Genomic DNA, 57,671 nt, shown 5'->3' on the forward strand with positions numbered 1-57,671 from the left:
GCCCAGGAGCGGGCACGTAGGAAACAAAAAAATGATGAGATCATTGTCAATCGCAATTACAAATATGACCGGCTCTGGATCTACAATCTGGCGCAACGCCAGGCAAAACTACTGACCACGACGGACATCAACATCGATGCTTTTGACTGGTCGCCGGACGGAACACGGCTGGTGGCCCGTGTTTCTCCCACGCCAAGGATTGATGATTATTGGCGCGTCTCGAAAATTGAGGTCCTCAATGCATCAAACGGGACCATAGAAAAAACGCTCGAAGAACATGCCGGATACATGGAACCGCGATGGTCACCCGACGGGCAGCGCGTCGCATACTCAAGAATGCGCGAAAAAAGGATTACCGATGAGCATGTAATCGAAGACCTGAACAGTGGAAAAAAGTTTGTTGTCGAAGATGCATTTCCCGGTACGGTGGAACAGATGGAATGGCACCCGGATGGAAAATCGCTGCTGGCGCAGACGACGCTGCAGGCCCATACTGCGGTCATTTCTGTAGAGGCTGCGTCCGGAAAATCCCAGATCCTCAAAGAGGTGACACCATCCGCTGGCGAGATCACCGTCAGCGACGATGGCAGAACATTTGCCTTCCTCGGTCAGACCCCGGTGCAGCCTGAAGAGGTATGGATCGATGCCGCTGGACATGTTTCGGTGCTTACCGATACAAACCCGCAGGTCAGAAACTGGAAGCTGGGCACAGAACAGGAGATCACCTGGAAGAGTTCGATCGATGGACGCACCATTCATGGAGTCCTAGACCTGCCTCCGGGTTACGAGGCAGGCAGACGGTATAAAACCATTGTTCATGTGCACGGCGGTCCGGAAGAAGCCTGGACCATCGGATGGCATGGGAACTGGTACAACTACGCGGCCATGCTTGCGTCGCATGGGTATGTCGTCCTGCTTCCAGACCCCCGCGGGTCCGATGGTGCCGGCCCCACATATACTGAGGCCAACTTTCAGGACTGGGGCGGTGGCGATTTTCAGGACATTATGGACGGAGTCGATACTCTCATTGCAAAGGGCATTGCTGACCCTGGTCACATGGCCATCGGCGGCTGGAGTTTTGGGGGATTCATGACCGCCTGGACGGTAACGCACACCAACCGGTTTCAAGCTGCAATGGTAGGCGCCGGTGTAACGGACCTTTTCAGCATGGCAACAACCACGGACATTGCGCCCAGCTTTTCTACCGGCTACTTTGGCGAATTGCAGGCCAATCGCAAGCTCTATGATGAGCACTCGCCGGTGCGTTATCTGGACCAGTGCCACACCCCGGTCCTGGTGCTCCATGGGGAAGCAGACCAGCGCGTGCCCATCTCGCAGGGAGAGGAATTCTACAATGGCCTGCGTTTTCTTGGCCGCGACGCAGAAATGGTGCGCTATCCGCGTGAGCCGCACATCTTTCATGAACGCGAGCACCAGATTGACTCGCTGTCGCGCATCCTGGAATGGTATGGCTCTCACTTGTGAGTGCCATACCATGGGTGCCGTCCAGAGATTATTGCGTCGTTTGAAATGTCTGATGCAGGGTAGCAGTAGAGTCCTCGCCTGCCCATAGATCAAACTCAGCAGGTTCTACGACCCACTCTCTCTTCTGCGGACTCCAGAACTCAAGCTCATTCTTCCCCAACGGAAATGTGAGCGTCTTGGTTTCTCCCGGCTGAAGAGTAACGCGCTGAAATCCCACCAGCTGGCGCACTGGACGAGATGCCGAGCCATAACGTTGATGGATGTAGATCTGCGCCACTGCATCACCGGCAACGGCGCCAGTGTTGGTCACATCTACGCTGACCTCATTCGTGTCTCCCACTCCCATCGTGGTTTTCCTCAGATGCAGGTTGGCAAACCGAAATGTTGTGTAGCTTAAGCCAAAGCCGAAGGGATAGAGCGGTTTTGAGTTGATGTCCCAATAGCGGGAGGTAAAATCAGGACGGTCTTCCGGCTCATGCGTCAGATTGTGATTGTAATAGAGCGGCTCAGAGCCTGCAGTGCGCGGCCAGCTAATCGGCAATTTGCCCCCCGGATTCACATCTCCAAACAGCACATCCGCCACGGCATTCCCGCCCTCTGTTCCCGGATACCAGGCCTCTAGGATCGCACCCACGTGTTCCGAGGCCCAGCGGATGTCCAGCGGCCGGCCATTTTCTAGCACCAGGACCACAGGCTTCCCTGTCGCCGCCACAGCTTCCAGCATCTGCTGCTGAATCCCGGGCAGGTCCAGGGTGGCCCGGGAGGCCGCCTCGCCGCTCATGTTCGCGGTCTCGCCCATGACGGCAATGACAATATCCGCATTGGAAGCTGCCATCCTGGCTTTCGCAATCCATTGCTCGATTTCCTGAGGTGTGGGAGGCGGAGTGGGTTTGTGTCCTGCCAACCGGTCGAGCAGGCCGGGATAGATTCGCGCAGGCTCTGGGCCAGAAACAAGCGTAACCTGGGCATCTTTGGCGAGCTTGTTGCGGATGCCCGCATATACCGTGACCGGGTGACTCTTGCTGCCGTTCCCGAAAAGTCCTTCCACGGTCCAGCCACCTTCAATATCATGCGTCGAATCGGCCAGAGGGCCGATGACCGCCACTCTTTTTAGCTGCCTGGAAAGAGGCAGGATATGGTCTTCATTCCGCAGCAGGACCATGGACCTTGCAGCCAGTCTGCGCTCCAGCTCCAGACCCTCCGGACGGCTCAGTACCGCATCAACACGCGATTCATCCACGTAGGGATGATCAAACAACCCCAGATCATACTTCGCCTCCAGAATGGGAAGTACCATCGAATCCAGATACTGCTCGCTCACCTTTCCTTCCCGTACCAGAGCGGCAAGATTGCGCGTATAGGTCTGGCTTGCCATGTCCATGTTCACACCTGCCGTGATACCTTTGTAGGCCGCGTCTTCAGCGTCCCTGGCATAGCCATGCGTCTGAAGGCTGGCCACAGCAAATGCATCAGAGACCACAAATCCCTCAAAGCCCCAATCCTTTCGCAGAACATCGGTAAGCAGCCAATGGTTGCCGCTGGCCGGAACATCGTTCAGGTCCATATATGCGCTCATAAAGCTGCCCGCACCGGCCTCTTCCGCAGCATGAAAGGGACGCAGATACACATTCTGCATCAACTCTTCGGGAATATAGGATGAGTCGTAGTCCCGTCCGCCATCGGCCGCTCCATAACCTGCAAAATGCTTCACACAGGCCAACACACTCTGCGGACTGAGCCGTTCTCCTTGGAATCCAAGGACCTGGGCACGGGCCATTGCAGAACCAAGATAAGGGTCTTCTCCTGCGCCTTCCACAATGCGGCCCCAACGGGCATCGCGAGCGATGTCTACCATCGGGGTAAAGGTCCATTCGATCCCTGCCGCGCGTGCATCCTGGGCTGCATAATGTTGTGCCTGCTCTTCGACTTCAGGGTCCCAAGAGGAGGCCATGGCCAGCGGTACCGGAAAGACTGTGCGGTAACCATGGATAACATCGAACCCAAACAGGATCGGAATATGCAGCCGCGATTTTTCTACGGCCAGGTGCTGAAGCCGGTTGATCTCCTTTACGTCGGTCAACCAAAGTATTGAACCCACCCTCCCCTGTACGATCAGGTCGTCCGGTTTGTCATTGGCGAGCCCCGGGATCACAATCCCTGCCGATTGATTGAGCTGACCCACTTTCTCGTCCAGGGTCATCTGCTTCAGCAGATCTTCGGCCTTTTGCCTGGCCTCGGCGCTGAAAGGACCTGCCTGTGCATCTGCCCCCAGCGGAAAGGCCGCGCTTCCGGTAAACGTTGCCATCAGTCCCAGGAAAATCATCCATCGCTTGCTTTTTTTCACCACTGGTCTCTGCTCCTCACTCAAAAAATGTTTCTTCAAAATTCAGGTCTGGCCGCAACAACCGGTCCGCAAACCTTTTTACTCCTGCCTATTGAATCGTGACAATCACCCGCTGATATCGCGTCAGCGGTGGCGTGCCATCGTCAGTTGCTTCTATAAGGACATGAATGGTCTGGCCAGGCTGCGCGTCCTCTGGCACGCGAAAAGTTGTTACTAAGGACGCGGGATGGGAAAGAACAATGTCTCCCGGATAAGTGCCGGCATCGTTGGATTGCCACCATTGCACGCGCACGACATTATGGTCCGGGTCAGAGACCTGGGCCGCGAGCCTGACTGTGCTTCCAGGGTGCGCTTCGATTGCCTGTGGCCCTTCTATCTTCATAACCGGAGGATGATTGGCTGCGCGGAAGATTCTGGTTTGCCGATGCAGGTTTCGCTGGCCGTCCCTTACGCCGTCACTTCTACTTTTTGCAGCCCGGGGGCCAGCATACGCAGGACCAGCAGGCCAATCAGGTAGGCACTGGCCGCAATCCCAAACAAGGAAGCGTAGCTGTGTGTAATCTGCAGGATCCATCCAGCGCTCAGTGAAAACAGCACCCCACCCACCGATCCGGCCATCCCGCCGATGCCAACCACAGCGCCAACTGCGGTTTTGGGGAACATGTCCGAGGCAGTCGTGAACAGATTCGCTGACCAGCCCTGATGTGCAGCCGCAGCAAGGCTCAGCAGGCCCACGGCCACCCACTCAGAATGTGTAGCGCTGGCAAAGAAGATCGGCGTTACGGCGATGGCACACAAAAGCATGGCCGTCAGGCGGGCCCGGACCATGTCCATGCCGGTCCGGTTGATCCAGGCAGGCAGCCATCCTCCACCGATGCTTCCAACAGCAGATGCGTTATAGACCAGAATCAGCGGCAAGCCGAGATGCGACAGTCCGAGGTGAAAGCGGGAGTCAAAAAATTTGGGCAGCCAGTACAGGTAGAACCACCAGATGGGATCGGTCAAAAATTTGGCCAGGGAAAAGGCCCACGTCTGGCGGTAAACTACCAGCTTCTTCCAGGGGATATTCACAGCAGGCTGGGGCGGGTCCCGGTGAATGAGATCCAATTCCTTACGGCTGACCTTGGGATGCTCCCCTGGTTTGCGATAGTGGGTCAGCCACCAGAGGATCCAGGTCGCGCTGAAGATGCCGGTAATCAGAAACGAAACCCTCCAGCCAAACCGGATCGTCACCCAGGGCACGATGGCCGGGGCAAGGATGGCCCCGACATTCGCACCAGAATTAAAGATGCCCGTGGCCAGCGAGCGCTCACTTTGCGGAAACCATTCTGCCGTGGTTTTGATGGCTGCTGGAAAATTACCGGATTCCCCCAGTCCCAGAAAAAACCTTGCCACCCCGAAGCCAAAAGCGGAACGCACCAGGGAATGGCACATGGCTGAAATGCTCCATATGCCCATGACAGCGGCATAACCAATGCGTGTACCGAACCTGTCCACCATTCGGCCGGCAAAGACCAGCCCTACAGCATATGCAAATTGAAATGCGCTGACGATATAGCCGTACTGGGCCTCGGTCCAGCCAATGTTGTGCTGCAAAACCGGAGCAAGGATCCCCAGCACCTGCCGGTCCATATAGTTAATGGAGGTGGCGCAGAAAAGCAGCGCACAGACTGTCCATCGGACATGGCTGACAGGCGGACGCGAAGCCTCGGGCGGCACACTGGAGACGGCCTCAGCCGCTGGGGATTTGTCAGAAAAAGTCATGAAGTTGGAATCTTTCCCGTTATATCTGTGCGCCGCGACAATGGGCAAGGTGTCCCGCTGGCTTTGTCTCTACAAGCGGTATGCCTTGCGCACCAGATTTACCGTTAAGTCCTGTGCCAGGTCAAAGGCTTCGTCCTCATCCAGGCGGTGCTCGGCGACCAGCCGCGCCAGAAAAGCACAATCCATCCGGCGGGCCACATCATGCCGTGAGGGGATGGAAAGAAAGGCCCGTGTGTCATCGTTGAATCCAACGGTGTTATAAAAGCCTGCCGTTTCTGTCGCCAACTCGCGGAAGCGCAGCATCCCTTCCGGGCTGTCAAAGAACCACCAGGGCGGTCCCAGTTTCAGGCAGGGATAATGACCGGCCAGAGGCGCCAGCTCGCGCCCGTATGTAGATTCATCCAGCGTAAACAGGATGATCGTCAAAGAAGGCTCGTTCCCGAACAGGTCCAGCAAAGGCTTCAGAGCATGAACGTAGTCCGTGGCCATGGGAATGTCCGCCCCCGCATCCCGTCCGAACTCCTGGTAAATCCGCTGGTTGTGGTTGCGGAAGGCCCCAGGGTGGATCTGCATCACCAGACCATCGTCCACGCTCATGCGGGCCATCTCCGTCAGCATCTGCGCACGAAAGGTTTCCTGCTGCTCCGTGCTAGATTGGCCGGAGAGCACCACATCAAAGAGGGCCTCGGCCTCGGCCGCGCTCAGGTTGGCTGTGTTGGCCGTCGGATGCCCGTGGTCCGTCGCCGTGCAGCCCAATTGTTTGAAGCGTTCGCGGGACTTGCGCAACGCATTCAGATATCCACTCCACTTTGATGTGTCCTCACCGGTCAGCTCACCCAGCTTCGCAATATTTTCGCGGAAGCCGGAAAAGGCCGGGTCGACCACCGGATCGGGCCGAAACGTTGGTATGATGCGCCCCTGCCAGTGGGATTCGCGGATGGCCCGATGGTGCTCAAGCGTGTCCAGAGGCGAATCGGTTGTCGCCAGCACCTCGATCCGGAAACGCTCGTAAAGCGCGCGAGGCAAAAACTCAGGCGTCTGCAGCTTTTCTGCAATCACATCGTAGTAGTGATCGGCATTTTCTGCACAAAGTCGCTCTTGCAGTCCGAACAGCATTTCAAATTCATAGTCAAGCCAAAGGCGCGTCGGGGTCCCGCGAAAGAGATGATAATGTGCAGCAAAGATGCGCCAGATTTTGCGCGGATCCGGGGGATTGGCCTGCCGGATCCCCAGTTCATGCATGGAAATCCCCTGGCTATAGAGCATCCGATAAACGTAATGGTCTGGCAGAATGAAAAGCCGTGCCGGGTCAGGAAACGGCTCGTTCTTAGCAAACCATGCGGCATCCGTATGTCCGTGCGGGCTCAGAATGGGCAGGTCGCGGATAGCAGCATACAGGCGGCGCGCAATCTTTCGCGTCTCAGGGTCGGCGGGAAAAAGTCGGTCTTCGTGCAGAATCGGCATAGCCTGGGCCTCGTTGGAGCAGTGGTCTAACCACTCCAAGGTAGTCCATCAGCGCATCAATTTTCAAATCTGAGGACAAAGTACTGCGCCAGGACCACCCAGACAATGCTAATCTCTCTGGCAAGACGCAATATGGCAATGAGTGAACCCAATCAGAACCACGAGACCCATCTGACCATGCAGGTGGTCAACCATATCCGCAAGCTTATTGAGCACGGCACCCTGCGGCCGGGCGACAAAATTCCGCCCGAACGCGAATTTGCGCAGAAGCTCAAAATCAGCCGCGCCAGCCTGCGCGCCGGTATCGGTCATCTGGCCGCAATGGGGGTGCTGAATGTCCGGCACGGCGTAGGCACCTTTGTTGCAGATGGACCTCCGGCCCTGGGAGGCGTGTCCCTGGAGCTGCTGAGCGCCCTGCATGGCTTCACGAATGCACAGATGTTTGAGGCGCGCCGGGTCCTTGAAAGCCATCTGGCCGCGCTGGCTGCCGAACGTGGGCGCGAAGAACACTTTACCCGCCTGGCCGAGGAAGTCACGGAAATGTATGCGACCTTCCATGAGCCCCAGGAATACCTGATCCACGACATGCGCTTTCACCGCACCATTGCCGAAGCATCGGGCAACCCCATCCTGGCCGTTCTCATGGAAACCATTACGGCTGCTCTTTATGATGAGCGCCGCAAGACCGTCGAGCGTTCGCGTGACCTGAAGCAGTCCGCAGAGATGCACCGTGAGCTATATCGTGCCATCCGTTCCCGAAATGCGAAGGAGGCACGCGAAATCATGGAACGCCACCTGAGAATGGCTGAATCTGCGCAGGTCAATGAACAGGCCCTGGCCCGCGAAGAAAGGCGTCCGGCCACGAAAAAGAAGAGCGCACGGGCAGGCTCATGACAATCAAATCTTTCAAGAAGCTTCTGCCATCCAATCTTTCATGAAATATGATGTGCTCGTCATTGGTGCTGGCATCTCTGGCCTCGCCGCCGCGCAAAGCATTGCCGCGCAGGGCCGAAAGGTTGCTGTTCTGGAAGCACGTTCCCGGCCCGGCGGACGCATTTTTTCCGCTTTTCCACCCCATTCGGACTTACCCGTCGAACTGGGAGCAGAATTCATCCACGGCCGATCTGCCGAGCTATGGCAGCTCCTGACCTTAGCCGGTCTCCGCCCCTTTGAGCTGGGCGGCAGCGTTCTTTGCTTTGACCAAGAGGGCCTGCACGAGTGTGAGGAGGAAGCGGGCGGCTTCGAAATCATGCGGACGCTGCCCCAGGAGGGCCCTGACCAGAGCTTTACTGCATGGGCCCGGCAGCAAAATCTTCCAGCCGCTACAGTTCAGTCGGCCCTTGCTTATGTTGAAGGTTTTAATGCGGCCGACGCCGAGAGGATTGGCATTCGCGCCCTGGCCCGGCAGCAGGCGGCCGAAGACGCCATCGAGGGCTGGCGCGCATTCCGGGTCCGGCAGGGATACAGCGCACTGCCTGCATTTCTTGAAAACCAACTGCGCTGCGCTGGCGGCGAACTTTTCTTTTCTACGCCGGTACGTTCCGTCCGCTGGCAGCGCGGCCGTGTCCATGTATTTGCAATGCTGGAAGAACAGGAACAGGTCTTTGAAGCGCGCCAGTGCATCCTCACACTGCCGCTCGGCGTATTGCAGTCAGAAAGCGTCTCTTTTGATCCCGCTCCATTGCCGGCCTTGCAAGCGGCTTCCCAGATGGTCATGGGCAGCGCCACACGCATCACATTTCTCTTTCGGGAGCGCTTCTGGGAGTCCGATTGTCCGGACGCGCACTTTCTGTTTTCGCAATCGGATCTTCTTCGCGTCTGGTGGACCCCCTCGCCGGACCCGGCGCCCATGCTGACTGGCTGGATCGGAGGTCCACGGGCACTTGATGCCTCGCTCTTCTCGCCTCAGAAGCTTGTCGGGCGCGGTCTAACAACGCTTGCACGAATCTTTTCGCGCCCGGAACATCAGCTCCGCGAACTGCTGATAAGCTGGCACACGCACAACTGGCAGCAGGACCCCTACAGTCTGGGGGCGTATAGTTATGCGCCGGTAGGCGCAGCGGACGCGTCGGAAAAGATGAGCATCCCGATAGAAGAAACACTGTATTTTGCCGGTGAGCACACCGATACGACAGGAAACTGGGGCACCGTGCACGGGGCGCTTGTCTCCGGACTGCGTGCTGCGCGCCAGGTTACGGCCTGTGGACCCTAGCGCCGTACCGCCCAGGCCAGCCCGTCCGGCTCATGCCCGGCTGCAATGCGTCCGATAACGCGGAGTGTCTTTGTATCAATCACCGCTACAGAATCATCAGGCGAGCAGGAAACAAAGATACGCGCTCCATCTGGCTGCACAAGAATGCCTTCGGAAGCATGCCCTACCGGGACCTGCCTGATCTTCCTCCGGGAGGCCGCATCAAACACGGTGAGATAGGGGTTGCGCAGGCTGGAAAGCAAAACCAGCCGTCCGTCCGGGGTGAACTTGACGCGATTGATGCCGGGAATCCCTGCCGGAATGGTCTCTACGACTTTCTTCGCTGCGAGGTCCACAATGGACACCGTCCCATCCAGCCCGTTGCCGATCCACGCTTCCTTTCCATCCGGCGACACCGCAAAGCCTTCGGGCCCCTTGCCCACGGATACCACGGTTTGGTTCCAGTCTACCGGCGGACCGTGGGGCTGCACATAATTCGGACGGTCGGTCTGCGCTCCGGGTACAGGCCCCTGCGGCTGCACCGTGACTTTGTCTAGAATGCTGACCGTACCCGAGTTTACGTTGGTCGTCATGATGCGCGAGGCACCGGGAAAGACATCAATCATGTGCGTGCGGTTCTGTCCCAGACCCAGGACCCAATCTACCTGATGGCTCTCTGGATCGTATCGGGCGATTGCCTTTGCCACCTCGGCCGTAAACCACAGCTTGCCCTCGGCAAATGCCAGTCCATGCGGCCCGCGGAGTGGTCCCACATCCACCGTACGCTGGACTTTCTGCGCAACCAGGTCCACTACCGTGATCGTGTGATACGCCCCATACCCATAATTGGAAACAAAGGCAAACCTGCCGTCCGCAGAGGCAACCACCTCATGCGGATCATCGCCGGCCGGGACCTTGGCAACAGCCTTCAGACTTACCGGGTCCACAATGGTCAGAGTGCGGTCTACTTTGGACAAGACCAACAGTGACTCCTGCGGCGTGGCCTGCGCAAACAACGCCGGCCCCCCTGTCAGGACAAAACCCAGTATGGCGCAAAACAGAGTCTTCATAGCTGTAGGACATTTATAACAAGCCTGCGGGCCGGAGGGAAAAGGCCCCAAAGCAAAGCACAGACAGGCCGGACAAGCTGGGCAAATGTTTACGTTTACATATCGTCACTCAGCGAATATCTTGCTGTGTGTAAGGAGAATCCAGGAAAACCATGTTCAAAAGCAGGACCCTTTCTCTCGTTTGCGGAGCAGGTTTGCTCGTCGCCTCTCTGGTTGTACAGGCACAATCTTCTCAACTCGCCGCGACTCCACCCATGGGCTGGAATAGCTGGAACCATTTCGCTGAGAGGGTCACTGATGCGGACGTACGCGCTGCGGCCGACGCCTTGGTATCCAGCGGAATGCGCGATGCGGGCTACATTTACGTAAACATTGATGACACCTGGGAGGGCACGCGTGATGCCAGCGGCGTGATCCATCCCAACAGCAAGTTCCCGGACATGAAGGCCCTGGCGGACTACGTGCATTCCAAGGGCCTGAAACTGGGAATTTATTCCTCACCCGGGCCCAAAACCTGCGCCGGCTATGAAGGCAGCTACGGCCATGAAGAGCAGGACGCAAAAACCTACGCCGCCTGGGGCATTGATTATCTGAAATACGATTTGTGCAGCTTCATCGGAATCATGAAAGAAAAGACCGGTGACGAGCACAGCCAGCAGGCCTTTGCCATGCAGAAGGCCGCCTACGAAAAGATGCATCAAGCACTGCTGGCCACCGGCCGCCCCATCGTCTTCAGCATGTGCCAGTATGGCTGGAATGATGTTTGGAAGTGGGGCCCGGAAGTGGGTGGCAACCTGTGGCGCACAACAGGCGACATCACTGACCGCTATAGCCGCATGGCTGAGATTGGCTTCTCGCAGGCTGGGCTTTCCCGCTACGCAGGCCCCGGACACTGGAATGATCCTGATATGCTCGAAGTCGGCAACGGCGGCATGAAAACAGAAGAGTACCGCACGCATATGTCGCTTTGGGCCATTCTGGCCGCGCCCCTGCTGGCTGGAAACGACCTGAGCAAAATGTCAAAGGAAACGCTGGATCTGCTCACCAACCGTGAAGTCATTGCCGTGGACCAGGACAGGCTAGGCAAACAGGGTGACCGTGTCTGGGCAGAAGGACCAGAGGAGATCTGGGCCAAGCCGCTTTCAGGCGGAGCAAAAGCGGTGGGCCTGTTCAATCGCGCAGATTCGCCACGGACCATAACGCTGCAACTGAAAGACCTCGGATTTGCCTCCAGTGCAAAGCTGCGCGACCTGTGGAAGCACGAAGATGTGGAGGCCAAAAACGGAAGCTATTCTGTCCAGGTGCCCGCGCATGGTGTGGTCCTGCTGAAGGTCCGTCCATAATCAGAAGATGAGCGAGACCCGGCAGCTCTCGGCGAGGACGCTCTCACGCGTCTCTCGCCGCCTGATGCCCTTTCTTTTTGCCCTGTATGTCTTTGCCTATCTGGACCGCGTGAATGTCGGCTATGCGGCGCTTTTTATCCGGCAGGACCTTGGCTTCAGTGACACCGTCTACGGCACGGGTGCGGGCCTTTTCTTTTTCAGCTACGCGCTGTTTGAAATACCCAGCAACCTGGTCCTGCTACGGATCGGCCCACGCCGCTGGATTGGCTTTCTGATGGTGGTCTGGGGCACGATCTCCGCCTGCATGCCTCTGGTACGCACACCCGCCGGGTTCTACACTCTGCGGTTTCTTCTTGGCGCAGCTGAGGCAGGATTTTTTCCCGGAGTCATTCTGTATCTCACCCGCTGGTTTCCACAGCAGCAGCGGGCCCGGGCCGTTGCGCTCTTTATGGCGGCCACGGCCATGGCCGGCGTCATCGGTGCGCCCTTGTCGAACCTGCTTTTGCGGCTGGATGGCACCGCAGGAGTGGCGGGATGGAAGTGGCTCTTCGCAGGAGAAGGGCTGCCCTCGGTCCTGCTGGGCGCACTTGTCTTTTTCGTGCTGACGGATTCACCTGCACAGGCTTCCTGGCTCCAAATTGAGGAGCGGCTTTGGCTCACTGAGACCCTTGCCGCAGAGCAGGCCGCCATTTCTGCTCCAGACTCGGTCCATCTGCGGGCCGTGTGGCGAAACACGGTATTGTGGCGACTGGCCTTTATCTATTTTGCTATTTCCGCGGCCCTCTACAGCCTGGGCCTATGGCTTCCGGTTGTGCTCAAACAGCTCTCTCATGCTTCTAATTCTCGCGTCATCTTACTGACTGCGGTCCCCTATCTGCTGGCTGCCATGGCCATGCTGCTGATTGCCCGGTCCTCAGACCGCAGCCAGGAGCGCCGGGGGCATCTGATGGCTTCCCTGCTGGTCGCAGCGGCGGGATTCGGGCTGAGCGTTGTGCTGCGCGATCCCCGTTTGGCCATCTGCTCCCTGTTTCTTGCCATTACCGGCATCTGGGGGTGCTTTGGTCCCTTCTGGGCATTGCCGACCGCCATGCTGCGCGGAACGGCGGCCGCAGGCGGCATTGCCATCATCAATTCCACGGGTGCGCTCGGCGGATTCTTTGGGCCTTATCTGATGGGTCGTGTCAGCGATGCCACCCATAGCTTTCATGCCGCCCTGGCCATCGCGGCCCTCCTGCTGCTGGCCGCCGCCATGGTTTGTGCGCGGCTCCGCAGCCGTTGACCAACTTGCTCCTATGGCCCATTCCCAGTAGTGTGTTGTGCAGCAGCTATGCTCTTCCGCAACGCAGCGCCGGCATCCGCCCTGGTTCTGGTACTTCTGGTCCCTCTTGCCTCACCCTCACAGCAAAAGCCTGAGCAAACCCCCTATACCTTCCAGACCAATACCAGGGTCGTTCTGACGGACGTTACCGTTACGGACGCAAAAGACAATCCGGTGAAAGGGCTGCCGGAATCCGTCTTTCATATTTTTGACAATCACCAGCCTCAGACCATTCTTTCTTTTGAGGAACATTCCGATACCCCTCCCCTATCGGCCCTGCCCTCTGGCCGCCCTGGAGTCTACACGAATGACTACCTGCTCCATCTGCCCCCTGCAGTCAATGTCCTGTTGATTGATATCGCCAATCTGGAGATACCAGAGCAGATGTATCTCAACGATCAGTTGACAAAATTTCTGCACGAAGAAAAGGACCTGCCTCCATTGGCCCTTTACCTGCGCGCCGGATCTGGATGCTTTCTTGTGCAGAACTTTACCACCGACCGCAAGCTTCTCCTGGAAGCCCTGCACAAGGCCATTCCCCGTTTTCCTCCGCCGGGCCGGGAGTATTTGAGTGAATTTGATACCCTCCACCAGATCGCACTGTCTCTACTTCAGGTCCCAGGCAGAAAAAACATTCTCTGGTTTTCAGGAGGGTCCACTCTCTATCTGTTTCCCGATTTTCTGGCAAACACCCTTACGGCACAGGACGCGGAGGCCTGGCGCGCACTCTACGATGAGCTCGACGAAGAAAGGATCGCTGTCTTTCCCATTGATGCGCGCGGCCTCATGGTTGGGGGCGGGTTTCCGGGAAGCAACCCAGTCATCAGCCAGCATCTGGCCATGGAGCAGACCGCCAAAGCCACCGGCGGAGAGGCCTATTTCAACAGTAACGGACTAAAAGAGATCGCAGCGCATTTGCTGGAAACAGACAGCAACTATTACACCCTGACCTATTCACCGCACGAACTGCACTTCGACAACCGGTGGCACAATGTGCGCGTAAGTGTGAGCACTGGGGCCTACCATCTGGGCTACCGCAGCGGCTATTTTGCCGATGGCAGCCTTCCCGCCACGCCGGAGACCACCTCCTCAACCCGTACACGTCTTCTGGCCAACGGAGAAAAGCTCGAAGTCCCGCAGTTTGATAACCAACCCATTCTTTTTCAGGCCGCCGTTCTGCCGGCATCCGACCCCGCCATTGCCAGTTGGACCAAGGCCTCTGTGACCTTGCCTGCGTTGCCGGAAAAAAAGCACACCGTGCCCTTCATGGTCCGGTACACTGTGCCCGCCAATGCCTTTACGGCAAGAAGGGAGAACGGCAAATACAGCATCGTCTTCGGCGTGGTCGTACTGGCGATGAATGGCAATGGCACGTTGACCGAGCGCAGCGCACAGCAGATTACTCTTACCATCAACCATGACCCGAAGGGGCTTCCTCCCAGTATCTCGATCACACTCGACAAGCCCGTCAACCTTTCCAGAGAGGACCAGTTTTTGACCCTCGGCATCTGGGACATGACCAGCAGCCGGTTTGGCACGCTCCAGGTGCCCCTGGAAAAATCCCGCTACAAAAGTACGGGAAACAACTAAACCCCATTCTTCACTTCGCCGTATTTTCGTCCCGCTCTTGCAGCACAACAGGACGCGCTCGCCAACTCTGTCACCCGGGGGTTAAGATGAGATTCGCTTCCACAAATTGCTCCTGAGGACGAAGACCATGAGGATTCTGAAATTTCTTTTTCCCTTTTATGTAAGCGCTTCCATCTTTGCGGTTCCCTCTCGCGCTCAGATTACCGTTGACCGTCCCATTCCCCCGCGGGCCTCCATTCGCATTGACGCTGCAAAATCCGACGGGACGGAAATTCCGCGCACCATCTTTGGCAGCTTTCTGGAGCCGATTGGCAATTCCACCTACAACGGGCTGTGGGCCGAGGTCCTTCAAAATCCCAGCCTGGAAGCAGGCCTGTGGAGCGCAGAAAATGTCATGCGAATGGTGCATGAAGAACCGGCTCTGGGCCGCGCCTCACAACTGGGCCTGCCCCTGCCGTGGGAGCCACTCGATTATGGGCAGGGAAACCGATACGAACTTCGCTACGGGAATGCTGCCAATTCCTGGCGTTCGCTCCTCATCATTGGGGTCCCGGGACAGCCTACAGGAATCCGCCAGAAGGTGTATCTGCCCGTGCATCGCACACTCGATTACAAGGGCAGCCTCTATGCGCGGCACATCAGCGGACCAACGGGGTTGACCCTCTCCATTCGGCCGCGCAACGGGAGCGAAGTCCTGGCTTCCGCCCATGTGGATGCCTCTTCCACCTCTTGGACAAAGTACAGTTTTGATCTCCACGTTCCTGAAGGCAAACTGCATCGGCTTGATCCGGCAGATTTTGTTGTTGAGCTCGAAGGTGATGAGCGCGTAGAAGTGGACGAATTTTCACTGATGCCCAACGACGCGCTCGACGGCCTCGATCCCGATGAAGTGGCATTGGCCAAAGCCATGGAAACCCCTCTGGTGCGCTTTGGGGGCAATTTCACCTCCGGATACCACTGGCAGGACGGCATCGGGCCGCGCGACAAACGCGTAAGCATGTTGAATGTCGCCTGGGGAATTCCCGAGTACAACACTTTCGGTACCGATGAATTTCTCCACTTTTGCGAGCTCATCGGGGCCGACCCGCAGTTTGCGCTGAACCTCGGCTCTGGCACTCCGGAAGAGGCTGCTGGCTGGGTGAAATATGTGGACCAGCACTGGCACAGACACGGCGGTCTTCTCTGGGAGCTGGGCAACGAGCTATGGGGCAACTGGAACACGGGCTGGCCTACTCTGGACCAGTTGGCCGCGCGCACGCTGGCCTATAGCAAGGCCATCCATGCAATCGACCCACAAGCAAAACTGATTGCCACGGGCGCCGATCCCGATGGATACGAGAAGTGGAACGCGACGCAGTTGAGCAATCCCCCCGGAACGTTCGATGATCTTTCTACCCACTTCGTGGTGACCAATACAGATACGCAGGTGCGCCGCGCGGATACGGACTTCATCGCACAAGCCGCCTTTGCACTGCCGATTGGATTGGAGACCCGACTCAAGGCAATGCAGCAGCAGATCAACCAGGTGCCTGCATTCGCCAACAAGACACACATTGCATTCACCGAATGGCTCTTTATCGGCCGGCAGCCGGGCACACCGAACTTCAGCAATCTGGGAGGCGCGATGGATACGGCAGGCTTCTTTAATATGCTGATGCGCAACAGCTCCATCGTTCCCATCGCAGACATGACGGGCATCATGGAGTTTGCCGGCATCTGGAAGAAGCGCAGCCAGGTGTATGCCACCCCGGGGTATTACGTCTTCAAAATGTACTCGTCAGCGCACGCCTCGCGCCCGGTGCGTGTAGAAGCCAACTCCGGAAGCTACTCGGTACAGCATGGCGTGGGACGCATCCCGGACATCCCGAATGTTCCTTACCTCGATGTGGTGGCGGCGTTGAATGGTGTTGGAGACCAGTTGTTTCTGTTTGTCGTAAACCGCAGCCTGAACACCGACATTCCTGCGGAAATCGGGGTTACTGGATTCCGCGCAAAAGGAACAGCGGAAATTCAGACGCTGCATAGTGCCAGTATTGCGGATGAAAACAACGAAGATGATCCGGAAGCCGTCATTCCAGTGGAATCACAGGAGCGGATCATGCAAGGAGGGTTCGAGCACGTCTTTCCGCATGAGAGCGTGACAAGGATTGTGCTTCATAAAGAGTGAGCGTGGTCGTAGCAGGGACGCTTTCCGAAGCTACCTTCTTGCTTTCGCTTGCTGTCAACAGAAGGCCCGAAGGTTCCGGCTTACCCCCCGATGTGGACCATGCTGCGTGAGGGCTTTAGAAAATCAGGCTCGCCGATATGATGGCGGGCCTCTTTCTTTTCAATGGTGCTGCGAATGTAGGCGGCCATCTCTTCGTCCGTCGCACCGCGCAGCATTCTGCCGTAGAGATCATGATCAAACTGCGAAAAGAGGCAGGTGCGGACCTTCCCGTCTGAGGTAAGCCGGACACGGCTGCAATGTCCGCAAAAGGCCTGCGAAACCGGGGCAATAATGCCAATCTCTCCCACACCGTCATCAAAGGTGTAGCGTCTGGCTGTCTCGCTGGGTGCATTCGCTGCCAGCGGGACCAGCGGGCGAAACGCGCTCAACCGCTCTACCAATTCATGCAGGGGGACCACCACCTCCGGCGTCCACAGACGGTCTTCTTCAAGCGGCATGAATTCGATGAAGCGGACAATCACGCCTTCATCGCGAGCAAATTTTGCAAAGGGAACAATCTGGTCGTCGTTGAACCCACGCAGCAGAACACAGTTTACTTTTACCGGACCCAGTCCCGCACGATGCGCCGACCGGATGCCGGCCAGGACCTTGTGAAAGCTGCCGGGAACGCGCGTGATACGCGCAAATATCTCAGGGTCTACCGCGTCCATGCTGACCGTGACCCGGCCCAGACCCGCGTCTTTGAGCACGGGGGCCATTTCTTCGAGCAGATGGCCGTTGGTAGTCAGCGCAAGGTCGAGCGCTTCACCCTGTGGGGTGCGCAGCTTGGCGAATTCGCGGACAAGACGGGGCAGGTCTTTGCGCAATAGCGGCTCGCCGCCGGTAATCCGCACTTTTTCAATTCCAAGACCGACGAATACACGCACTATACGCAGGTAATCTTCGCTCGGAAGCTCGGCATACTGTGCGCCGTCGTTGCCTGTACGGCAGTAGATGCATTTGTAGTTGCAGCGGTCGGTGACGGACACCCGCAGGTCTGTGATGGCGCGGCCATATCTGTCGGTCAGGCGCGGCGTTACACCGGGGCTGGTAAGGGTCGTCACAGCTTGCTGTATCTACTGTATTGGATGTGGGGTGCGGAAGGTAGTTCCGGTTTATTTTGCTGGTTGAATCGGGCCCAGCGTGTTCTTGTTCTCAGGCGCGGTCGGGTCCACGCCGAAGTCCCACACATCCAGGTTTACTTCCTCAGGGGAAAGCACTTCCATCAGCGCATATTCACCAAAACTCAGCGGCTCTTTGGGAACAAGCTTCATCCAGTGCTTTCCAGGTAGGATTTGCGCATCGGTGTCGACGATGTTTTCAGAATGCGATATTTTGCCCACCATGCTGATGTTCATCGCGGCAACAACACGCAGGTTGCGGCGCGATTGCACGCGCACAATCACATAACGGCTGGTGGGCGAACTGTAATTGTTCTTGTCTTTTTTGGAGCTGAGGCCATGCGTATCAATCTTGAGCGCGTCCTCGGGTGCTTCGGCAGTCTCGTCGTCGGAATCCAGGCTGACATACAACTCCGGTTGGCTCACATGGACCTGGATTTTTGAGCGCGCGCCGTCAATCTGGACCAATTGCTTGGTTCCACCCATCGGATTGATGGCCGCCTTCAGTACGTTATGGCCGAGGTTCTTGTTGATGTCTCCATTGCTCTGCTCCAGACGCACCAGTTCCGGCGTACCATGAAAGGTGTCCAGCACCCAGACGCCGCTTTCATCCGGCAGGCGCAGCCCGGGCGAGACGACCGGCATACGCGCCTGTTCCTCGGCACGTTCGGCAGCGGCTTCTTTGTCAATCGCAGCCGCATCGTTCTGCGCTGCGGCCTCCTGCGCAGCCTCGGCCGCAGCCAGCGCCCCAGGAGCATGCTCTTTGTTCCACTTCTCTGTGGCCGCCCAGTCGACAAGATTGGTTGGGACCTCTTCCCATTCGCCTCCGCGCTCTGCGCTTTTGTAGCGGACACGGTCGCCCACAATCTGATAATCGGTCACAACCTGATAAGAACCATCTTTCAGGATGAGGCGCTTGTTGGCCCCCTCGCTGTGCAGAGGCACCCCCAGGGCAAGCAGAAATCCAAGCAAAATGGAGGCAAGTCGCTTCATGCTGAGGTTTTAGACGCCAGCAGCTCCCACTGAGTCACAGCAGCATCCGGAATCATGCTTTCATTCTCTTTCAAATCACGGTAAAATCAATCGTGCCTACCTGGTACGCCAATCAATACAACAGGAAAAAGGTGAAGCAGCGATGTCCGCAAAGTACATCTTTGTGACCGGCGGAGTTGTGTCCAGTTTAGGAAAGGGCCTGGCGGCCGCCTCCATCGGCTGCCTGCTGGAAGCCCGAGGTCTTAAGGTCAATCTAATGAAGTTTGACCCCTACCTCAATGTGGACCCGGGAACCATGTCCCCTTTCCAGCACGGCGAGGTCTTCGTCACCGATGACGGCGCCGAGACCGACCTCGACCTCGGACACTATGAGCGCTTCACCCATGCAAAACTCAGCCGGGACAATAATCTCACCACCGGCCGCATTTACGAGCAGATCATCACCAAAGAGCGCCGCGGTGACTATCTAGGCAAGACCGTGCAGGTCATCCCGCACGTCACCAACGAAATCAAAAACGCGATGCGCAAGGTCGCAGCAGACTGCGATGTAGCCCTGGTCGAAATTGGCGGCACAGTCGGCGACATCGAATCGCTGCCTTTTCTTGAAGCCATCCGTCAGATGCGGCAGGAGCTGGGCCGCGAGAACACCGTTTTTGTCCATGTCACGCTCGTCCCCTGGATCAGCGCGGCGCAGGAGCTGAAGACCAAGCCCACGCAGCACTCTGTGAAGGAGATGCTCTCCATCGGCATTCAACCGGACATTCTGCTCTGCCGCAGCGACCGCTTCCTCTCTCGCGAAATCAAGAGCAAGATTGCGCTCTTCTGCAATCTGGAAGAGCAGGCCGTCATTACGGCAAAAGACGTGGACTCCATCTACGAAGTGCCTCTCTGTTTCGCGCAGGAAGGCGTGGACGCGCTGGCGCTCAAATACCTGCACATGGAAACGCGCGAGCCAGACCTGACGCGCTGGAAAGACCTGGTCCATCGCTGTTACAACCCGCAGGATGAAGTCTCCGTTGCCATCGTCGGCAAATATGTCGAGTACGAAGACAGCTACAAGTCGCTCAAAGAAGCGCTTGTCCACGGCTCCCTCGCATATAACCTGAAGCTGCGCGTCACCTGGATTGAGGCCGAAGGACTCGAAGCCCCGAACTACGAAGAGCAACTGAAAGGGTTCGATGGCATCCTTGTTCCCGGTGGCTTTGGCAAGCGCGGCATTGAAGGCATGTTGAATGCAATCCGCTACGCGCGCGAGAAAAAGGTCCCGTACTTTGGCATCTGCCTGGGCATGCAGACCGCCTGCATTGAGTTTGCCCGCAACGTCTGCGGACTGTCTGAGGCCAACTCCAGTGAGTTCGACCCGGCTACACCCCATCGCGTCATCTACAAGCTGCGCGAATTAATCGGTGTCGAAGAAATGGGCGGCACCATGCGCCTGGGGGCCTGGACCTGCATCCTGCAGCCGGATTCTCTCGCATACCGGGCTTACGGTTCCACAGAAATCAGCGAGCGGCACCGCCATCGCTATGAATTCAACCGTGAATACGAAGCGCTGCTCACCGGAGGCGGCCTGCGCATCACCGGCACCACTCCCGATGCGACATACGTGGAGATTGTTGAGATTCCGGACCATCCGTTCTTTCTGGGCTGCCAGTTCCATCCGGAATTTAAATCCAAGCCGCTGGAGCCGCATCCGCTGTTCAGCGCGTTTGTAAAAGCCAGTTACCAGAACCGGACAGACCGCAAGCAGGCATCTAATCTTCTAGCAATGCAGCAGTCCGCGGTTGTGCAGTAACGAGTACTGGAATGACCCATCCGATTCACACGACAGAGGAAAGGCCCCAACGCACTTCAGCCGGCAGGATTTTCTTCACGCTGCTTCTCGGTGTGCTGGTTGGGGCCGGCGTGCTCGCCTTTTTTGTCCGCAATGCGACACGGGGCATCTGGAATGAGGTGGCGGCAAAAATCACCGGTCGCAGCCTTTCGCTGGAAAGCTCCCTTCCCACAGTGGTCAGTAAAATCCAGCAATTGCAGCGGCTTGAGACCGTGGTCTACACCATGGACAAGGTCGTCGAAGGCTCGCGCCAAAGCCCCTACCTGCCTGACTTTCTGGCCGGAGACAAGCTGTTGCTGATCGTACATGGGCAAGTCATCGCCGGAATAGATCTTAGCCATTTGTCACCCGGCGATGTGCAGGTCCACGGACACACCATCCAGGTCCATCTGCCGCAACCGGAGGTCTTTACCACAACGCTGGACAACTCCCGCACCCGGGTCTATTCCAGAGAAACCGGTCTCTTTGTCGCAGCGGACCCCAACCTCGAAGGCGAAGTCCGGGCCAAGGCCCAGCAGGACCTGCAGCAGGCGGCCCTGGATGACGGCATTCTGCAAACAGCCAGAAAAAATGCCGCTGCCACCCTGACCACGATGCTTCTGGGGCTCGGATTTGAGCAGGTCGAGGTAAGCTGACCTTACCCAGCAAATCCGCCAAACGGGTCCTGGAGGGACGGACTTTGCGGTGTCAGCAGTTCCGCCCCATTTTCGGTAACATGCAGATCATCTTCCAGACGTATGCCAAACTCGCCGGGAAGATAGATGCCCGGCTCGTCTGACAAAACCATGCCCGGCTGCAGCATTGGCTCCCGTTCCCATCCGAACATATTGTTTTTCACAAAGTAAGGCCACTCATGCATCTCCAGTCCGATGCCATGTCCTAAACGGTGGGTGAAGGATTTGAACCCGGGTCCATATCCCGCATCCACAATGACTTTGCGCGCCGCGGCGTCCACCTCGGCAGCGGGCACGCCGGGCTTCGCGGTGGCGAGTGCGGTCGATTGCGCACTGTGCACAATCTCAAAAATGCGCAACATCTTGTCGGTGGGCTTGCCCAGTACAAAGGTCCGCGTGATGTCTGACCAGTAGCCTTCGACCATGCATCCATCGTCCAGCATCAGAATGGTCCCTTCGCGGATGGTCTGGACCTCCTCGGATCCGTGCGGCAGCGCCGTATACTCGCCAAGATTCAGGCTGGCCTCACCCCGGAAGCCCACTCGCTGGTAGGCCATCTCAATCAGCTTTTCCACATCGCGCGTCGTCATTCCGGGCTGAAGCGATTGATACACCGCGCGATACACCAGCAGCGTCGCCCGGCACGCCAGCCGCATACACTCCAGTTCATGCTGGCTCTTGATCATGCGGCATCCGGCAGTCACGGGCACCGCACTGGTCCACTGCATCTGAGGACCGGCCTTCTGAAGGCTGCTGGCGAAGATAAATTTCATGTTCTCATCCAGCCCGATGACGCCGGTGGCGCCACGGTCGCGAAGGCCCTGCACCGTCAAAGCGAACGGGTCTTCGTCTTCCTGCCAGGTCAGAATTTCAGCTTTCCTGCCGAAGGGCCCCGCAGCAAGGATTTCCCGGGCACGGTCTTCCTCAAATGCCGGACATACGAGAAAAGGTCTGCCTTTCGCGGGCATCGCCAGTGCCCACAGCCGCTCGCTTCCATCCAGTCTCACATTGGCAAAATACTCTGCTGAAGCGGAATGATTGGCCAGCAGGATCGCGTCCATCTTGTGGACGCCCATCAGCTCTTTGGCGCGCTCCACCCGCGCCAGACGCTCCTCCTTTGTAAAGGGCCTTGCCTGGGAAGATAGGTCTGGCAGGGATGCAATGGCTGGTGGAACAGGACGCGATGGTTCTGCCCACGAAGAAAGGTTCAGCCCTACGACGGTAGCGTCCGACGAAAGTTGAAAGAACTTGCGGCGTGAGAGCATGGCATCATGCTACACAATCGGCTGTGCTTTCTGAGGGCTTTTGGTGGAGCCAGGCGGGATCGAACCGCCGACCTCCTCGTTGCGAACGAGGCGCTCTCCCAGCTGAGCTATGGCCCCGAATGAGGCGGGAAACTGCTTTACTTAGTGTAGCAGCGCCCTTCTGATTCGCAAAGCTGCTGCAGGAACACACGGCTTGAAAACCATGGCAGCTCAGGCCATGTCCCTGGACGCGACTGTTGTCATCTCCCGAATGGTGGACTCCAGAGAATCAAAGAAAGACGGTAGATGTTCCTGCGGGAGCCTTCCCTGGGCGAGTGTCGGGGAACCACCTCCCCGTTGTCCCATCCTCGCAAGAGAATCTTTCAGCACCTGCCCGGCGTGAAAATCCAGGTCTCCGCTGTGCGCCACCACCACAAAGGCAGGCTCCTCAAGTGTGGAAGCCAGCACCGCCACCGTGTGCGGAGCAGCCGCGGTCAGACGCACGGCCAGCAACTTGACGTAATCCGCATCGCGGTCGGGAAGATTGCGCCGCACCACGCGCAGACCGTCCTTGGCCCAGACTTCTACCAACAGACGCGCGGTGTGATAATTGGCCAGCTCTTCATAAAGCTTCTGCCTGATTTTGGCTGCGGCTTTCACTTCACCCAGCAGCTTCTCAATGGCTGCGGGCACCTCTGTTCGCGGCGTTGAGAGCAGGGCGGCGCTTCGCGTCATCGTCCCATAATCGGCCCGCGCAGCCGTGACCGCCCGCATACCGCACACAAATTCCACACGCACACCCTGCCGCGCGCGCTCAATCCCGCGGAGGAGCAACCCTCCAATCTGCCCTGTGGACCGGACATGGGTGCCGCCGCAGGCATTCAGGTCATAGTCCGCAATTTCAATCAGCCGGATTTCCCCTTCACGCTCGGGCAGTTTTCGTAACTGTCCTGCGGCCAGCAGCGCTTCTGCCTCTTTGCGGGCCACGCTGCGTATCGTAATTGCGCGGTCCTCTGCAACAATTTCATTGGCGATGCGCTCGACCCGCTCCATACTGTGGCTGGCCAGCGATTCCACACCCAAATCAATCGTCGAGACGCTTTCCCCTAAATGGAAGGAGACCGTGGGCGCACCCAGCTCGCGTAGAAAGACTGCAGAAAGCAGGTGTTGCCCGGAATGCTGCTGCATGTGATCAAAACGGCGGGTCCAGTCAATTTCTCCGGTGACTTCCGTTTCCTTTAGCAGCGGCTTGAGCACATGGTGCCACACCACTCCGTGTTCGTCTTCTTCGACTGCGATGATTGGGACTTCCAGCATCACCCCGCTGCGCGAATGCGCGGTCAAAAAGCCAAGATCGTGGGGTTGCCCACCGCTGGTGGGGTAAAAGGCTGTGCGGTCCAGGGCGATTTGCCACACAGACTGGCCTTCAACACGGGAAAGCTCATGGATTTCCGTGACTCTTGCAGCAAACTTGCGCAGAAACGGATCGTTGTAATAGAGGCGTTCTGCCATGCTTGACCATCAGTGTAAACGAGCCACAAAGACCTTTGCGATGGTAGATTCTACTCAAGTTTTATGAAACCACTTTAAAACCGATGGCATCAGGAACCCTGCAATCTCCCCATCCGGCCCCCACAGGCCGCATCCGGCACATTTCTAAAAAAATTTGTCCGCGCAGTATTGACGTGGCCCCGGAGCAGGGCTACTCTGAGCGCATCAAGAGCTGAATTTTGGTGCAACTCGCCAATCCGAAGCTCCCGCGGCCGCATCCAACAAATGTGGTCCTCTTCCGCTTGTTCCGTGTTTTACCAACCACACAACTTACTTCAGCCGTGCCGACCGGTGGCAAGGTCGCAGGAGGTCGTTTCTCCGCTTGATGAAAAAAGCGCTCGAAATCACGCCCAACCTCGAGCCCCTTTTTGGGACCCGCGATGAAAACCTGAGACTGATGGAAGATGGCCTGAATGTGCGGATTGACCTAAAGTCTGATGCCGTACAGGTGGAAGGGCCGCAGGATGGCCTGGCCCGTGTGGAGCGCATCTTCTCCGATTATGAATACCTGCGCCGGAATGGCATTCATCTGCACAACGGCGAACTGAACGGAATGCTCCGTCTGGTCGTGGCCGACCCTTCGGTGACGCTGCGCGGCCTGGTGGAAAGCGGCCGACAGCGCTCCACCGGCATCAAGCGCATGGTGCAGCCGCGCTCGTTGAACCAGCGGCTCTATGTGGAAGCCATCGAGCAGGCAGACATGGTCTTCGGCATCGGGCCGGCAGGTACGGGAAAAACCTACCTGGCGGTGGCCATGGCGGCATCATCGCTTCTGGCCAAGAAAGTCAGCCGGATCGTACTGGTGCGTCCAGCCGTGGAAGCGGGTGAAAGGCTCGGCTTCCTTCCCGGAAGTTTACAGGAGAAGGTGGACCCTTACCTGCGCCCGCTTTATGACGCGCTCTATGATCTTCTGGAACCAGAGCGGGTGGACAAGATGCTCGAACGCAACGTTATCGAAGTGGCGCCGCTGGCTTTTATGCGCGGTCGCACGCTCAATGATGCCTTCATCATTATGGATGAAGCACAGAACACGACCAGCGAGCAGATGAAGATGTTCTTGACCCGGCTGGGCAACAATGCAAAGGCCGTCATCACCGGGGACGTCACTCAGATTGACCTTCCCAACCCCCGCAAATCCGGCCTGATTGAAGCCCTCAACGTGTTGGAAGGGGTGGACGGAATTCGCTTCGTCCATTTTGAGGACGGCGACGTTGTCCGTCACCATCTGGTGCAGCGCATCATCCGCGCCTATGACAGCTTCGGACGCTCCCAGCAGGAGCTGCCCCTGGGAATGCCTGAGGGCGACACACCGCAACCATCACTGAAACCGCAGTAATTTGCGATAATTGGCTTGAGGAGGGTTCTGGGCCCTCCTCATTCTGCATGATCCTGATTGGGCCTGACGCCGACACTCCACAGAACCGGAGCGCGCTCAAGATGCGCGAATTGCGTAGCTTTCTGCGCAGTGCACTGTCTGCTGCCGGTCTTCGTGGAGAAGTGTCCGTCCTGCTTACAACCGATAATGGCATCCGCGCACTGAACCGCGACTTCCGCAAAAAAGACAAGGCCACGGATGTTTTGTCCTTTCCGGCAGAGACTTCGCATGCGGGCGCGGGAATTGCTGGCGATCTGGCCATCTCTTTGGACACCGCCCGGAGACAGGCTGAAGAGCAGCGCCATCCTCTGCTTACAGAGCTGAAGGTCTTGCTGCTGCACGGCGTGTTACACCTCGCCGGATACGACCACGAATCCGATCGCGGACAGATGGCCAGAAAAGAAGCTGCTTTGCGAAAACAGCTTGGCCTTCCTGCCGGCCTCATCCAGAGAAGCCGTGTCGGGAACAAGTCCACCCGCAAAAGGGATGGAGGCGCGCAATGAACATCGCGGCCGCCATTCTGGTCCCTGTCTTGCTGTTCGTGCTGGCCCTGGTCTCATATGTAGACCGCATCTACTCGGAGATGGGAAAGTTCCTGACCCGCGAATTTCAGGAAAACCTGGATGCGTGGGAGGAACTGGTGGAACCGAAGATCGGGCTGAGCCGCGACCATCTGGCCATCTCAGCCGCAGTGCTCTCCCAGCTTTCGCTTGCCTGCCTGACGCTTCTCTTCGGAATGCTGTTGTTTGAGCGCAATTCCGCCGCCGACAAGGTTACATTTCCTGAAGTTGCCCAGGCGGTCCTGGGCGTGGTGCTGGTCATTGTTCTGTTCAACCGCCTGGTCCCCTACGTGCTGTTTGTGCGCACGCGTGGACTGTGGGTAGGCCGCCTCCGTTGGCTCTTGCGGCTTTTGTTTTATCTTGTGCTGCCGGTAACGTTCTTTATGGGCTTTCTTTCTTCGATTGCGGCCCTGGCCGAGGCCCCCAAACAACCAGAGGAAGACGCCGCTTCCGAGGCCGTCGATGCATTGATTGAGGCCGGGGAAGAAGAGGGGATCCTTGAGGAAAGCGACCGCGATCTGGTCCGCTCGGCCGTCGAATTTGGCGACAAAGTCGTGCGGGAGGTCATGACGCCCCGCCCCGAGATGATTGCCATCTCTGCCAAATCCACGCTGGAAGAGCTGTTGAACCTGATTGAGCAGCACCCGGTCTCGCGTGTGCCGGTATATGATGGCTCGCTCGATCAGATTACCGGCATCGCTTTTGCGCACGACCTGCTTCGCATCCCGGACGAGGTGGCGCGTGTACGCACGGTCGCCAGCATCCAGCGCCCGGCCGCATTTGTGCCGGAAACCAAGAAAGTCAATGAGCTGCTGCGCGAAATGCAGCGGGAAAAGCAGCACATGCGCATCGTGATTGATGAGTATGGCGGCGTCGCCGGACTGGTGACCATCGAAGACTTGCTTGAGGAGATTGTCGGCTCGATTGCCGATGAACATGAAACCGATGAGCTTGAGTCTCCAAGACGTGAGCCTGATGGCTCCTGGCTGGTCCCCGGCAGCCTGGAGCTTGCGCGCATCAAGGAGCTTTTTGGAGACGATTGGGCGGTGCCCGAGGGCTATGAGGCCACCACTGTAGGCGGTCTGGTCAGCGAAATCGCAGGCCGGATTCCTTTGGCGGGTGAGGTGGTCGAAGAAGAAGGTCTTCGCTTTGAAGTGCTCTCCTCCACCGACCGTTTGATTGAGCGCCTGCGCATCTCACGCATGCAGCCTGCATGATCAGCCGCGAACGGAACGGTGCCGGAAGACCGCCAGGACCGCCAGCAGCGTAATCACAGCGATGATGATCTGTGAGATCACGCAGTAAAGACACCACACCTGAAGGACCCGCGCCTCGATGCTGGTCAGATGCAACGAGTAAGCCAGCCCGACAATTGCCGCTGCCAGCGCAAGCCCGTAACGGCGCATCAGCGCAAGAAGCGCGATGACCGCATATCCGGCCATGCCGAAGGCCGCCACCGGGACACCGTGCACGACCGAATAGCGGCTGTGGTTGACAATCCCACAGTCCCAGTGCGCATTGATGTCGCATGGCTGGACGTCTGTCGAATAGTGGACGCGGAGCGCCAGCGTGGAAACAGTGATTCCGACAAGGGCAAAAAGGACGAGGAGGACGCGCATTTCTCTCAGTTTAGCTGGAAGTGCCATCTTTCAGAGATTCCCGGCCTCCGCGAGCGCTGCCTCGGCATTCCGGCACTCAGAGTGGGTGTAACCTTCTTCGATACTGCTTTTCCATAAAAATGTGCGTCATAGTAAACACTATGAGGCCATTTGTGCTGCTTTTTCGCTCCTTTTTCTTCGTTTTCGGCGCAATCTTAGCCCTGGGCTTTTCAGGGGTCCCAGCCCATGCCCAGACCGACGTCGCCGTGAGCGGTTATGGGGCCTTCAGCGGAACGTCAGAAGGCAATGGGACTGTGCAAAGCCCTTCCAATGCAGCAGGCTTTTTGCTGGAACTGCGCCACATCTCCAATCCGCTGGTCGGATACGAGCTGAACTACTCCTGGAACCGCGCCACCCAGAACTATAACGACATTGAAAGCATCCGGGCCAGCGCACACCAGGTGGGTGCAGACTGGATCGTGTCGTTTCCTGTCCTCATGCTCAAACCGTTTGTGCTGGCTGGCGGCGGCCTGGTCTTCTTCCGCCCCGATGGAGACCAGCCGGACAGCCGGAGCGAGACCAAACCGGTCTTTGTCTATGGAGCAGGTGTGGACTGGACCGTGGTCCCGCACCTTGGGCTGCGCTTTCAGTATCGCGGGAACCTGTATCATGCCCCTGACCTGACGCACGCCTTCTCGTCTACTGGCGCATTCATGCACACCGCAGAGCCAATGATCGGGGCATATCTGCGGTTCTGACCGCGATAGAATTTCAGTGGTTGCTTGGTCCTTGGTTTGTTATGCAGCCACATGGATATGCTGCACTCCAGATTGGACTACATTGGGTCTTTCTTCGGCGTAAAAATCATTCGCAGTACCCTCTTTCATACTTCGCTGCACGACCCGATGACTCTGGCCCTCCCTTATCTCCTCTTTTTGGTTGTGACGATGTTTGCCTGCTATTTCCCTGCCTTTCGTGCATCGCGCGTGGATCCCATGCAGACCCTTCGTCAGGAAGAATGCACAGAAAGACAAAGCTTTTTTCTGTTCCTACGGCACAGAAATCGCCATCCGGGTCAGTCCGACTACACTGTCAACCGGGCCCTGTGATAGCATCGTCAATCTCTGAAGACGCCCGGTTTTTCCGGACGCCTGCTGGCCTATGGACATCATGGACGGCAGATACGGTCCTCTGACGCCTTTCACGACGCCAACAGCATGTCCCTGCCTCATCCACTCCCGCGCATCGCCGCGGACACATCATCATGCACTTTTCCAGTACATCGCCCTCAGCCTTTCAATACAAGGAGTCTGCTTATGAAGACCTATTCGGGAAGTGAGATCCGCAACGTAGCTGTAGTGGGGCATGCGCACAGCGGAAAGACCACGCTCGTCTCCGCTCTGCTGCATGCCGCAAATATGACGTCCTCTCCGGAACCCGTAACTGCTTATGACGAAGAAGAAGCCGCCCGTGGCACCACCATGCTGAATGCCGTGGCCTTTGCCGAGTGGAGTGGCGTGAAGATCAACTTTATAGATACTCCTGGTTTTCATATGTTTGTGCATGAAGCGCGGTGCGCCATGCTTCCTGTGGAATCAGCGCTCGTCGTGGTGAATGCGGCCAATGGTCCTGAGGCCATCACGGACCGCGTATGGAGCTATGCCGATGAATTCAATCTTCCGCGTGTGGCTGTGATCAACCAGATGGACCATCCGCGTGCCGAGTGGCAGAAGTCACTTGAAGCCATGCGCGAACGCTATGGACGACATCTTGTTCCTGTGCAACTGCCTGTTGTGGACTCTGAAGGATTTCGCGGAATTGTAGACCTGGTAACCATGGAGGCATTTCTCTATCAGCCAAACGGCGACGGACACGGCAGGATTGCCGACATTCCGCCCACCATGGCACAGCAAGCACAGAAGGCACACGAGGCCCTGGTGGAACTGGTGGCCGAGGGCAAAGATGAATTGATGGAAGAGTTCTTTGCCGAGGGCACGATTCCTGAACAGCACCTGATTACCGCACTGCACGAGGCCATTCGCGAAGACCGCATCTTCCCCGTACTCTTTGCCAGCGGAGGAACGAACGTTGCTACAGACCATCTGCTGGATTTCCTGAAGGTCTATGCGCCCGCCCCGATTGAGCGCGAGCCGGTGGCCGCGCGCGCCGTCCTGCAGGCCGTGGCTGCGCACGGGAATGGAAGCGTGAGCGAGAATAATCCGGAAATTGTGATGCGGCACATGAAGGATGATGAGCCACTGGCACTCTATATCTACAAGACCATGAGCGATCCCTTTGCAGGCCGCATTTCCTTCTTCAAGGTCTTCTCCGGACACCTCAGGAACGATGCGGTTGTCATGAACTATTCACGCAAGGGGACGGAAAAGTTTTCGCACCTTTCCATCATGCAGGGACGCACGCTTGTTCCCGTAGGGGAACTGCACGCCGGCGACCTGGGCGCCGTGGCCAAGCTGAAAGACACTTTCACCGGAGACACTCTGGGAGAAAAAGGACACGAAATTTTTCTGGATCCGGTAGGCCTGCCCGAACCAGCCATGACCTACGCCATTGAGCCGAAAACACGCGCCGATGAAGACAAACTCGCACCCGCCATGCACAAGCTGATGGAAGAGGACCTTCTGGTGCGCTTCTACCGTGATCCGCAAACGAGCGAGTTTTTGATTGCCGGGGCCGGACAACCACATATCGAAGCGCTGGTTTCCAAACTACGCAAGCGTTACCACACGGAGGTGACACTGAAGTCTCCCAAGGTGCCGTATCGAGAGACCATCCGCGGACGCGCCGAGGCACAGGGACGACACAAGAAACAAACCGGCGGCCATGGCCAGTATGGTGATTGCAAAATCCGGATGGAGCCGCTGCCCCGCGGTGCCGGATTTGAATTTGTCAATGACATCTTCGGCGGGGCCATTCCGCGTCAGTTTATCCCGGCCGTAGAAAAGGGGATCCAGGAGGCAGCTGCGCGCGGATATTTGGCAGGCTATCCCGTGGTGGACTTCAAGGTGACGCTCTGCGATGGCAGCTATCACGAAGTGGACTCCAACGAACTCTCCTTCAAGCTGGCCGGAAGACTTGCCTTCCGCAAATGCATGGAGCAGGCAAAGCCCGTGCTGCTGGAGCCGATCATGCGCGTGGAAATTGAGGCACCAGAATCCTGCGCAGGTACCCTCATGGGCGACCTGAACCAGCGGCGCGGCCGCGTGCAGGGAATGGAAGGCCGAGGCCCCACAACCGTGATCCGCGCCGAAGTGCCGATGGCAGAGATGTTGACCTACGGCCAGAGTCTGACTTCCATGACCCAGGGGCAGGGCACCTTCCATATGGAAATGGACCACTACGACATCGTGCCGCAACCGCTTGCGGACAAGATCATCGCGAATGCCAAAAGACCGCAGGAGGAGGCCGAAGAGTAAACGCGCTGTGCAGGCCCATCCTTCCTGGCCCGAAGTCAAATTGCCTGCCCAGAAGGACGGGCCGCCGTGTCCGCGCCCGCTCCGCCCCGAGCATGGATGTACTATCATCACTTCATAAATCGTTTTTCTGGAGCATGAGTGCGCAAGCTGCGTTGTGTTCTCTCCTCGATCGTTCTGGCTGGTTTTCTTCCTGGCGCCTTGGCCCAGCGCGAAATTACCGCAGATTTGTCCCATATCACGGGCCCACATACAAAAGTGCCGCTCATGGTCGTCGGCGCCGGACGCGCAAATGAAGGGCTGCGCGCAGACTGGCAGGAGCAACTGGCCGACGTGCAGCAGAACATCGGGTTTCGCTACATCCGGATGCACGGGCTGCTCTGCGATGACATGGGCGTCTATTCGGAAGACAAGGATGGCCGTCCAATGTACAACTTTCAGTACATTGACGCGCTTTACGATGCGCTGCTGCGGCTGAAGATCCGGCCCTTTGTCGAGATCGGCTTTACTCCCTCCAAGCTGGCCAGCGGCCCTGAAACCATCTTCTGGTGGAAAGGCAATACAACCCCACCCAAAGACCCGGTACGGTGGGCCGCATTGATCCGCGCCCTCGTAGCACACTGGCGTGAACGCTATGGCGAGAACGAGATCCAGACCTGGTACTACGAAATTTGGAATGAGCCCGACCTGACCGGCTTCTTCCACGGCACACTTGAACAATATCTAAGCCTCTACAAGACCACGGCTGAGGCCATCAAGGCCGAGTGTCCCAGCTGTCGCGTAGGCGGACCCGCCTCGGCCATGCCCTTCCGCTATGAGCAGGAACTGGTGAAGTATTGTGCAGCCAATCATGTCCCCATCGATTTTGTTTCTTCGCACGCCTATGGCGTAAAGCAGGGCTATCTCGATGAGAACGGGAATGCAGGCACAGTGCTCGATCCTTCGCCGGACGCAGTCAGTGGGCGCATGCAGGAATCACGTGAGCTGTTGCAACACTCCCCACTGCCGAAGCTGCAGCTGCACTTTACGGAATGGAGTTCAGCCTATACGCCCAGCGACCCGATACATGACCAGTATCATCAGGCCAGTTTTATCCTGGACAAAATCAAACGTGCCTCGCCTTACGTGGATTCCATGTCCTACTGGACCTTCACGGATATTTTTGAAGAGGCCGGGCCGCGCTTCACCCCCTTTCACGGCGGTTTCGGCCTAATCAACGATCAGGGAATCCACAAGCCGTCCTTTTATGCCTATGAATATCTGGCGCGCCTCGGCGATGAAGACGTCTCCGACACTGACCCGCAGTCCTGGGTAACCAAGTCTGGCGACAAACAAGTGCAGGCTCTCTTCTGGGACTACTCGCCCGAGGTCCCCCCACAAGGCGAGAATGATCAGACCTATTACAAAAAAGGGTTACCCGCGCGCGACAAGGGCACGGTGCATCTTGTGCTCCAGCACCTGCCGGATGGCCGCTACGCGCGCCAGATCTATCGCATCGGGTATGGCATGAACGATGCGTACAGCGATTATCTGGCGCTGGGTGCACCGTCTCAGCTGACTCCGGCGCAGGTGCGTTTCCTCAAAGAGAAGGACAGCGGCGCCCCTGTCATGGAGGACCTTATCACAGTTACTGACGGCAGCTATACCGCAGATTTTCCCATGCGCACGAACGATGTCTATCTTGTGGTACTCAGCAGAGTTTCTGAGTGATGGTCCCCCTCTGTTTCTCCTGCTTACGCTGCGGACTGGAGGGCAGGCCCGGCCTTATCTGCCGTGCTCTTCCAGATACTTTTCCACCTCTAACGCAGCCATGCAGCCGGTCCCGGCAGCGGTTATGGCCTGACGGTAGCGGCGGTCCTGGACGTCTCCGCAGGCATAGACGCCGGGGACACGGGTCAAAACGTAATTCTGTGTTTTGATGTAGCCGTCTTCATCCAGATCAAGCTGCCCGGCAAACATCTTTGCGTTTGGTTCATGTCCGATGCCGAGAAACATTCCGCTCACATGCAGAATGCTTTCCTGGCCCGTGGCCGTGTTGCGTAGGCGCAGCCCTTTCACCTCTTTTTCTTCAACGCCAAGGACCTCTTCCACCACCGTATTGGTGACGAGCTGGATCTTGGGATGCGCCATGGCACGGTCCAGCATAATGCGCGAGGCGCGGAAGTGGTCACGACGGTGAATGAGATAGACCTTGGTGGCAAAGCGCGTCAGGAAAAGCGCCTCTTCCATCGCCGAATCGCCCCCGCCGATGACAGCAATCTCTTTTCCTGAAAAAAAGAAGCCGTCACAGGTGGCGCAGGAGCTGACACCGTGCCCGATCAGGGCCTGCTCTGAAGGCAGCCCCAACCAGCGCGCCGAGGCACCGCTCGCGATGATCAGCGTACGCGTGTGCAGGGTCTCACTGCCGATGTTCAGCGCAAAGGGCCGCCTGGAAAGGTCGGCAGAAACCAGGTGTGCCATGCGGAACTCAGCGCCGAAGCGGGCCGCCTGCTGTTTCATGTTTTCAATCAGTTGCGGCCCCTGGATGCCTTCGGGGAACCCGGGGAAATTCTCCACCAGCGTGGTGATCGAGAGCTGCCCTCCAGGTTCGTGGCCCTCCAGCACGAGCGGTTTCAGGTTGGCGCGCGCCGTGTAGATGGCGGCCGTGAGTCCGGAGCAGCCGGAACCAAGAATGACGGTATCGCGAATATTGTCAGACATAGTGGCAGTCAAATTTCGATTGTACCTGCTCCATCCAGAGCGGGTAGATGGTAGATGCACCAGTGCACAGAAAGATGCCGGATGCCCGGCTAAGATAGCTGTATGGCTCATCTGACCCTTGTGTACGGCTTGCGGCTCTTGCCCGCCGACGAAATTGCGGAAGTGGGCGAGGCCCCGATCCAACTGAAAAATGGCAACACCGCGCGGGTGACCATGCACGTCCTTGAAGGCACGCGCGAGCAGATTGAGGCGCAACTGCGGCAGAGTTTGGACGCCTTCTTTGATTTCTTTCCGGAAATCTGACAAGACGACCGGTTGTCAAAGGAAAATCACGATTTTGTTTTCATTTTGGGAACAGATGAAGGCACAGTCCCAAAGTGAAAACCTAGACCACGGAGCGCGCACTTTTCTCCTCAAGTCTCTGCCTCCCTGTGGCGGAATGGAAGCATGTTCCGTCGGTCCCTGCCAAGCCTTGCCGTCTGTGCCCTGTTTCTGGCCCCACAGGCCGCCTTCTGCGGAGGCCCGCGCTGGGTCGCAGGCTCGGGCTATTTTGATCCTTCAGTCAAAGGACGGCCTGTCGTCTGGAAAAACGGGGCCGTTTCCTACTACCTTGATCGGGGAGATTTAAGCCCGTCCACAGACTCCGGGCAGGCGGCCGCCATGGTGGCCGCAGCCGCGTCTGCATGGAACCAGGTGGCCACAGCCGCGGTCAACCTTTCGCCGGGCGGACTGCTGGACGAAGACGTGAACGGCAGCAATGTTTTTCTCAATTCTGACGGCGCCCTTCAGATGCCGGCAGACATACAGTCCACCGCAACCGGCAAACCTGTAGCGATTGTCTTTGATGCGGACGGGGCCGTCATCAATACACTGCTTGGACCGGGAGCCAGCGATCCTTCTGACTGCCGCGACAATGGCGTGATCACGCTTGTAGACAATCTCGGTACAGATGCCACGATCCGGCACGCGCTGATGGTGCTCAATGGCCTCTGCGCGGGCAATCGTGGACAACTGGCCGTCATGCAATACCAAATCATGCGTGGCTTTGGTCGCATTCTCGGGCTGGACTGGTCCCAGGCCAATGAAGAAGACTTCGCCAGCCACAACATCACGTCCGACGACCTGGCCGGATGGCCCATCATGCATCCGGTTGAGTATCTCTGCCAGTTTTCCAGTGCTTTCTGCTCGCCCGACTTGAGCGCCCTGCGCTATGACGACATCGCCGCACTGAACCGGCTGTATCCGGTAACGGCGGCAAACATCAGCAGTTTCCCCGGAAAGGTCCTGACAGCACCTGCAACCATTTCCCTCCAGGGCACCATCCATTTCCGCAATGGACAAGGAATGCAGGGCGTGAATGTGGTCCTGCGTCCTGTCCTGCCAGGGACCAATCTCCCCGATGTTCGTTATACCGTCACCGCAGTCAGTGGTGCGTTCTTCCAGGGCAATGCCCCAAACCCGGTGAATGGCGCTGTGGATACGCAGGGAGATCCGGTCAATGAGTACGGCAGCGATGATGCCTCTCTGGAGGGCTGGTTTGATCTGAGCGGGGTCCCTCTGCCGGCGGGCACAAACATTGCAGATTATCAACTCAGCTTTGAAGCAATCAATCCGCTGTATGCTGCCAACAACTCTGTGGGTCCGTATCAAAAGGGCCAGGTGACTCCCTCTGGCACAATGCCGGTCATCCTGCTCCATGGCCTGACCGCGGGGACCCAAACTGTGGAAGACATTGTGATTCAGGACTCTGCCAACCAGCAGTACAGCGGAGACGACGGCACGGAGACGGCCCCGGCGCGGATACCGCCAAGTGGAGAATGGACCGGCCGCATCACTGGATATGGCCATACCGCATGGTTTGACTGGCCGGTGCGTCCCTACCGTGAGCTGACGGTGGAGGCCCAGGCGCTCGACGAAGACGGAAGGCCCACCCTGAACAAAGCGCAGGTCGTATTGGGTGCGTGGAATGGCTCGGATGCCCCGGGGTCTGCTCCCGTCAGCGGTACATCACAGGCATTCAACGGAGCACAAACCGGGCTGACGACGCTCTCGGTGGCCACCGTGGCCCCCGGTCATCTCCGTCTGGGGATAGCAGATGCACGCGGTGATGGGCGTCCGGATTATCTTTACCACGCCCGCCTGCTCTATGCAGATTCAGTCACCCCGACCCGTATCTCTTTGGCGGGCGGTCCCATTACGATTCGCGGTGTCGGCTTCCGCCCCAATGCCGTCGTCACCGTCAATGGGGTCCGCGCTGTGGTCACTGGAGTTACACCCACTGAAATCACGGCGATCGCCCCTCCCGCCAACGGGAAAACAGGTGTGGTCCTGCTCACCGTAAGCGACCCGCAGACGCTGGGTGTGACTGCGATCCAGGACGGCCTGAGCTATGACGCACTCGGCGGAGATGCCCTGGGAATTGTCACAGCACCCTACGGCCCGGTAGGCCTTGGCGTCTGGACACCGTTTACGGTAAAGGCGCTGGCGGCCGACGGCCAGACGCCCGCCGCCGGCGTTATCGTAACGTTTTCAGTGACAAACGGCGCGGCGGTGCTCGGTTGTGGTCAGCCTGTCTGTTCGGTGCTTTCAGGCGGAGATGGGCTGGCTTCCATCAACGTAGCGGCAAATACCCTCTCCTCTGCGCAGGTAACGGCCTCTCTCAGCGATGACGCAAGCGTCATGACGGAATTTACCGGCAGTGGAACGCCGGTCATCGCCGCACTTACGCCCAATCTGTACATCGCTGCCGATGCCTCTTTTCTCTGGGCCCCGCAGGCCGAGGTGCTGAACAACGGGACCCCTGTGTCCGGGCAGCAGGTAAACTGGTCGGCCAGTACCGGGGCCGTCGCAGCGATGGCCTCCAGCACCAGCAATGCAGGCGGCACAGCAACTGGACAAATCAACGTCGGCCCGCTTGCAGCCGGTACAGATGTTCCTGTCTCTGCCTGCCTCTCTCCAGGTCCACAGTGCGCTGCTTTTCATATTTACGCAGTACATTCTGGGCTTGCACAACTCACCGCAGTCAGCGGAGCAGGCCAATCACTCAGTGCCAGCCAAACGCCAGCGCCAGTGGTACTGCGTGTGACCGATGCAGCAGGGCATCCCATGGCCGCGGCGATCGTCACCTTTTACGAAACGCTGGTCCAGTGGACCCCTGACTGCCCGGCACAGGGACGCTGCCCGTCGGCCCCTACGCTTGCCACGCAGGCCGTCCAGGCCTCATCTGGAGCAGACGGATTGGTTACACTGGTACCAGTGACCGGCAATGGAGTTCCCACGCGGTTATACGTGACCGCCGCGACCGGCAATGCAACCTCACTCAGCTTCGAGATTGAACAACATCCATAACAGGCCCTGAGGGCGGCGCGCCGCAAGCAGCAATTGCCGCATCTCTTTCATAGGGACCAATTTTCTTCTGGGGAGTATTCATGGCTGCAGAACTGATTCCAGCAATTGCGGAAGGACGGCGTCCACGCGTGCTGATCCTGGGTGCCGGGTTTGCCGGACTCCACGCCGCAAAGGGCCTGGCCAGGCTTCCGGTAGACATCACCGTGGTGGACCGCCGCAATCATCACACCTTCCAGCCGCTGCTCTATCAGGTGGCTCTTGCGGTCCTGTCCCCCGCAGACATCGCCACGCCCATCCGCAGCATTCTGCGCAAGCACAAAAACATCGAAGTGCTCATGGATGAGGCCATCCGGATTGATAAGCAGCGCCGCGCAGTCCAGATGAAAAGCGGTGTGGAAATGGAATATGACTATCTGGTCGTTGCCACCGGTTCCACGCATTCCTACTTCGGGCATGATGACTGGGCGCACGTGGCCCCCGGGTTAAAGACCGTTGAAGACGCTACAGAAATCCGTCGGCGCGTGCTGCTGGCCTTTGAGCTGGCCGAGCGGCAGATGCTGGAGACAGGCTCCCATCCTCCTCTGAACTTTGTCGTCATCGGAGGCGGTCCTACCGGCGTCGAGCTGGCCGGGGCCATCTCCGACATTGCCAAACTCTATATGCGGCATGATTTCCGCCATATTGATCCAGCAAAGGCCCGGGTGCTGATTCTTGAAGGCGGCCCTCGCATTCTGGCTGCCTATCCAGAGGACCTCTCCCGCAAGGCGGTCGAGCAGTTGAATGCCCTTGGTGTTGAGGTCCACACCGGTGCGCAGGTCACTGACGTGCAGCCGGGATATGTGGTGGTTGGCGGCCAGCGGCTGGATTCTGTGGTCACACTCTGGGCCGCCGGAGTGCAGGCCTCTCCGCTGGGCAAGCTGCTGGAGGTCGAAACCGACCGCCGCGGATGCGTCCTGGTCAATGCAACCCTGAATCCTCCCGGACATCCTGAAATCTTTGTCTGCGGCGACCTTGCCCATTTTGAGCAGGACGGAAAGCAGGTCCCCGGCGTGGCCCAGCCCGCGATGCAGATGGGCGACCATGTGGCGCGTATGGTGGAACAGGATTTGAAAGGAACGGCCCGCAGCGCTTTTCACTATTTCGATAAAGGTGATATGGCGACCATCGGCCGCATGGCCGCTGTGGCCAAAATTGAATGGCCCTTCAAAGCGCACTGGAGTGGCTTCATGGCCTGGATCACCTGGCTGACCATCCACATCTTCTTCCTCATCGGATTCAGAAACCGCATCTTCGTCTTCTGGGAGTGGGCCTGGACCTACTTCACCTTCACGCATGGTGCGCGCCTGATCACAGGAAGCCAGGAATTGCCGGGATGGACCGAGCAACAGGGCGTTTCCGGGCCCGAAGCAGGCCTGCCTGTCGATCCCACTTCTCCGGAATTCCACGCGGCCCTTTCCGCTCCCCGGGGAAAGGCATAAATGCCGGGCCGCGTCCCCCGGCGGCCCGCAGCGCACTGAATAACGTTTTCCCATTCCTACATCATTTTTCTTGACCATTTTGCTTTTCACAGTTTAGATTCTCTGCTGGTTTTCACTTTTCTGTTTAGAAAACGTTATCTTTACGGAGGACTCCCCCTTGAAAACTTCTGGCCTGCTCCTGCTTCTTCTATGGGCCTTGACCACGCCCATGCGCGCCCAGCTTGCCATGAACACCAGCACATCATTTCGCATCGTCAATTCCAACAGCGGTCTTTCTTTGGCCATTGCCGGCGATGCGCAACTGGCCGGGACTACCGCGGTCCAGGATACGGACGCGGCACTTCAAAGCACCCGCTGGCAGTTTGTTCCTGAAGGAAACAACACCTATCTGATTGAAAACCTGTATACAGGTCAGGTCCTCGGAATCTCGCTCGCCTCCACCGCGCCCGGGGCCCTCGCACTGGACTGGGCCGATAATGGCACTCCCGACCATCTCTGGCAGGTTCTGGATGCGGGCAACGGCCAATACAAAATCAGAAATGTGAACAGCGGCCTGCTGCTAGGCATCTCCGGCGCCTCGACCGCCCCGGGAGCACCTGCCTTGCAATGGGTGGACAACGGTACCCCGGACCACCTCTGGACCTTGCAGCCGGCGGGCGCAGCCTATCCCGGCCCTCTACCGGCCAAGATCGAATACAGCAGCACCGACACAGCAGGCATCCATGATCCATCCATGATCCGAACTTTTTGGGGATACGCCCTTTTTTCCACCCACAGCGCAATCCATGAGCATGTATCGCTGGACCGGGTCCACTTTTTTGACGCGGGCACAGCGTTGCCTGCCGTCCCCGCCTGGACCGCGGACGAGACCCTTGGCAGCGGAGACCTGTGGGCCCCCGATGTTTCATGGAGAAATGGGAAATTCTGGCTTTACTATGCCGCTTCCAGTTTCGGCAGTGCCAACTCGGCCATAGGCCTGGCCACTAGCTGGACCGCCCTGCCGGGCCAGTGGAAGGACTCCGGCACTCCGGTCCTCACCTCCGAGCAGTGTCCCGGCGCCAACGCCATCGACCCGGCCATTGTAGTGGACGACTCCGGTGTCCCCTGGATGTCCTTTGGCTCATTTTACGGGGGCATCTATCTCATTCAGCTCGATAAGACCACCGGACAGGTGGCCGCTGGCGCAACCTGCGAACATCTGGCCAACCGGATCGGAAATGCTGACGCCATTGAAGGTTCTTATATCTACCATCACGGCGGTTATTACTATCTTTTTGTTTCCCTGGATTTCTGCTGCCAGGGAAGCAACAGCACCTATCACATTGGCGTGGGCCGATCTGTAAACGTCAATGGCCCCTATTATGACCGTGGTGGCCTGCGCATGGACCAGGGAGGTGTTACGTTGCTGCGGACCTCTCAGGGCCGCTATATCGGTCCGGGCGGGCAGACAGTCATGGAAGACATGCGCGGGCCTTTGCTTGTCTACCACTATTACGACGGAGAAAATAATGGCTTGCCTACACTGGGAATGAACGAACTAGGCTGGACCAGTGATGGATGGCCGTTCATCCGATCAAAAACAGAGGCGCAGCAGCACTAGTCCTGCTGCTGCGTGCTGCGCATCATCGCCAGGGAAGCGGCCTTGTCATTGATCTGAAAATCGTATTCCCGGACAACCTTCATTACAGCGCGCCGGGTCTCCTCTGTATGTTTCCCCTTGTTATGCAGCACCCGGGAGACGGTCGCCATGGAGACCCCCGCCTTGCGCGCAATGTCGGCAATGGTGATCTTTTCTCCCTGGGTGCGCGCTTCCTCAAGAGCATCCAGGGTCTCAATCATCGTATTCAGCCGCTCCCACACCTCAGCAAGGGCCAACCCGGTCCTTTCCGCGACCTGCGTATCGCTCATGCCTTCCGCTATCAGATCCAGAATCTCGCGCTGCTGCGGCTCCAACTGGGCACGGGGAACACGCTCGGCAAAACGGGCCGCAATGTGCGGGGGAAAATAACGCCCACCGCGGTATACGGTGTGAATGGCCAGCATCATCTCTTCTTCTGAAGAGGCCTTCAGCAGATATCCATGGGCTCCGGCGCGGATGGCCCCATAGATGTCCTCATCGCTTTCATAACTCGTCAAGACGATCACGCGCGGGGGCGCATCCATCTGCCGGAGGGCGCGCATGGTCTGCTCGCCATTGAGCGCCGGCATACGGAGGTCCAGCAGCAGAATGTCGGCAGGCTTTTCCCTGAGCAGCTCCAGCGCCTGCTGTCCGTCTGAGACGCTGCCCACCACTTCCAGGTCAGAGTACGTAGCCAACATGCTTGCCAGCCCCGCGCGCACAACCGGGTGATCATCTGCAATCAGAATGCGGACTGCGGCTTTTTCCTCACTGGACATGCTTTTCCTCATCATAAGCGAGGCGCAACAGCCTGTGCTTTTCCGGAGGGGCCGGCGCATGGGCCTCAATCCGTGTGCCTCTTCCCGGAGCGGTGTCAATAGTAAGACTTCCCCCAATGCTCTCTGCGCGCTGACGCATGGCCGTCAGGCCAAAACCGTCTGACTCATGCCGGGGGACAAAGCCGTTGCCATTATCTTCAATCACCAGAGTAATTTCCGCTGGATGATAGACGGCGCGGATGATCAACCGGCTGGGATGCCCGTGCTGGATGGCATTGGCAATGGACTCCTGCCCGATGCGAAAAAGGCAATCGAGGACGCGAAGGGGGATGGGGCGGGCCTCGCCTTCCACCGATGTTTCGATCTGCACCGCATGTCTTCCTACCATTTGCAGCGCAATCTGCTCCAGCGCCGCGATCAGGCCCCCGGCTTCCGTGGCATCCGGACGAAGCGTAGTAATGCTGCGTCTGGCTTCATCATGACTGTGCCGCACCAGCTCGGCTGCGCGGTCCAGCTCTTCGAGCAGCGCGGGTTTGTCCGGAGGGCCGCTGTTTTTCGAGATACGGTTGCGAATTGCGCGGAGCTGAAAACCGATTCCGGCAAAACTTTGCGCCAGAGTGTCGTGGATCTCATGCGCCAGCCGCTCCCGTTCATCAATGACCGCCCGTAAACGCCACTGTTCCGCGCGGCTGTAGAGAAAATGCACAAAATACCCCGCGGCAAGCATAATGAGGGCCAGAGCAATCAGATGGTCGGCGCTCCACCAGGGCGGCCCTACCAGCACCTTGACGTCTTCCGGAGAGCTGACCAGCAGCGCAAAGGGAACAGCATTCTGCGTGTGTGCCGCATCCACCAGACACACCCCCCTCAGGCGTACAAGGCTCTTCTTTTCCAGCTTTCTGAAGGCGTCAGAAACCGTAAGCGAGGCGGGCAAGGCACGAAAGACCTGTAGCCCGTCCCGCAATTCCAGCACATCCATGCCATCGGAAATTGAGGTTTTGTTCTGCAAAGTGCCTTCCACCTCCAGAAACATGGCATGGTAGGCACCGGTGGCAGCCTGGTCGGCAGTCACAGAAAGAGGCGGCCTTGGCGCCATGCCTCCCGAGGGGCGGGCGGTGGCATTGCGGATGACGGCGATCAGTCCCTCCGGGTATACATCGCCTTCCACTTCCACCTCATCGCCTACGCGCAGCAGTGTTCTGTCCCGAAGGACCACTTCGACGCCGCCGCTTGAATCCTGTACATAGAGAGGGTCAGTCAAGATCACCGTTCCCCGCACCGCGACATGCACCGGGCGCGTCACGGGAAAGAGCCGCAGCTCATGGATGGGCACAAAAGGTCCCCGCGGGGCCTCGGGAGCAGCCTGAAGATGGTTCTCAGGTACGATCATGGTTCCTTGATTGGTGGGATAGACCATCATCTGGGCCGGAGATTTTGCCGAAGTCAGAACGGCGGCTTCCGCGTTTGAAAGCCGCTCGGCGTGCACATTTCTCCAGACACCACCGGCCACCATCGACCGCAGCCCGATCTTTCCGGAATGGAAGCAATTCGGGTCGTGCGCTGTGATTGTCTGCGCATTGTTGCGACCAATTTCCTGCGCAGAAACACTGATATTGCAGCCAAATGCACCCAGCTTCAGGTGATACCAACGGCCGGGTCGGATTCCGCCTGGCATCTTTGCGGGAGGAAACTCGATCCACCCATGCTCAGCACGTCCCAGCACCAGCGACTGGTCGGCCGTGCGCAAGCCGGCATAGTAGCCGTTGTAGGAATCCACCCCGTGCTCGATGTCGCTGGCGCGAATCATGAGTCCTGCGTCTCCGCCTTCGCCCAGCAGCTCCATGTCTGCCTCCACCGAATAGTCCCGCCAGAAAGGCGATCCGGTAATCAGCTTTGCCCCCCGCTCATTGGAATCATTGCGGATTCCACCATTGGTCAGGCTCCAGTTTCCCGCATAGGGGGTCCACTCGCTGGTTTTGCCAGCGTTAAAGGAGTCCTGGTACGGCAGCCCGCGCCAGGGACTGCGCCAGTAAAGCACGGTGGCGATCACCGCCAGCACGACGACCACAGCCAAAAGCCAGGTCTGCGCGGTAAACCGATGCCTCTGCAAAGTGTTCACGGCTTGCGTCCCCAGTCCCGGTTCATCAACCTTTTCGCCAGCGGAGAATCAATGTTCTCGCGTGTCAGCAGGACCGGTTGCAGACGGAGCTCCTGCGCCGGCAAATGACCGGAACGATATTTGGCCAGCAAAACCAGAGCACGATGGCCCATCTCGTATGTATCTTCTGCGATCAAGGCGTCCATGGCCCCCGTTCGGACCTCATTGCCCAGCTCTACACTCTGCTCAAACCCGATCAGCTTTACCTTTTCCGTAAGGTCCCTGCCCTGCAGGGCGGCGATGGCGCCATTGCTGGCCATGGCGGAAAGCGAAAAGACCGCGCGAATCGCAGGATGCGTGGCCAGGACTTCATCGGCAATCTGCTGTGCTTCCGTAGCATTATGCGTGCCCGTCCGGCGGTCTGCAATCACTACCTGGGGAAAATGCTCCGCAAGCTCTGATTCAAAGGCGTGCAGAATGGCCAGGTCACTCAGAGATTCAGGATTCACTCCCAGCACAGCCACCTGGCCCTGGCCATGGAGCACCTCGCCCAGACGCCGCGCCGCCATGCGGCCCGTGGCCTCATCATCGTTCACGATGTAGGCAAGGTCCTGTTGCGCCGGGATCGACAGGGGCGAGGCAATCACAACCGTATGCACTCCGTGGGCTATGGCCCTTCGGACAGGTGCCATCAGGGCCAGCGGCTGGTCCGGGGCCAGAATCAAGCCCTGATAGTGCTCATCGACCACGCGGTCCACCAGCGCCGCCTGCTGCTGGATATCGTCTTCACTGGTGGGAGCATTCCAGTAAACCAGGATCCCAGCGGGCCGGGCGGCAAACTCGACCCCAGCATGGACGGCCTCCCAGATGGTCAGCGCCGTGGTCCGGGGAATCACGGCAACCCGATACGGTCCCCGATGGCAGCCTGCTGTCAGCAGCAGCATACACAGGGGGAAGAAGCCGGTCCGAAAGGTGTAATCAAAAAAATTCATTGACAATCGTTGTGCCATTCTTATATCAAAGTGGAGCTAATGTAATCGCTTCCACGATTTCCTGGAATCGCTGGCGAGCCGAATTCACAACATAAGCAGAACGAATTGTGACCGAGAATGGAAGCGCTTGCCTGCTAATGTAAGCGCTTCCGCATACAGAGAGTATAAGAACCAGGCCCGCAGCCCTCTCGCCCGGGCCTGGAGAAATTTTCAGGAGGACCTATGCGGCGAAAACTCTGGATGTACGTGACGCTGACCTGCTTCTGCGTCTGCATCTTTGCCGTCGGAACAGCCTTGGCGCAAACGGTGCGCGGAACGCTGTCCGGCACCATTACTGATTCTTCCGGCGCGGTGATTGCCAATGCCAGCGTGCAGGCAAAAAACGAAAAAACAGGAGACGTCTCCACGGTTGTTTCCACCTCGGCCGGCACCTATCGTTTTCCTGAGCTGCCGCTGGGCACTTATGACGTTTCCGTGTCTGCGCCAGGGTTCAAAAGCTCAGTCTCTACCGGAATTCTGGTCCAGATCCAGCAGATTACAACCCTGAACGTCACGCTTCAACCGGGAGCAGAAGCGCAGACCATCACGGTAAATGCCAATGCACCCACGCTCCAGACCGAGTCGTCTGATATTGGCGGCATTGTTGCCGCCCGCCAGATTGTGGAGCTGCCACTGGCACTGGGCGGGGTCGGGGCCTTGCGCTCCCCTGAGGCCTTTGTCTTCCTGCTGCCGGGGACCACGGGCCCGGGCACAGCCAACAGCAACAACGGCATCTTTCTTTCCAAGATTGCCGGCGGTCAGAACTACGGCAACGAGGTGCTGATTGACGGGGCCAGCCAACAGCGCAGTGAGAACGGCTCGTCCTTTGATGAAGAGGCACCGTCGGTCGAGGCACTGCAAGAGTTCAAGATCACCACGGCCATGCCGCAGGCCGAATATGGACGCACCACGGGCGGCATTGAAAACTTTGTCACCAAGAGCGGCACCAACAGCTTCCACGGCACGGCATATGAGATCTTCCGCAATGAAGATCTGGATGCAAACACCTGGTTCAACAACGGCAACCGCGCCTTCTACTGCTCCGGTTCGAACAACACGCCGGCCTGCCGCGCACAGTACGCCCGTCCCCAGGACAAAAAGAACGATTACGGCGGTACGCTGGGCGGTCCGGTCTGGATCCCGAAACTTTACAACGGCAAGGACAAGCTCTTCTTCTTCTTTAGCTGGGAGCAGCTTGGTTATAAGCTGGGCGCCACCAATATTTCCACTGTCCCCACCGTGGCCATGAGGAACGGCGACTTCTCTGGCCCACTCATTTACCGCACCGACCTGGCGCCGGTAGGCACCAACCCCTGCCAGGGCAATGCGCCCGTCTATCAGGGAGAGATCTTTGATCCTCTTACGGAGCGCACCGTCAACACACCGAACGGTCCGGTGACTTGCCGCGACCAGTTCCCGGGCAACAAGATTGACCCCAGCCGCTTCAGCGCAGTGGCAAAGAACATCCTGAATTACTATCCTCTGCCTACCAATGACCAGCAGTTCAATAACTTTGCCTTTACCAGCGCGATTCCGATCAACAACACCACTTACACGGTGCGGATTGACGCAAACCTGACAGAGAAGAGCAGAATCTGGGGATCATACAGTGCGCGTGAGAACAACCGCATCTCCGGCGGCAATCCGATCCTGCCTGACCCGGTGGACCCCAACACCTGGAAGCAGGACTTCCTCACCCACTTCGGCCGGTTCGGCTGGGACTACACCTTCACTCCAAACCTGCTGAACCACCTGAATTTCGGCAGCAACCGCAGCAACAGCATCAACTACGCCCAGGCCATCTTTGCCGGAAAGAACTGGTCCCAGGCACTGGGAATTGCAAACGCAAACTCTCTGAACTTTCCGCAGATCACCAATGGCAACGTGGACAATCTGGGTAATCCACCACAGAACGACGACAACGTTGACAATGGTCTTCGCTTGAATGAAAGCGTGGCCTGGCAGCGCGGGCGTCACAGCCTGGCCTTCGGACTGGACCTGCGCTGGCAGCAGTATTCGCCCATCAACGGCAACAGCCCGACCATCAATTTCTGCGGCAATGAAACGGCTTCTGAGCGCGGTATCGCCGATGGCTTCGGTTTTGCCAGCCAGTTGCTGGGGCTGGCCTGCGGAGGAAGCCAGAGCATTATTCCTCACCAGTCGCGCTGGACTTCCTGGTATTACGCGCTGTTCCTGCAGGACGATTTCAAGGTCACCAAAGACCTGACCCTGAACCTGGGCGTGCGCTGGGACGTGGATATGCCGCGCCACGAGGCGAAGAATTACACCTCCAACTTCAGCCCAACCGCCAACGACCCGGAATTCAACGTGCCCGGTGCTTTGGTGTTTGGCACCAATTGCCATGGCTGCAATACGGCCTGGGCAGACACCTGGTATAAGGACATTGGTCCGCGCATCGGTTTCGCTTACTCTCCATCGCAGATGGAAGGAAAGACGGTCTTCCGCGGCGGAGCGGGCATCATCTACGGACCTCTCCAGTACTCCGATTTTGGCGGCAGCATGAACACTGGCTATCGCGCCAACCCCACCTTCCCGGACAATGGCTTTGACCCGTCCTTTACCCTGGACGCGGGCTATCCGTCCTTTGCCCAGCCGCCAAACCTTGATCCTGGAATCTTCAACGGCCAGCCCGTCAGCGGTTCTTATATCGAAAAGCAGTATGGCCGGCCGGCCATGGTCAGCGAGTGGACGCTGCAGATGCAGCAGGAACTGGCCACAGACCTGATTATGACTGTGGGTTATGTCGGCAACAAGGCGCAGAACCTGCACTCCAATATTCAGAACATCAACAACATTGACCAGAAGTACTTTTCACTCGGAAACCATCTGAACGATCCGGTGATTGGAAACACAGTAGGCATCACCGAGCCTTTCCCCGGCTTCAACGCTCTTTGGAATGGCGCAACCGTGCAGCGTGCGCTCCGTCCTTTCCCGCAGTATGACTTCATTGACAGCGGATGCTGCCTGCAGAACGTGGGCATGTCCAGCTATGAAGCCATGATGGTTTCACTGGAGCGCCGCTTCCATAACGGCCTGAACCTGCAGGCTTCTTACACCTGGTCAAAGACCATTACAAACTCCGACAGCCTTCTGCCCAACAACGGCGTGGGGGTTGCGCAGGTACAGAACGTGAATGACCTGCATCAGGAGAAGGCCATCAGCGCACAGGACATCCCTCATACCGTGGTATTGAGCTGGCTCTATGACCTGCCCTTTGGCCGCGGCAAAACCTGGCTGAACCATGGCTTTGCCAGTTATGTTGCCGGAGGATGGGAAGTTGGCTCTGTCCAGCGGTATATGTCCGGACAACCCTTCTCCTTCTGCTGCGCAACGGGCATTCCTGGCTTCCAGAACCAGATCCGCTTTGACCGCGTACCTGCTTCTGACCTGAAGAGCCCGGCCTACCATCAGGGACGCATCAACCCCATTGGCGCACAGCAGGCCGACCCCAATACCAACAGCTTGTTCAATCTGGACACGATCCGCCAACCAAATGGAGGCGCGTTCTATGACCAGAATGCTGTTGCCAATCGCGGAGAGTACGGCGCCTTCACCCTCGGCAACATGCCGCGTGTCACCGGCGAAGTGCGTACACCAGCCTATTACAACGAAGACTTCAGCATCCTCAAAAACACGCCCATCCACGAAAACGTGGTATTCCAGCTGAAATTTGAGCTGCTGAACGCCTTCAACCGTCATACCTGGAGCATTCCGGATACGGGCCCGAACGATATTTTGTTCGGTGTTCCGAACGGGACCCTGAATACTCCCCGCAATGTGCAGATCACGGGAAGAATCAATTTCTAGACCAAGCTTGAACACCTCCCTGGCCCATCGGAGAACTCTTCGATGGGCTTCTTTTTTGCCCGCTGTCTCCGGGGCCAATTTCCAGCCCCGGAGACCCCGTGGTTCCGCGTTTCAAGCAAGCCTGAGTCCTGATACACTCATCAGTTTCCTGGAGGTTTTTCCATTGGCTGCTCCACAGGGTTTTCAGCCTTATGTTCCGCCGGGTGAGTCGCGGCCGGAGTTTACTCTTCGCGCGGTCTTGCTGGGATGCGTGTTTGCTCTGCTGTTTGGCGCGGTGACGGTGTATGTCGGGCTGCGTGCGGGGCTTACGGTCGCAGCTTCGATCCCGATCGCAGTGCTTTCCATCAGCGTGCTGCGGGCCTTGGGCAAAGCGTCCATTTTAGAGAACAACATCGTCCAGACAACGGGCAACGCCGGGCAGTCGATTGCTGCCGGAGTCATCTTCACACTGCCTGCGCTCATCTTTCTTGGGTTTGATCTGGAATACATCCGCATCTTCATGCTGGCGCTGCTCGGCGGCTGGCTTGGCGTGCTTTTCATGATTCCACTGCGGCGGCAGCTGATTGTGGAGGAGCACGGCAATCTTACCTATCCGGAAGGCACGGCCTGCGCCGATGTCCTGATTGCGGGCGAACGAGGCGGTTCCTTTGCCAGCCGCGTCTTTTTTGGCCTTGGGCTGGGCGCGCTGTACACGCTCTTCCAGAATGAAAACCTGCTGGGGGCGTGGCCAGGGACCCCGAACTACGAACCAAAGTGGCTGCCGGGAGCGGCCGTTCGCGCCGAGGCCACGCCCGAATACCTGGGTGTGGGTTACATTATCGGGCCGCGGATTGCAGGCACACTCTTTGCCGGAGGCATCATCAGCTGGCTGGTAATTATGCCTGCCATTCACTTCTTCGGTGCACACTCTTCACAGGCGATTTACCCGGGAACAGTACCGATTGCGCAGATGTCGCCCAGCGATCTGTGGCGGACGTACATTCGTCCCATGGGGGCCGGCGCAGTGGCTGCTTCCGGTCTGATTACGCTGCTGCGCACCATGCCGACCATTCTCGGCGCGCTGCGCGCCGGCATAACCATGATGGGCAAAAACGCCGCGGCGGACCGCTCCTCGCGTACCGAGCGCGACATCCCGATGAGCATCGTCCTGGCAGGCAGCGCGCTGCTGGTGCTGGCCATCTTTCTCTTTCTGACCTTGAAACCTGTTCCCGGAGCGTACACCGGATGGCTCGCCAACTTTGCTGCGGCGTTGTTGATTCTGGTCTTCGGATTTCTCTTCGTCACGGTGAGCAGCCGCATCGTGGGACTGATTGGCAGCTCGGCCAACCCCATCAGCGGCATGACCATTGCAACCATCATGGCGACCGCGGCGATCTTTCTGGTCAAAGGATGGACCGCTCCCGCATTTGGCGCCCTTGCCATCATGATCGGTGGAGTGGTCTGCATCGCTGCGGCCAATGCTGGAGACACTTCGCAGGACCTGAAAACGGGCTTCATTGTAGGCGCGACCCCCTGGAAGCAGCAGGTGGCGGTGATGGTGGGCGTGATTGTTTCCGTCTTTTCCATCGGCCTCACGCTGAATGCCATGAACAGAGGCCTGGAGACATTCTTGCTGCTGAAGCAGCCGGTCCCTTTCAACATCACAGAGCCGCATGATGGCGTCCAGGTGCAGCAGCAGCACTTTTCGCGCCAGCGCGTTCTGCTTACAAAGCCCGACAACTCTTCATCGTTTGTCGATGGCGGCCAGTATGTGCTGCTGAACGCTCTGGGATCAAGGACCCTGGCGGACGGCAAATACCTCTACAATCCAAAGACGGGAATGATTGAGGTGCAGTGGGTGCAGGGCATTGGCAGCGAAAAGGCCGCCGCACCTCAGGGCCGTTTGATGGCAACCGTCATCAACGGAATTCTTTCCCGCAAGCTGCCCTGGGGGCTGGTGTTTCTTGGAGTTTTCCTAGTGCTGGCTGTGGAAGTTCTGGGCATCCGCTCGTTGTCCTTCGCTGTGGGCGCGTACCTTTCCATCGGAACGACGCTGGCCATGTTCTGTGGGGGCCTGGTCCGCTGGATGGCCGACCGCGCAGTGGAGAAAGCCGGAGGCAGCGCGTCAGAGACAGAGAGCGAAGTTTCTCCCGGCTCGCTCTATGCCAGCGGACTGATTGCGGCTGGCGGTGTCATGGGGCTTCTAGGCGTGGCCCGCAAGCTGTATGAAGCAGCGACCGGCAATACGCTGCGCGTGTGGTTTGCCGAGGGCAGCTTTGTAGACCGGGTCCTCCAGCATCAGGGCGTCTCGATTGCCGCCTTTGCCATGCTGGCGTTTTCGCTGTATTACTTTGCCCGCAAGCCTCTCAAAGAGTAACTTTGCCCTGTCGGTAACACAAAAGCTGATTACCTGGAAGCCGGATCGTAACTTCCTCTCATCTCGGAATTTTTAAACTTTGGTTGACCCCTCGCCGTCCATGCTGTTAGGGTTTTGAAAGAACATCCGGGAAGCCATTGAGAGCAATCAGGAAATGTGTGTGCTTTTTTCCGCATGTTTCCCACAAGCTTTTGGCGCATGAGCTTACGCAGATTCTTGACTGAGTCGGTAAGGCCCCGGAACATTTTCCCGAATGAGCAACGGCTTTGCGTAAACGCTACTACATTATTTTTGTTGCGCGCGAAGAAGACGGCAGGCTGCGGAAGGTCCCTGTTCCGCTGCACTACGCCTATGTCTTTGTGGCGGCAGCGATTGTGGGGGCATTTACGATTACAGGCATGGCCGGCTCCTACACGCGGATGCTGCTCAAGACGGCGACTTTCAACCAGGTGCGTTCCCAGCGCGAGGCCCTTCAGAAAGACTACGCACAGCTGGAACAGGTGGCACATGAAAAGGAAGTCCAGGCCGCCTCGCTGGGGTCCTTGGCAAGTGAAATCAGCGCGCTGTATGGGTTGCGGCAGAACAAACTGACCAAGTCAGAAGCTTCCGCCAGCTCGCCGCTGACGGACACCTCAGACAATTTCAGCGAACAGGCCTACACGCAGTCGCTTGACCAGCTTTATGCGCTGCGCCGCACGGCACTTTCCGGCCAGGTCTATCAGGCCAGCCTGAATATGCGCCGTCCCTTTGGACTGGACGATGCTCTGACACTGGCCAATGCTCCCTCTCTGTGGCCTGTCGTCGGTCCCGTTACCAGCTCCTTTGGCGAGCGGCAGGACCCCTTCAACGGTGAGGGCGCCTTCCATGCCGGAATTGACATCTCCTCCAGTTTTGGAACGCCTGTGCGCGCCACCGCGGACGGGACCGTGGAAATGGCCGACCGCGCCTCCGGGTACGGGCGTGAAATCGTGATTGATCACGGATATGGGGTCAAAACAGTCTACGGACATCTCTCCGGCTTTGCGGTCACCGAAGGCCAGGAGGTGACCCGCGGACAAGTCATCGGCTACGTGGGAACGAGCGGCCGTAGCACCGGACCTCATCTCCACTACGAGGTACGCATCCGCAACACTCCAGTGAATCCACATAAATATCTGCGGGAGACCATGCAGCAGCTTGCCAGCACGGGGACCCAGACTTCGGCCGGCGGGATGCAGTAGTCCTACAAACATTCATTGCAGAAAGGAAGGGGCCACTCTGAGTGGCCCCTTCGCTTTCGCGCTGCTTCTTCCCCTGAAGCGCGCAGTGTTCTTGATCAGAAGAACACTGCGTTTGCGGAGTTACTTTTTGCTGTAGCTCACGCGCCAGATGGAGCCTGATCCATCGTCGGTGACATAGAGCGATCCATCGTTGCCAACAGCAACCCCCACCGGACGACCCCATACATGCCCATCGGCAGTGGTAAAGCCGGTAAGGAAGTCTTCATATTCACCAGTGGCATGTCCGTCCTTCATGGGCACCCGGATGACTTCGTATCCGGCGCGGTGGGCGCGGTTCCAGGAGCCATGTTCGGCAGCAAAGGCGTCGCCCTTATATTCAGCTGGAAATTGATTTGCTTCGTAAAAGAGCATCTCCAGCGAGGCGAAGTGGGGCTGCAGGAGGACGTCCGGGGTAATGACTTTGTCCTTCAGCTCCGGGTGCTTGCCTTCGTGACGCGGGTCCTGGTGAGGTCCCATATACCACCACGGCCATCCGTAAAAACCGCCTTCCTGGATGTGCGTAATGTAATCAGGGACCAGGTTGTCGCCGAGCATATCGCGCTCGTTGGTTGAGCACCAAAGCTCACCGGTCATGGGATGGATGGCTTCCCCTACGCAATTACGGATTCCGTAAGCGTACACCTTGATAAATTTGCCTTCCGGCGTAAATTCAAGCACATCGGCGCGATGAAATTCTTCCGGGTGGGTATCGGGGTCGTCCACATTGGAGTGCGACCCGACGGAAACGAACATTTTTGTTCCGTCTTTGGAAAAGGCGATGTCGCGGGTCCAGTGTCCGCCGCCGCGCAGGCGTCCGCCGCCGGGGAGATCGGCTAGCTTCTGCGCAGGTCCGCGCGCTTTCAGATCACCGACCTGATAAGGAATACGCACCACCGAATCTGTGTTCCCGATATAAATCCATTTCGGGTTGGGGCCGGCCGGGTAGAAGTTGATACCGAAGGGCATATTCAGGTTGTCGGCAAAGGTCTCCACCTGCTTTGCCTTTCCGTCAGGACCCACCCCGCGGAAGACCATGACTTTGTTCTGATAGCTGAGGGCCACGAACAGGTCGCCATTTGGGGCGGTACGGATGAGCCGGGGCTGGTTGAGCCCGGTGGCATAAAGCTCCACCTTGAACCCTTCCGGCGCCTGTGGCCAGGCATTCGCAGGGCGGGGCACCATGTCGGCGCCGTTGTCTACGCCCTTGGTGGCATAGGGGGCCGGCAGGTCAGCCACCGTCAGTTTGCGGCGGACCCCCGGCTTTTCCTTGCTGTAGTCCGTAAAAGCGGCCTGACCGGTGAGGACTTTTCCGGACGGAGGACCGTCAGCCCGCAGGCTGGAAGCACACAGCAGAAAAGTACCTGCCGCCGTCAAGATAACACTGCGATAAAAAGCTTTACCCATGGTCCTGGTTCTCCAGCGTGGTTTTAAAAGATGCTCCAAAGCAACTATATTGCAGATTGAAACGTTTTTCATCTCTGAGGCGGCTGGAGCGTCTCCGGATTCAACATTTTTTCAAGGAGCGCATTCGGCAGCGTCGCGCGCAGCACAGCATGGTCTTTATGGTGCTCAATTTTGATGCTGTCCAGCAGCGGTTTCCAGTCGGCAGCGTCCGGGCCGGAAGCTGCGGGCTGGGCCGCGCGGAAGAGATTGACCAATGTCTGTACAGAGTCAGCAGATGCGGCAGCGGCCTCCTCAGATGGCGCAATCTCTTCAATGCGAAGGTGCAGCGCACCGGCCCAGCGGAGCGAAGCGATGAATGTGGAATCAAATGTTACCGGCAGGCGTACTCCGAGGATGTGGATGTCACCGCTGTCGCCAAAGGGCAGGCCAATCTGGCCAATCCCCCAGGCCAGCGAGAGCAGCGGCACATCTTGATAATGGTCACCCAGAAGGGTGGACCCGGAAAAAGGCAAAGCTGCCGAACGGTAGCGGTCCAGGATAGAGTGGATCTGCTCGGCCGTAGGAGTATTGCTGACCGCCACCATGTCATACCCCAGCAGCACGACCCGGACAGTGCGTCCCTCATTGGGAATGCTGTAAATCGTGTGGCCGGCATAAGTTTCCTCTGATGCCGCTTCGCTTTCCAGGAATTTTGTCAGCCTGCGGCCATCAAAATGTCCGGTAAAGACCTCGGAAAAGGCAACTGGGCCATTTGGACCAGCCGGGTTGGCCATACGGTGGAGGGCAAAGGCGGCCTCATCCAGGTCGCGCTCAAACTGGATGCCGGTTGCGTCAATGAATTTCTGATACTCAGGATCGTGCTGTACGGGACGACGGTCAAAATGGGTGGCTGCGCGCAAAGGACGCAGATTGATGTAAACAATTCCGTCGGACTCGGGCAGCAGGCGGGCGGCCTCTGGCGGCGCCTTTTTGCGCAGATACACGGCAAAAGCCAGCAATACCAGAATGACGGCGACGACCACCAGCGTGATCTTCGTTCGCCTGTGTCTCATCGCGGAGAGTAACCTCGCTTTGCATCCATCATCTCATCCACAGGACGAAAACTCTATCCAAAGCAAGCCATCCATTCATTTGGTAATATCGGTCCCTGCGGTACTCTGAATCCGCAATGGCACGCTGCGCTCCATACACGCTTCTGCTGTTCCTGATGTTGCTTGCTGCGGGAAGAGTACAGGCACAGGCCGGCCCACCCTTCCAGACCGACGATCCGACTCCTGTTGACCTGGGCCATTATGAAGCCTACATCTTCGGCACAGTCGATGGCACCCCGGCGGAGCTGGACCCGACAGGCCCCGCCTTTGAGTTTAACTGGGGGGCGGTCCCCAGAATCCAGCTCCATGCCATTCTGCCCTTCGGGGCCGTGATGCCATCCAACAACCCTATCTATGCCCCGGGCGGAACGGGCGCCAGCGCCTATGGCCTGACCGACATGGAGTTCGGCGTGAAATATGGCTTTGTCCGCCAGACCGCACATCGGCCGCAAATCGGCTCATTTACCATGCTGGAAGTGCCGACAGGAAGCTACTCAAAGGGACTGGGTGTCGGAAAGGTCTGGTACAAACTGCCTCTGTGGGTGGAAAAGGAGTTCGGACCATGGAGCCTGGTCGGGGGCATGGGTTATGGTGTCGTTCCGCAAAAAGACTATCGAAATTATCTGTATGGCGGCTTTCTGGTAAAGCGGGAGTTCAGCAAGAAACTGGAATTGTCCATTGAGTTGTTTTCCCATGCAAGAGAAGGCTTTGCTGCTGCACAGACGCAGGCCTCAGCCATGATAGACGCAGGCGGATACTACCACTTCAAGAATCCCGGCCTGCAATTGCTGTTTGCCTATGGACATTCCATCGCAGGCCAGACAGAGAACTATGGCTATCTGGGCCTTTACAAGACCTGGGGAAAAGACAAAGGCACCGGAACGGACAGCGCGGACCCACCCTCAGAGCATTTTTTCTGAAGCTGCGGCCTGCTTTGCGAATCAGAGAAGCATGGCCCTTGAATTTACGACCTCCTACGTGAAGGACTCGCTGGCGATCTTCCGCCAGTACAAGAAACTGGCCGAGGCGGCAATGGCGCAGCTTAGCGATGAGCAACTTCTGGCCACGATCGACCAGGAAAGCAATTCGGTGGCGATCATCGTAAAACACATGGCCGGCAACATGCGTTCGCGATGGACAGACTTTCTGACAACCGATGGAGAAAAACCGGACCGAGACCGGGACAGTGAGTTTGAGCGACCTCCAGCCACACGCGCTGCGCTGATGGCCCTGTGGGAAGAGGGATGGGACCGTGTTTTCACCGCGCTTGGACCCCTTACCGATGCAGACCTGGGCCGTACCATCACCATCCGCGGAGAGGCGCATTCCGTCATGCAGGCCATCAACCGGCAGGTAGCGCATTCTTCTTACCATGCAGGACAGATTGTTTTTCTTGCCAAGCATCTGAAGTCCACGGACTGGAAATGCCTGAGCGTACCCCGCGGCCAATCGGCCGAGTATCACCAGAGAGTGCTGCGCGGAGAGGCCAGCCAACGGTAAAACACAAGCCTGGCCCATGCGCAGCCGTTGCGATCGATAGCGCCCCGCCGATTTCAGGCCACGCTCATCTCTGAACAGTAGTCGTAAACTTCCATCGGGTCCTTAGATACTCCAGACTTATTTGGAGCGCTCAGGATGATGAAGTTGCGGTATTGGCAGAGGCCGTCAGCGCAGAGAGAATGGCTGTTCCGTTGGGAGAACCCAGTCCGGTGCAGGCGTCCCAGCCCGGGCCAGCCGAATAGCTTCCATTATCGCCCTGCGTAATGTCATGAAAGCCGCCCGGATTCTGATAAAGGGCGGGATTCACAAAACCCACGGTCTGCTTTCCCTGCTGGACGAGCTGCTGGTTGATGAGGGCAATCAGTCCAGCCCAGAGTGGGGCCACAGCACTGGTGCCTCCTACGATTTCCTGCTGGCCGTCCACAACAATGTTGTAGCCGGTCTCCGGCGAGGCATTTCCGGCAACATCGGGGACCCCTCGCCCAGAACTGCCGGAAGGCAATGCGCTGCCCTGCCATGAAGGCACAGAATATGTCGTGCTGAAGCCGCCTCCGGTGGCGCCTCCGCCGGAATCCTGGTCGTTCCAGACCACCTCTTCTGAGATTTGAGTGCCATTGGCGATGAGCTCGGTCCCGCCGCAGGCAAGCACGTGCGGACTGGATGCAGGGAAGTCCACGGTATTTGTGCTGGTGCCGTCGCTGGACCCGCTGTCACCGGATGCGACGGTAATGGTGACCCCAAGGGCGGCCGCAGATTGACAGGCGTTGTCGAGTGCAGTCATCGAAGACTGCGACCAGCTTGACTCCGGTCCACCCCAACTGATGGAAAGCGTAGAGGGCCTGTTTGCTGTATCGTGGACGGCCGTGGTGATGGCATCCACAAACCCCTGGTCGCTGTTCGGCGCAAAGTAAACAGCGATCTTCGCTCCGGGCGCCACAGCGCCGGCCACCTGAATGTCCAGTTCCACCTCGCCGTCGGCGCCGCTGGGATCGCCGGGTGAATTGGCAGCACCATCCACTGAAACGGCGGTGATCGAAGGTACGCTCAGTCCGATCCCCTGAAAATACGTCTGCAGGTCACTGTCTGTGTATCCGCCGCCTAGTTCGAGGATGCCGATGGTCTGGCCTGTACCGTCGAGACCCGCAGGAAAACTATAGAGCTGCGCCACCTGCGGGACAGTGAGTGGTTGTGGATTGGGCTGTGCAGCTGGATCAAGCACGCGAAAGTGCGGCTGGGCCACCGGGCGCGCGTCCAGACCAAGCACGGCTTCAATGACTTCGGACAGGTCCTCAGGAACCGTGATCGCCCCCTGAAAGCAGTGAAAGCGCCTTTTGTGCTGATGGCCTTCATAGTCATGCAGCGTAACGCCAAAGGCCTTTTCCAGACTGGAGGCGGTACCACGCAACACAATGGTCCTGCGCGGAAGGCTGGAGGCCGCCTCATCCACTGCAAGATTGTGGTCGCTGGCGAAGGCGCGGACCCGCTCAAAATCGGCCGGGTCTGCTGCGTATTGCGCATTAAATTCTTCATGCGAAAGACGGCGGCCTTGGAGCTCCGCGAGATGCAGCGGGTTTTTGCGGCGCACGATGACAGAAACCCGGATGATTTGTTCAGGAGACGTGGGGCCGAGCGGGGTTGCGGCCGCAGGCGCCCGGCGGTGGCTGCTCTTTAACTCGATGCGGGATGAAGCCATGAATTTACCTCACGGAAGACCAGAACAATGCGGACAGGGGAAGATGATATCACTGCATGGGTGAAACGAGCGTTTACGCGGCGCTCCTCTTGTGGCGTATGCGCTCGGACAGCAAATTCTTCGCCTCTTCCAGACGGGCCCGGTCAGCCGCACTCAGGTTCTTTCCGGCGCGGTTGATGTAAAACGTGAGCATCCTCATGCCTGAGCCGGGGCCTTTGGGAGATACCTTCTTGGACGCAAGTGTGCGGGCAATGGTCTCAGGATCTTTTGTGAAAAGCCCTTGAGGAGGATGTGTGGAATCGGTGGTGACTTTCGCGGACCATTTCTTTTTT

Annotated in this window: 42 protein-coding genes and 1 tRNA gene (2 of these 43 running past the window's edge); 24 read left to right on the top strand and 19 right to left on the bottom strand. The window is 58.0% G+C overall.

The window, feature by feature from the left end; genetic code table 11:
• Nucleotides 1–1,485, top strand: the 3' portion of a protein-coding gene (locus N655_RS0105470; protein WP_162173499.1) for a S9 family peptidase. Its footprint begins 486 nt before the window's first position; the window shows 1,485 of its 1,971 coding nt (coding positions 487–1,971); the start codon falls outside the window, past its left edge; its stop codon occupies nt 1,483–1,485.
• A 28-nt stretch (nt 1,486–1,513) separates the two neighbouring features.
• Here N655_RS0105470 and bglX read toward each other — a convergent pair whose 3' ends face one another.
• The 4 genes from bglX to uxaC all read right to left on the bottom strand — a co-directional run bounded on the left by bglX (nt 1,514) and on the right by uxaC (nt 7,057).
• Nucleotides 1,514–3,829, bottom strand: a complete 2,316-nt coding sequence (gene bglX, locus N655_RS0105475) for a beta-glucosidase BglX (RefSeq protein WP_238324516.1) — start codon at nt 3,827–3,829, stop codon at nt 1,514–1,516.
• Nucleotides 3,830–3,917: 88 nt separating this feature from the next.
• On the bottom strand, nt 3,918–4,211 hold the full coding sequence (locus tag N655_RS0105480; RefSeq protein ID WP_026442178.1) for a hypothetical protein: 294 nt from the start codon (nt 4,209–4,211) through the stop codon (nt 3,918–3,920).
• 65 nt (nt 4,212–4,276) lie between these two features.
• Complete coding sequence (locus N655_RS0105485; RefSeq protein ID WP_044935294.1) at nt 4,277–5,593, bottom strand: MFS transporter; 1,317 nt, start codon at nt 5,591–5,593, stop codon at nt 4,277–4,279.
• A 69-nt stretch (nt 5,594–5,662) separates the two neighbouring features.
• Nucleotides 5,663–7,057 (bottom strand): glucuronate isomerase, encoded by a 1,395-nt coding sequence (gene uxaC, locus N655_RS0105490; RefSeq protein WP_044934039.1) that lies wholly within the window; start codon nt 7,055–7,057, stop codon nt 5,663–5,665.
• Nucleotides 7,058–7,195: 138 nt separating this feature from the next.
• Here uxaC and N655_RS17485 point away from each other — a divergent pair, with 138 nt between their 5' ends.
• Both N655_RS17485 and N655_RS19710 read left to right on the top strand, forming a co-directional pair.
• Nucleotides 7,196–7,951, top strand: coding sequence for a FadR/GntR family transcriptional regulator (locus N655_RS17485; protein ID WP_044934040.1), 756 nt, complete (start codon nt 7,196–7,198; stop codon nt 7,949–7,951).
• Nucleotides 7,881–9,269 carry a flavin monoamine oxidase family protein gene (locus N655_RS19710; RefSeq protein WP_081823591.1) on the top strand — a complete coding sequence of 463 codons (1,389 nt, stop codon included), beginning with the start codon at nt 7,881–7,883 and terminating at the stop codon, nt 9,267–9,269. The genes N655_RS17485 and N655_RS19710 overlap by 71 nt, the downstream gene beginning before the upstream one ends.
• Here the strand turns inward: N655_RS19710 and N655_RS0105505 are convergent.
• Nucleotides 9,266–10,318, bottom strand: a complete 1,053-nt coding sequence (locus tag N655_RS0105505) for a YncE family protein (RefSeq protein ID WP_026442181.1) — start codon at nt 10,316–10,318, stop codon at nt 9,266–9,268. The two genes, N655_RS19710 and N655_RS0105505, sit on opposite strands and share 4 nt — an antisense overlap.
• Nucleotides 10,319–10,470: 152 nt before the next feature.
• On the opposite strand from N655_RS0105505, the gene N655_RS0105510 reads away from it, so the two are divergent.
• The 4 genes from N655_RS0105510 (at nt 10,471) to N655_RS17495 (ending at nt 16,736) form a co-directional block, all read left to right on the top strand.
• Entirely contained in the window at nt 10,471–11,661 is a 1,191-nt protein-coding gene (locus N655_RS0105510; protein ID WP_026442182.1) for a glycoside hydrolase family 27 protein, read from the top strand.
• A gap of 7 nt (nt 11,662–11,668) precedes the next feature.
• Nucleotides 11,669–12,940, top strand: a complete 1,272-nt coding sequence (locus tag N655_RS0105515; protein WP_026442183.1) for an MFS transporter — start codon at nt 11,669–11,671, stop codon at nt 12,938–12,940.
• 48 nt (nt 12,941–12,988) lie between these two features.
• A complete protein-coding gene (locus N655_RS0105520; RefSeq protein WP_026442184.1) occupies nt 12,989–14,569 on the top strand; it encodes a VWA domain-containing protein in 1,581 nt (526 codons plus the stop codon).
• 127 nt (nt 14,570–14,696) lie between these two features.
• On the top strand, nt 14,697–16,736 hold the full coding sequence (locus tag N655_RS17495; protein ID WP_049961271.1) for an alpha-L-arabinofuranosidase C-terminal domain-containing protein: 2,040 nt from the start codon (nt 14,697–14,699) through the stop codon (nt 16,734–16,736).
• Nucleotides 16,737–16,816: 80 nt separating this feature from the next.
• Here N655_RS17495 and moaA read toward each other — a convergent pair whose 3' ends face one another.
• Complete coding sequence (gene moaA, locus N655_RS0105530) at nt 16,817–17,839, bottom strand: GTP 3',8-cyclase MoaA (RefSeq protein ID WP_026442185.1); 1,023 nt, start codon at nt 17,837–17,839, stop codon at nt 16,817–16,819.
• Between the two features lie 51 nt (nt 17,840–17,890).
• A complete protein-coding gene (locus N655_RS0105535) occupies nt 17,891–18,889 on the bottom strand; it encodes a hypothetical protein (RefSeq protein WP_044934044.1) in 999 nt (332 codons plus the stop codon).
• A gap of 142 nt (nt 18,890–19,031) precedes the next feature.
• Here N655_RS0105535 and pyrG point away from each other — a divergent pair, with 142 nt between their 5' ends.
• Nucleotides 19,032–20,684 (top strand): CTP synthase, encoded by a 1,653-nt coding sequence (gene pyrG, locus N655_RS0105540; protein ID WP_026442187.1) that lies wholly within the window; start codon nt 19,032–19,034, stop codon nt 20,682–20,684.
• 11 nt (nt 20,685–20,695) lie between these two features.
• Entirely contained in the window at nt 20,696–21,358 is a 663-nt protein-coding gene (locus tag N655_RS0105545; RefSeq protein WP_026442188.1) for a DUF4230 domain-containing protein, read from the top strand.
• Between the two features lie 2 nt (nt 21,359–21,360).
• On the opposite strand, the gene N655_RS0105550 is transcribed toward N655_RS0105545, so the two are convergent.
• From N655_RS0105550 to N655_RS0105560, 3 genes are all read right to left on the bottom strand, one after another.
• The gene (locus tag N655_RS0105550; protein ID WP_026442189.1) at nt 21,361–22,662 is read right to left on the bottom strand and encodes a M24 family metallopeptidase; all 1,302 of its coding nucleotides are present in this window, start codon (nt 22,660–22,662) and stop codon (nt 21,361–21,363) included.
• A 41-nt stretch (nt 22,663–22,703) separates the two neighbouring features.
• Nucleotides 22,704–22,779: transfer RNA gene (locus N655_RS0105555), tRNA-Ala, on the bottom strand.
• Between the two features lie 93 nt (nt 22,780–22,872).
• On the bottom strand, nt 22,873–24,153 hold the full coding sequence (locus tag N655_RS0105560) for an alanyl-tRNA editing protein (protein ID WP_026442190.1): 1,281 nt from the start codon (nt 24,151–24,153) through the stop codon (nt 22,873–22,875).
• 361 nt (nt 24,154–24,514) lie between these two features.
• Here N655_RS0105560 and N655_RS0105570 point away from each other — a divergent pair, with 361 nt between their 5' ends.
• The 3 genes from N655_RS0105570 to N655_RS0105580 all read left to right on the top strand — a co-directional run bounded on the left by N655_RS0105570 (nt 24,515) and on the right by N655_RS0105580 (nt 27,344).
• The gene (locus N655_RS0105570) at nt 24,515–25,528 is read left to right on the top strand and encodes a PhoH family protein (RefSeq protein WP_026442191.1); all 1,014 of its coding nucleotides are present in this window, start codon (nt 24,515–24,517) and stop codon (nt 25,526–25,528) included.
• 101 nt (nt 25,529–25,629) lie between these two features.
• Nucleotides 25,630–26,070: an rRNA maturation RNase YbeY gene (gene ybeY, locus N655_RS0105575; protein WP_238324520.1), complete on the top strand. Its 441-nt coding sequence runs from the start codon at nt 25,630–25,632 to the stop codon at nt 26,068–26,070.
• Entirely contained in the window at nt 26,067–27,344 is a 1,278-nt protein-coding gene (locus N655_RS0105580; RefSeq protein WP_026442193.1) for a hemolysin family protein, read from the top strand. Before ybeY ends, N655_RS0105580 begins: the two co-directional genes overlap by 4 nt.
• Here the strand turns inward: N655_RS0105580 and N655_RS0105585 are convergent, their stop codons facing one another.
• Nucleotides 27,345–27,746: a vitamin K epoxide reductase family protein gene (locus N655_RS0105585; protein WP_026442194.1), complete on the bottom strand. Its 402-nt coding sequence runs from the start codon at nt 27,744–27,746 to the stop codon at nt 27,345–27,347.
• A gap of 152 nt (nt 27,747–27,898) precedes the next feature.
• Between N655_RS0105585 and N655_RS0105590 the strand changes: the two genes are divergently transcribed.
• The 3 genes from N655_RS0105590 to N655_RS0105605 all read left to right on the top strand — a co-directional run bounded on the left by N655_RS0105590 (nt 27,899) and on the right by N655_RS0105605 (nt 32,866).
• Nucleotides 27,899–28,483: an outer membrane beta-barrel protein gene (locus tag N655_RS0105590; RefSeq protein ID WP_162173501.1), complete on the top strand. Its 585-nt coding sequence runs from the start codon at nt 27,899–27,901 to the stop codon at nt 28,481–28,483.
• Nucleotides 28,484–29,041: 558 nt separating this feature from the next.
• Nucleotides 29,042–31,159 carry an elongation factor G gene (locus tag N655_RS0105600; protein ID WP_026442197.1) on the top strand — a complete coding sequence of 706 codons (2,118 nt, stop codon included), beginning with the start codon at nt 29,042–29,044 and terminating at the stop codon, nt 31,157–31,159.
• A 138-nt stretch (nt 31,160–31,297) separates the two neighbouring features.
• Entirely contained in the window at nt 31,298–32,866 is a 1,569-nt protein-coding gene (locus tag N655_RS0105605; protein WP_044934047.1) for a GH39 family glycosyl hydrolase, read from the top strand.
• A gap of 54 nt (nt 32,867–32,920) precedes the next feature.
• Here the strand turns inward: N655_RS0105605 and trxB are convergent, their stop codons facing one another.
• Nucleotides 32,921–33,856 carry a thioredoxin-disulfide reductase gene (gene trxB / locus N655_RS0105610; RefSeq protein ID WP_026442199.1) on the bottom strand — a complete coding sequence of 312 codons (936 nt, stop codon included), beginning with the start codon at nt 33,854–33,856 and terminating at the stop codon, nt 32,921–32,923.
• A 102-nt stretch (nt 33,857–33,958) separates the two neighbouring features.
• Between trxB and N655_RS0105615 the strand changes: the two genes are divergently transcribed.
• The 4 genes from N655_RS0105615 to N655_RS17505 all read left to right on the top strand — a co-directional run bounded on the left by N655_RS0105615 (nt 33,959) and on the right by N655_RS17505 (nt 40,282).
• Nucleotides 33,959–34,159: a hypothetical protein gene (locus N655_RS0105615; protein ID WP_026442200.1), complete on the top strand. Its 201-nt coding sequence runs from the start codon at nt 33,959–33,961 to the stop codon at nt 34,157–34,159.
• 144 nt (nt 34,160–34,303) lie between these two features.
• Complete coding sequence (locus tag N655_RS0105620) at nt 34,304–37,204, top strand: IPT/TIG domain-containing protein (protein ID WP_026442201.1); 2,901 nt, start codon at nt 34,304–34,306, stop codon at nt 37,202–37,204.
• 80 nt (nt 37,205–37,284) lie between these two features.
• A complete protein-coding gene (locus N655_RS17500; RefSeq protein ID WP_049961272.1) occupies nt 37,285–38,682 on the top strand; it encodes an NAD(P)/FAD-dependent oxidoreductase in 1,398 nt (465 codons plus the stop codon).
• A 157-nt stretch (nt 38,683–38,839) separates the two neighbouring features.
• On the top strand, nt 38,840–40,282 hold the full coding sequence (locus N655_RS17505) for a family 43 glycosylhydrolase (RefSeq protein WP_049961273.1): 1,443 nt from the start codon (nt 38,840–38,842) through the stop codon (nt 40,280–40,282).
• On the opposite strand, the gene N655_RS19715 is transcribed toward N655_RS17505, so the two are convergent.
• Genes N655_RS19715 through N655_RS0105645 form a run of 3 tightly spaced genes read right to left on the bottom strand, consistent with a single transcriptional unit; the run spans nt 40,279 to nt 44,169 of the window.
• Entirely contained in the window at nt 40,279–41,079 is an 801-nt protein-coding gene (locus N655_RS19715; RefSeq protein WP_049961274.1) for a response regulator, read from the bottom strand. The genes N655_RS17505 and N655_RS19715 overlap by 4 nt on opposite strands.
• Entirely contained in the window at nt 41,069–43,198 is a 2,130-nt protein-coding gene (locus tag N655_RS19720) for a histidine kinase (protein WP_049961275.1), read from the bottom strand. The genes N655_RS19715 and N655_RS19720 overlap by 11 nt, the downstream gene beginning before the upstream one ends.
• Nucleotides 43,195–44,169: a substrate-binding domain-containing protein gene (locus N655_RS0105645; protein ID WP_026442202.1), complete on the bottom strand. Its 975-nt coding sequence runs from the start codon at nt 44,167–44,169 to the stop codon at nt 43,195–43,197. Before N655_RS0105645 ends, N655_RS19720 begins: the two co-directional genes overlap by 4 nt.
• A gap of 222 nt (nt 44,170–44,391) precedes the next feature.
• On the opposite strand from N655_RS0105645, the gene N655_RS0105650 reads away from it, so the two are divergent.
• The 3 genes from N655_RS0105650 (at nt 44,392) to N655_RS0105660 (ending at nt 51,612) form a co-directional block, all read left to right on the top strand.
• Nucleotides 44,392–48,036 carry an outer membrane beta-barrel protein gene (locus N655_RS0105650; RefSeq protein WP_044934049.1) on the top strand — a complete coding sequence of 1,215 codons (3,645 nt, stop codon included), beginning with the start codon at nt 44,392–44,394 and terminating at the stop codon, nt 48,034–48,036.
• A gap of 163 nt (nt 48,037–48,199) precedes the next feature.
• Nucleotides 48,200–50,392 carry an OPT family oligopeptide transporter gene (locus N655_RS0105655; protein WP_026442204.1) on the top strand — a complete coding sequence of 731 codons (2,193 nt, stop codon included), beginning with the start codon at nt 48,200–48,202 and terminating at the stop codon, nt 50,390–50,392.
• 266 nt (nt 50,393–50,658) lie between these two features.
• A complete protein-coding gene (locus tag N655_RS0105660) occupies nt 50,659–51,612 on the top strand; it encodes a M23 family metallopeptidase (protein WP_026442205.1) in 954 nt (317 codons plus the stop codon).
• Between the two features lie 120 nt (nt 51,613–51,732).
• Here N655_RS0105660 and N655_RS0105665 read toward each other — a convergent pair whose 3' ends face one another.
• Both N655_RS0105665 and N655_RS0105670 read right to left on the bottom strand, forming a co-directional pair.
• Nucleotides 51,733–53,055, bottom strand: coding sequence for a PQQ-dependent sugar dehydrogenase (locus N655_RS0105665; protein ID WP_026442206.1), 1,323 nt, complete (start codon nt 53,053–53,055; stop codon nt 51,733–51,735).
• Between the two features lie 68 nt (nt 53,056–53,123).
• Nucleotides 53,124–54,107, bottom strand: coding sequence for a hypothetical protein (locus tag N655_RS0105670; RefSeq protein WP_044934051.1), 984 nt, complete (start codon nt 54,105–54,107; stop codon nt 53,124–53,126).
• 116 nt (nt 54,108–54,223) lie between these two features.
• Between N655_RS0105670 and N655_RS19725 the strand changes: the two genes are divergently transcribed.
• Entirely contained in the window at nt 54,224–55,066 is an 843-nt protein-coding gene (locus tag N655_RS19725; protein WP_049961276.1) for a transporter family protein, read from the top strand.
• A gap of 31 nt (nt 55,067–55,097) precedes the next feature.
• A complete protein-coding gene (locus N655_RS0105680; RefSeq protein WP_026442208.1) occupies nt 55,098–55,646 on the top strand; it encodes a DUF1572 domain-containing protein in 549 nt (182 codons plus the stop codon).
• A gap of 130 nt (nt 55,647–55,776) precedes the next feature.
• On the opposite strand, the gene N655_RS17525 is transcribed toward N655_RS0105680, so the two are convergent.
• Nucleotides 55,777–57,339: a S53 family peptidase gene (locus tag N655_RS17525; protein ID WP_044934053.1), complete on the bottom strand. Its 1,563-nt coding sequence runs from the start codon at nt 57,337–57,339 to the stop codon at nt 55,777–55,779.
• Nucleotides 57,340–57,412: 73 nt separating this feature from the next.
• Nucleotides 57,413–57,671 carry the 3' portion of a DUF3175 domain-containing protein gene (locus N655_RS0105690; protein WP_026442209.1) on the bottom strand. Its footprint extends 11 nt past the window's final position, so the window shows 259 of its 270 coding nt (coding positions 12–270); its start codon lies off the right edge, out of view; it ends in the stop codon at nt 57,413–57,415.

The organism is Pseudacidobacterium ailaaui, from assembly GCF_000688455.1.
Classification (GTDB): Bacteria; Acidobacteriota; Terriglobia; order Terriglobales; family Acidobacteriaceae; genus Pseudacidobacterium; species Pseudacidobacterium ailaaui.

Coding starts and splice junctions, on each gene's coding strand:
- N655_RS0105480 (WP_026442178.1), bottom strand. CDS start 4,211: ATGAAGATAGAAGGGCCACAGGCAATCGAAGCGCACCCTGGAAGCACA.
- N655_RS0105485 (WP_044935294.1), bottom strand. CDS start 5,593: ATGACTTTTTCTGACAAATCCCCAGCGGCTGAGGCCGTCTCCAGTGTG.
- uxaC (WP_044934039.1), bottom strand. CDS start 7,057: ATGCCGATTCTGCACGAAGACCGACTTTTTCCCGCCGACCCTGAGACG.
- N655_RS17485 (WP_044934040.1), top strand. CDS start 7,196: ATGAGTGAACCCAATCAGAACCACGAGACCCATCTGACCATGCAGGTG.
- N655_RS19710 (WP_081823591.1), top strand. CDS start 7,881: ATGAACAGGCCCTGGCCCGCGAAGAAAGGCGTCCGGCCACGAAAAAGA.
- N655_RS0105505 (WP_026442181.1), bottom strand. CDS start 10,318: ATGAAGACTCTGTTTTGCGCCATACTGGGTTTTGTCCTGACAGGGGGG.
- N655_RS0105510 (WP_026442182.1), top strand. CDS start 10,471: ATGTTCAAAAGCAGGACCCTTTCTCTCGTTTGCGGAGCAGGTTTGCTC.
- N655_RS0105515 (WP_026442183.1), top strand. CDS start 11,669: ATGAGCGAGACCCGGCAGCTCTCGGCGAGGACGCTCTCACGCGTCTCT.
- N655_RS0105520 (WP_026442184.1), top strand. CDS start 12,989: ATGCTCTTCCGCAACGCAGCGCCGGCATCCGCCCTGGTTCTGGTACTT.
- N655_RS17495 (WP_049961271.1), top strand. CDS start 14,697: ATGAGGATTCTGAAATTTCTTTTTCCCTTTTATGTAAGCGCTTCCATC.
- N655_RS0105535 (WP_044934044.1), bottom strand. CDS start 18,889: ATGAAGCGACTTGCCTCCATTTTGCTTGGATTTCTGCTTGCCCTGGGG.
- pyrG (WP_026442187.1), top strand. CDS start 19,032: ATGTCCGCAAAGTACATCTTTGTGACCGGCGGAGTTGTGTCCAGTTTA.
- N655_RS0105545 (WP_026442188.1), top strand. CDS start 20,696: ATGACCCATCCGATTCACACGACAGAGGAAAGGCCCCAACGCACTTCA.
- N655_RS0105550 (WP_026442189.1), bottom strand. CDS start 22,662: ATGCTCTCACGCCGCAAGTTCTTTCAACTTTCGTCGGACGCTACCGTC.
- N655_RS0105560 (WP_026442190.1), bottom strand. CDS start 24,153: ATGGCAGAACGCCTCTATTACAACGATCCGTTTCTGCGCAAGTTTGCT.
- ybeY (WP_238324520.1), top strand. CDS start 25,630: ATGCGCGAATTGCGTAGCTTTCTGCGCAGTGCACTGTCTGCTGCCGGT.
- N655_RS0105580 (WP_026442193.1), top strand. CDS start 26,067: ATGAACATCGCGGCCGCCATTCTGGTCCCTGTCTTGCTGTTCGTGCTG.
- N655_RS0105585 (WP_026442194.1), bottom strand. CDS start 27,746: ATGCGCGTCCTCCTCGTCCTTTTTGCCCTTGTCGGAATCACTGTTTCC.
- N655_RS0105600 (WP_026442197.1), top strand. CDS start 29,042: ATGAAGACCTATTCGGGAAGTGAGATCCGCAACGTAGCTGTAGTGGGG.
- trxB (WP_026442199.1), bottom strand. CDS start 33,856: ATGTCTGACAATATTCGCGATACCGTCATTCTTGGTTCCGGCTGCTCC.
- N655_RS0105615 (WP_026442200.1), top strand. CDS start 33,959: ATGGCTCATCTGACCCTTGTGTACGGCTTGCGGCTCTTGCCCGCCGAC.
- N655_RS0105620 (WP_026442201.1), top strand. CDS start 34,304: ATGTTCCGTCGGTCCCTGCCAAGCCTTGCCGTCTGTGCCCTGTTTCTG.
- N655_RS17500 (WP_049961272.1), top strand. CDS start 37,285: ATGGCTGCAGAACTGATTCCAGCAATTGCGGAAGGACGGCGTCCACGC.
- N655_RS19715 (WP_049961274.1), bottom strand. CDS start 41,079: ATGTCCAGTGAGGAAAAAGCCGCAGTCCGCATTCTGATTGCAGATGAT.
- N655_RS0105645 (WP_026442202.1), bottom strand. CDS start 44,169: ATGAATTTTTTTGATTACACCTTTCGGACCGGCTTCTTCCCCCTGTGT.
- N655_RS0105650 (WP_044934049.1), top strand. CDS start 44,392: ATGCGGCGAAAACTCTGGATGTACGTGACGCTGACCTGCTTCTGCGTC.
- N655_RS0105665 (WP_026442206.1), bottom strand. CDS start 53,055: ATGGGTAAAGCTTTTTATCGCAGTGTTATCTTGACGGCGGCAGGTACT.
- N655_RS0105670 (WP_044934051.1), bottom strand. CDS start 54,107: ATGAGACACAGGCGAACGAAGATCACGCTGGTGGTCGTCGCCGTCATT.
- N655_RS19725 (WP_049961276.1), top strand. CDS start 54,224: ATGGCACGCTGCGCTCCATACACGCTTCTGCTGTTCCTGATGTTGCTT.
- N655_RS0105680 (WP_026442208.1), top strand. CDS start 55,098: ATGGCCCTTGAATTTACGACCTCCTACGTGAAGGACTCGCTGGCGATC.
- N655_RS17525 (WP_044934053.1), bottom strand. CDS start 57,339: ATGGCTTCATCCCGCATCGAGTTAAAGAGCAGCCACCGCCGGGCGCCT.